The organism is Enterococcus infantis, assembly GCF_049166715.1.
In the GTDB taxonomy this organism is placed as follows: domain Bacteria; phylum Bacillota; class Bacilli; order Lactobacillales; family Enterococcaceae; genus Enterococcus_C; species Enterococcus_C leclercqii.
This window is the reverse complement of record NZ_JBMHFB010000009.1, coordinates 57672-115342: the sequence shown is the minus strand read 5'-3', so window position 1 is coordinate 115342 and position 57671 is coordinate 57672. Positions and strand designations below refer to the sequence as shown.

Annotated in this window: 52 protein-coding genes and 6 pseudogenes (2 of these 58 cut by a window edge); 11 read left to right on the top strand and 47 right to left on the bottom strand. The window is 37.9% G+C overall.

Going from position 1 to position 57671, the window contains the following annotated elements; genetic code table 11:
- From ACOMA8_RS11850 to ACOMA8_RS11785, 14 genes and pseudogenes are all read right to left on the bottom strand, one after another.
- Positions 1–87 carry the beginning of an aldose 1-epimerase family protein gene (locus tag ACOMA8_RS11850; RefSeq protein ID WP_421370986.1) on the bottom strand. 789 nt of this gene lie to the left of the window's left edge, so 87 of the gene's 876 nt are visible here — the first part of the coding sequence; its start codon is at positions 85–87; the stop codon falls past the left edge of the window.
- Positions 88–166: 79 nt separating this feature from the next.
- Positions 167–958: a GTP-sensing pleiotropic transcriptional regulator CodY gene (gene codY / locus ACOMA8_RS11845; RefSeq protein ID WP_161899609.1), complete on the bottom strand. Its 792-nt coding sequence runs from the start codon at positions 956–958 to the stop codon at positions 167–169.
- A gap of 18 nt (positions 959–976) precedes the next feature.
- On the bottom strand, positions 977–2374 hold the full coding sequence (gene hslU, locus ACOMA8_RS11840) for an ATP-dependent protease ATPase subunit HslU (RefSeq protein ID WP_421370984.1): 1398 nt from the start codon (positions 2372–2374) through the stop codon (positions 977–979).
- 10 nt (positions 2375–2384) lie between these two features.
- Positions 2385–2927: an ATP-dependent protease subunit HslV gene (gene hslV / locus ACOMA8_RS11835; RefSeq protein WP_161899607.1), complete on the bottom strand. Its 543-nt coding sequence runs from the start codon at positions 2925–2927 to the stop codon at positions 2385–2387.
- Positions 2928–3046: 119 nt separating this feature from the next.
- Entirely contained in the window at positions 3047–3937 is an 891-nt protein-coding gene (gene xerC, locus ACOMA8_RS11830; protein ID WP_421370981.1) for a tyrosine recombinase XerC, read from the bottom strand.
- Positions 3938–4181: 244 nt separating this feature from the next.
- Positions 4182–5477, bottom strand: coding sequence for an FADH(2)-oxidizing methylenetetrahydrofolate--tRNA-(uracil(54)-C(5))-methyltransferase TrmFO (gene trmFO, locus ACOMA8_RS11825; RefSeq protein ID WP_161899605.1), 1296 nt, complete (start codon positions 5475–5477; stop codon positions 4182–4184).
- Between the two features lie 107 nt (positions 5478–5584).
- Positions 5585–7663 (bottom strand): type I DNA topoisomerase, encoded by a 2079-nt coding sequence (topA, locus tag ACOMA8_RS11820; RefSeq protein WP_421370979.1) that lies wholly within the window; start codon positions 7661–7663, stop codon positions 5585–5587.
- A 118-nt stretch (positions 7664–7781) separates the two neighbouring features.
- Complete coding sequence (dprA, locus tag ACOMA8_RS11815) at positions 7782–8642, bottom strand: DNA-processing protein DprA (protein ID WP_421370977.1); 861 nt, start codon at positions 8640–8642, stop codon at positions 7782–7784.
- Positions 8643–8856: 214 nt separating this feature from the next.
- Positions 8857–9651 (bottom strand): ribonuclease HII, encoded by a 795-nt coding sequence (locus ACOMA8_RS11810; protein WP_421370975.1) that lies wholly within the window; start codon positions 9649–9651, stop codon positions 8857–8859.
- Positions 9617–10480, bottom strand: a complete 864-nt coding sequence (ylqF, locus tag ACOMA8_RS11805; protein ID WP_421370973.1) for a ribosome biogenesis GTPase YlqF — start codon at positions 10478–10480, stop codon at positions 9617–9619. The genes ACOMA8_RS11810 and ylqF overlap by 35 nt, the downstream gene beginning before the upstream one ends.
- Positions 10481–10575: 95 nt before the next feature.
- Positions 10576–12099 carry a tyrosine-type recombinase/integrase gene (locus tag ACOMA8_RS11800; RefSeq protein WP_061840532.1) on the bottom strand — a complete coding sequence of 508 codons (1524 nt, stop codon included), beginning with the start codon at positions 12097–12099 and terminating at the stop codon, positions 10576–10578.
- 722 nt (positions 12100–12821) lie between these two features.
- A complete protein-coding gene (locus ACOMA8_RS11795; RefSeq protein ID WP_002335627.1) occupies positions 12822–13064 on the bottom strand; it encodes a helix-turn-helix domain-containing protein in 243 nt (80 codons plus the stop codon).
- Positions 13051–13479, bottom strand: coding sequence for a sigma-70 RNA polymerase sigma factor region 4 domain-containing protein (locus tag ACOMA8_RS11790; protein ID WP_002335626.1), 429 nt, complete (start codon positions 13477–13479; stop codon positions 13051–13053). Before ACOMA8_RS11790 ends, ACOMA8_RS11795 begins: the two co-directional genes overlap by 14 nt.
- A 395-nt stretch (positions 13480–13874) precedes the next feature.
- Positions 13875–14634: pseudogene (locus tag ACOMA8_RS11785) on the bottom strand (transposase).
- A gap of 159 nt (positions 14635–14793) precedes the next feature.
- On the opposite strand from ACOMA8_RS11785, the gene ACOMA8_RS11780 reads away from it, so the two are divergent.
- Positions 14794–15963: an IS256 family transposase gene (locus ACOMA8_RS11780; RefSeq protein ID WP_071131292.1), complete on the top strand. Its 1170-nt coding sequence runs from the start codon at positions 14794–14796 to the stop codon at positions 15961–15963.
- Positions 15964–16204: 241 nt separating this feature from the next.
- Here the strand turns inward: ACOMA8_RS11780 and ACOMA8_RS11775 are convergent, their stop codons facing one another.
- Together ACOMA8_RS11775 and ACOMA8_RS11770 are read right to left on the bottom strand one after the other, a co-directional pair.
- A complete protein-coding gene (locus tag ACOMA8_RS11775) occupies positions 16205–16564 on the bottom strand; it encodes a DUF1304 domain-containing protein (RefSeq protein ID WP_096711207.1) in 360 nt (119 codons plus the stop codon).
- An 88-nt stretch (positions 16565–16652) separates the two neighbouring features.
- Positions 16653–16820 (bottom strand): annotated as a pseudogene (locus ACOMA8_RS11770) (site-specific integrase); the annotation flags it as partial.
- A 67-nt stretch (positions 16821–16887) separates the two neighbouring features.
- Between ACOMA8_RS11770 and ACOMA8_RS11765 the strand changes: the two are divergent.
- The 4 genes from ACOMA8_RS11765 to ACOMA8_RS11750 all read left to right on the top strand — a co-directional run bounded on the left by ACOMA8_RS11765 (position 16888) and on the right by ACOMA8_RS11750 (position 19307).
- The gene (locus tag ACOMA8_RS11765) at positions 16888–17091 is read left to right on the top strand and encodes a transposase (RefSeq protein WP_096711209.1); all 204 of its coding nucleotides are present in this window, start codon (positions 16888–16890) and stop codon (positions 17089–17091) included.
- 300 nt (positions 17092–17391) lie between these two features.
- On the top strand, positions 17392–18114 hold the full coding sequence (locus tag ACOMA8_RS11760) for a DUF6973 domain-containing protein (protein ID WP_129240306.1): 723 nt from the start codon (positions 17392–17394) through the stop codon (positions 18112–18114).
- A gap of 17 nt (positions 18115–18131) precedes the next feature.
- A complete protein-coding gene (locus tag ACOMA8_RS11755; RefSeq protein ID WP_421370968.1) occupies positions 18132–18527 on the top strand; it encodes a DUF5301 domain-containing protein in 396 nt (131 codons plus the stop codon).
- 165 nt (positions 18528–18692) lie between these two features.
- Complete coding sequence (locus tag ACOMA8_RS11750; RefSeq protein ID WP_181711713.1) at positions 18693–19307, top strand: recombinase family protein; 615 nt, start codon at positions 18693–18695, stop codon at positions 19305–19307.
- 368 nt (positions 19308–19675) lie between these two features.
- Here the strand turns inward: ACOMA8_RS11750 and ACOMA8_RS11745 are convergent, their stop codons facing one another.
- The 4 genes from ACOMA8_RS11745 to ACOMA8_RS11730 all read right to left on the bottom strand — a co-directional run bounded on the left by ACOMA8_RS11745 (position 19676) and on the right by ACOMA8_RS11730 (position 21449).
- Positions 19676–20308 carry a hypothetical protein gene (locus ACOMA8_RS11745; protein WP_421370965.1) on the bottom strand — a complete coding sequence of 211 codons (633 nt, stop codon included), beginning with the start codon at positions 20306–20308 and terminating at the stop codon, positions 19676–19678.
- Complete coding sequence (locus tag ACOMA8_RS11740) at positions 20301–20678, bottom strand: DUF4062 domain-containing protein (protein WP_421370963.1); 378 nt, start codon at positions 20676–20678, stop codon at positions 20301–20303. Before ACOMA8_RS11740 ends, ACOMA8_RS11745 begins: the two co-directional genes overlap by 8 nt.
- A 158-nt stretch (positions 20679–20836) precedes the next feature.
- A complete protein-coding gene (locus ACOMA8_RS11735; RefSeq protein ID WP_002339787.1) occupies positions 20837–21103 on the bottom strand; it encodes a helix-turn-helix domain-containing protein in 267 nt (88 codons plus the stop codon).
- A complete protein-coding gene (locus tag ACOMA8_RS11730; RefSeq protein WP_002339788.1) occupies positions 21093–21449 on the bottom strand; it encodes a type II toxin-antitoxin system RelE/ParE family toxin in 357 nt (118 codons plus the stop codon). The genes ACOMA8_RS11735 and ACOMA8_RS11730 overlap by 11 nt, the downstream gene beginning before the upstream one ends.
- Before the next feature lie 134 nt (positions 21450–21583).
- Here ACOMA8_RS11730 and ACOMA8_RS11725 point away from each other — a divergent pair.
- Together ACOMA8_RS11725 and ACOMA8_RS11720 are read left to right on the top strand one after the other, a co-directional pair.
- Positions 21584–22030, top strand: a pseudogene (locus ACOMA8_RS11725) (IS6-like element IS1216 family transposase); the annotation flags it as partial.
- Between the two features lie 80 nt (positions 22031–22110).
- Positions 22111–22791, top strand: coding sequence for an IS6 family transposase (locus tag ACOMA8_RS11720; protein WP_016628553.1), 681 nt, complete (start codon positions 22111–22113; stop codon positions 22789–22791).
- Between the two features lie 33 nt (positions 22792–22824).
- Here ACOMA8_RS11720 and ACOMA8_RS11715 read toward each other — a convergent pair whose 3' ends face one another.
- From ACOMA8_RS11715 to ACOMA8_RS11645, 15 genes are all read right to left on the bottom strand, one after another.
- Complete coding sequence (locus ACOMA8_RS11715; RefSeq protein WP_421370960.1) at positions 22825–23766, bottom strand: DDE-type integrase/transposase/recombinase; 942 nt, start codon at positions 23764–23766, stop codon at positions 22825–22827.
- 83 nt (positions 23767–23849) lie between these two features.
- The gene (locus ACOMA8_RS11710) at positions 23850–24029 is read right to left on the bottom strand and encodes a helix-turn-helix domain-containing protein (protein ID WP_421370958.1); all 180 of its coding nucleotides are present in this window, start codon (positions 24027–24029) and stop codon (positions 23850–23852) included.
- Positions 24007–24591 carry a recombinase family protein gene (locus ACOMA8_RS11705; protein WP_421370956.1) on the bottom strand — a complete coding sequence of 195 codons (585 nt, stop codon included), beginning with the start codon at positions 24589–24591 and terminating at the stop codon, positions 24007–24009. Before ACOMA8_RS11705 ends, ACOMA8_RS11710 begins: the two co-directional genes overlap by 23 nt.
- A gap of 1240 nt (positions 24592–25831) precedes the next feature.
- On the bottom strand, positions 25832–26236 hold the full coding sequence (locus ACOMA8_RS11700; RefSeq protein ID WP_421370954.1) for a hypothetical protein: 405 nt from the start codon (positions 26234–26236) through the stop codon (positions 25832–25834).
- 127 nt (positions 26237–26363) lie between these two features.
- Complete coding sequence (locus ACOMA8_RS11695; protein ID WP_421370952.1) at positions 26364–26870, bottom strand: hypothetical protein; 507 nt, start codon at positions 26868–26870, stop codon at positions 26364–26366.
- A gap of 19 nt (positions 26871–26889) precedes the next feature.
- Complete coding sequence (locus ACOMA8_RS11690) at positions 26890–27267, bottom strand: RHS repeat-associated core domain-containing protein (protein WP_421370950.1); 378 nt, start codon at positions 27265–27267, stop codon at positions 26890–26892.
- A 193-nt stretch (positions 27268–27460) separates the two neighbouring features.
- On the bottom strand, positions 27461–27904 hold the full coding sequence (locus tag ACOMA8_RS11685) for a hypothetical protein (RefSeq protein ID WP_421370948.1): 444 nt from the start codon (positions 27902–27904) through the stop codon (positions 27461–27463).
- A 6-nt stretch (positions 27905–27910) separates the two neighbouring features.
- Positions 27911–28663 carry an RHS repeat-associated core domain-containing protein gene (locus ACOMA8_RS11680; RefSeq protein ID WP_477181484.1) on the bottom strand — a complete coding sequence of 251 codons (753 nt, stop codon included), beginning with the start codon at positions 28661–28663 and terminating at the stop codon, positions 27911–27913.
- A 328-nt stretch (positions 28664–28991) separates the two neighbouring features.
- Complete coding sequence (locus ACOMA8_RS11675; RefSeq protein WP_421370944.1) at positions 28992–29510, bottom strand: hypothetical protein; 519 nt, start codon at positions 29508–29510, stop codon at positions 28992–28994.
- Positions 29511–29513: 3 nt separating this feature from the next.
- Positions 29514–30368, bottom strand: coding sequence for an RHS repeat-associated core domain-containing protein (locus ACOMA8_RS11670; RefSeq protein WP_477181485.1), 855 nt, complete (start codon positions 30366–30368; stop codon positions 29514–29516).
- A gap of 31 nt (positions 30369–30399) precedes the next feature.
- The gene (locus tag ACOMA8_RS11665) at positions 30400–30954 is read right to left on the bottom strand and encodes a hypothetical protein (protein WP_421370940.1); all 555 of its coding nucleotides are present in this window, start codon (positions 30952–30954) and stop codon (positions 30400–30402) included.
- Positions 30955–31317: 363 nt separating this feature from the next.
- Positions 31318–31881 (bottom strand): hypothetical protein, encoded by a 564-nt coding sequence (locus tag ACOMA8_RS11660; protein ID WP_421370938.1) that lies wholly within the window; start codon positions 31879–31881, stop codon positions 31318–31320.
- 302 nt (positions 31882–32183) lie between these two features.
- On the bottom strand, positions 32184–36386 hold the full coding sequence (locus tag ACOMA8_RS11655) for an RHS repeat-associated core domain-containing protein (RefSeq protein WP_421370936.1): 4203 nt from the start codon (positions 36384–36386) through the stop codon (positions 32184–32186).
- Positions 36334–36954, bottom strand: a complete 621-nt coding sequence (locus ACOMA8_RS11650) for a DUF6531 domain-containing protein (protein WP_421370934.1) — start codon at positions 36952–36954, stop codon at positions 36334–36336. The genes ACOMA8_RS11655 and ACOMA8_RS11650 overlap by 53 nt, the downstream gene beginning before the upstream one ends.
- A gap of 83 nt (positions 36955–37037) precedes the next feature.
- Complete coding sequence (locus ACOMA8_RS11645; RefSeq protein WP_421370932.1) at positions 37038–37409, bottom strand: IS3 family transposase; 372 nt, start codon at positions 37407–37409, stop codon at positions 37038–37040.
- A gap of 49 nt (positions 37410–37458) precedes the next feature.
- Here ACOMA8_RS11645 and ACOMA8_RS11640 point away from each other — a divergent pair, with 49 nt between their 5' ends.
- From ACOMA8_RS11640 to ACOMA8_RS11630, 3 genes and pseudogenes are all read left to right on the top strand, one after another.
- Positions 37459–38298: a hypothetical protein gene (locus ACOMA8_RS11640; protein ID WP_421370930.1), complete on the top strand. Its 840-nt coding sequence runs from the start codon at positions 37459–37461 to the stop codon at positions 38296–38298.
- Positions 38295–39653 carry an NAD(P)/FAD-dependent oxidoreductase gene (locus ACOMA8_RS11635; RefSeq protein WP_421370928.1) on the top strand — a complete coding sequence of 453 codons (1359 nt, stop codon included), beginning with the start codon at positions 38295–38297 and terminating at the stop codon, positions 39651–39653. Before ACOMA8_RS11640 ends, ACOMA8_RS11635 begins: the two co-directional genes overlap by 4 nt.
- 565 nt (positions 39654–40218) lie before the next feature.
- Positions 40219–41500: pseudogene (locus tag ACOMA8_RS11630) on the top strand (ISL3 family transposase).
- Positions 41501–41668: 168 nt separating this feature from the next.
- Here ACOMA8_RS11630 and ACOMA8_RS11625 read toward each other — a convergent pair.
- The 7 genes and pseudogenes from ACOMA8_RS11625 to ACOMA8_RS11595 all read right to left on the bottom strand — a co-directional run bounded on the left by ACOMA8_RS11625 (position 41669) and on the right by ACOMA8_RS11595 (position 51775).
- Positions 41669–48169, bottom strand: a complete 6501-nt coding sequence (locus tag ACOMA8_RS11625; protein WP_421370926.1) for a Cna B-type domain-containing protein — start codon at positions 48167–48169, stop codon at positions 41669–41671.
- 184 nt (positions 48170–48353) lie between these two features.
- Positions 48354–48551, bottom strand: a pseudogene (locus ACOMA8_RS11620) (IS3 family transposase); the annotation flags it as partial.
- A 15-nt stretch (positions 48552–48566) separates the two neighbouring features.
- A pseudogene (locus ACOMA8_RS11615) lies at positions 48567–49259 on the bottom strand (IS3 family transposase); the annotation flags it as partial.
- Positions 49260–49560: 301 nt separating this feature from the next.
- Entirely contained in the window at positions 49561–49962 is a 402-nt protein-coding gene (locus ACOMA8_RS11610) for a hypothetical protein (RefSeq protein WP_421370924.1), read from the bottom strand.
- A gap of 23 nt (positions 49963–49985) precedes the next feature.
- Positions 49986–50303: a hypothetical protein gene (locus ACOMA8_RS11605; protein ID WP_421370923.1), complete on the bottom strand. Its 318-nt coding sequence runs from the start codon at positions 50301–50303 to the stop codon at positions 49986–49988.
- A gap of 14 nt (positions 50304–50317) precedes the next feature.
- Positions 50318–51094: a hypothetical protein gene (locus ACOMA8_RS11600; RefSeq protein WP_421370921.1), complete on the bottom strand. Its 777-nt coding sequence runs from the start codon at positions 51092–51094 to the stop codon at positions 50318–50320.
- 351 nt (positions 51095–51445) lie between these two features.
- Entirely contained in the window at positions 51446–51775 is a 330-nt protein-coding gene (locus tag ACOMA8_RS11595; RefSeq protein ID WP_421370919.1) for a hypothetical protein, read from the bottom strand.
- 256 nt (positions 51776–52031) lie between these two features.
- Between ACOMA8_RS11595 and ACOMA8_RS11590 the strand changes: the two genes are divergently transcribed.
- Positions 52032–52712, top strand: a complete 681-nt coding sequence (locus ACOMA8_RS11590) for an IS6-like element ISEnfa1 family transposase (protein WP_000191454.1) — start codon at positions 52032–52034, stop codon at positions 52710–52712.
- Between the two features lie 7 nt (positions 52713–52719).
- Here the strand turns inward: ACOMA8_RS11590 and ACOMA8_RS11585 are convergent, their stop codons facing one another.
- From ACOMA8_RS11585 to ACOMA8_RS11565, 5 genes are all read right to left on the bottom strand, one after another.
- The gene (locus tag ACOMA8_RS11585; RefSeq protein ID WP_421370917.1) at positions 52720–52902 is read right to left on the bottom strand and encodes a hypothetical protein; all 183 of its coding nucleotides are present in this window, start codon (positions 52900–52902) and stop codon (positions 52720–52722) included.
- A 310-nt stretch (positions 52903–53212) separates the two neighbouring features.
- Positions 53213–54262 carry a 2,3-butanediol dehydrogenase gene (locus ACOMA8_RS11580; protein WP_025188186.1) on the bottom strand — a complete coding sequence of 350 codons (1050 nt, stop codon included), beginning with the start codon at positions 54260–54262 and terminating at the stop codon, positions 53213–53215.
- A gap of 301 nt (positions 54263–54563) precedes the next feature.
- Positions 54564–55769, bottom strand: coding sequence for a dihydrolipoamide acetyltransferase family protein (locus ACOMA8_RS11575; RefSeq protein ID WP_002405049.1), 1206 nt, complete (start codon positions 55767–55769; stop codon positions 54564–54566).
- A gap of 17 nt (positions 55770–55786) precedes the next feature.
- Entirely contained in the window at positions 55787–56818 is a 1032-nt protein-coding gene (locus ACOMA8_RS11570) for an alpha-ketoacid dehydrogenase subunit beta (protein ID WP_002405048.1), read from the bottom strand.
- Positions 56819–56842: 24 nt separating this feature from the next.
- Positions 56843–57671, bottom strand: partial view of a thiamine pyrophosphate-dependent dehydrogenase E1 component subunit alpha gene (locus ACOMA8_RS11565; RefSeq protein ID WP_010731441.1) — the 3' portion only. It continues 140 nt past the right edge of the window; only the last 829 of its 969 coding nucleotides appear in the window; the start codon falls outside the window, past its right edge; the stop codon is at positions 56843–56845.

Sequence of the window (57671 nt, the reverse complement as noted above, 5' to 3'; positions counted from 1 at the left end):
GGTAGCTTTACTTTTGATACTCGTCAACTGCGCTCCGTGATAAGCAATGGTAGCGATCAATTGGCCGTTTTCGATGGTCACTGTCATTTGCCAGACCTCCCGTTAATTCGGACGGCTTGCCTTTGAAAGATTATCCAAAATCCAGCAAAAGCCTGCCGACACCTGATTAATAGTTATGCTTTTCCAACTCTTCTTTGAACCGGTGATTTAAGACCCGCAAGTAAGTTCCTTTCATGCCCAGGGAACGCGATTCGATGATTCCTGCTGATTCCAGTTTCCGCAAGGCATTTACGATAACAGAACGGGTAATACCAATTTTATCAGCGATATTGGATGCCGTCAAACGACCTTCATCCCCCTCCAACGCTTCAAAGATTGCCTGCACTGCTTTCAATTCACTATAAGACAGCGTATTGATTGCCATTTGTACAGCCGTCGCACTGCGAACATCTTCTTCGATATTACGAGATTTTTGATACAAGAACTGCATCCCGACAACTGTTGCTCCATATTCTGCTAACACCAAATCATCATCTGCGAAGGCTTCTTCCATACGGGCCAAAATAATGGTTCCTAATCGTTCGCCGGCACCAAAAATCGGTACAACAGTGGTTAAGCCATGAGGATACTGCTCGCGACGCTCCACTGGAAAGGCCGTCATGTCGCTATCAATTGCGATATTGGCTTCGGTTTTTCCCAGATGGTCTACCATGTCGGTATACGCTTTAGGAAATTGTTTTTCCACAAACATATTTTTAACACGGTCGTTATTTACGTCATGTTTTTCGTTAAATCCCAACAAAGTCCCTTCACTTGAGATGATATAGGTGTTGGCATCTAAAATATCACCTAAAGTCATCGCCATCTTGTCATAAGGCAGATCTGATTTCATATCAAAAGTATTTTTTTGTTGCAACAGCTCATTGACCCGTCGTGTTTTCTCCAATAATGATGTCATTTTTCTCCACTTCTCCTCTTACAAAATATAACGGCTGAGATCTTGATCAGACACGATCGCTGCCAATTTTTCATTTACATAATTTTCGGTGATGGTGATTTCTCCCATCTGCATATCCGGTGCTTCAAAGAGTAAATCTTCCAACAGTTTTTCCAAAATCGTATGCAACCGACGCGCACCGATATTATCCGTGTCCCGGTTCACATCAAAAGCAATTTGAGCGATTTTCTCCAGTGACTCGCGCGTGAAGGTTACTTTGACATTTTCTGTATCCAATAAAGCGATATATTGTTTAATCAAAGCGTTGTTGGGTTCAGTCAAAATTTTGACAAAGTCTTCTGCTGTAAGATCATCCAATTCCACCCGTATCGGGAAGCGCCCCTGCAGTTCTGGGATCAAATCACTTGGTTTTGACAGATGGAAAGCACCTGAAGCAATGAATAAAATATGATCGGTATTGATTACACCATATTTCGTGCTGACTTGAGAACCTTCGACAATTGGCAAGATATCACGTTGGACACCTTCTCGTGACACTTCACCGGATTGTTGCGATTTGGAAGTAATTTTATCAATTTCATCAATAAATATGATACCGCTGGATTCTGCTAGACGAATGGCTTCACTGTGGATATCAGCGTCATTTACCAATTTGGAGGATTCTTCTTGTATCAGAAGTTCACGGGCTTCTTTGACAGTCACCGTTCGTTCTTGTTTTTTACGCGGCTTCAAAGCATCCAATGTTTCATTCAAGTCGATTCCCATCTGTTCCAGCCCGTTGTTCATAGAGGAGCCTTGAACTTTTGGTTCTTCGATTTCAATAGTGACTTCCCGCTCGTCCAACAGTCCTTTTTCCAACTGTTCAAAGATTGTTTGCCGATTGGCTTTGATTTCTTCGGTGAGCTCCTCTTTTGGTTCACTTTCTTGTTGCCCCATCGCAAACATATTCATCATTTGTTCGTAAGGATTTCCAGTTTTTTTCTGTTCCTTCTTGATACCTGGAACCAAAACTTTCACCAAACGACGATTGGCCTTTTTTACTGCCCGACTGTAGACACGGCTGTATTGTTCTTTACGGACAATCTGGATGCCGTTTTCAACCAAATCCCGTACCATAGATTCTACGTCGCGACCGACATAGCCGACTTCTGTAAACTTCGTCGCTTCCACTTTGACAAAGGGAGCCTGCACGATTTTTGCCAGTCGTCGGGCAATTTCCGTCTTGCCGACACCGGTAGGACCAATCATCAGCATATTTTTAGGGGTAACTTCTTGTTGCATTTCTTCGTCTAGTTGCAGACGACGATAACGATTACGCAAAGCTACTGCAACAGACTTTTTGGCTTCTTGTTGGCCAATGATATATTGATCTAATTCGGATACGATTTCTCTAGGTGTTCTGTTGATTTCTGCCATAATCTTCTCCTTACATTTCTTCAACGATGATATTGTGGTTGGTAAAAATACAAATATCAGCGGCGATATTCAACGCATTCTCAGCAATTTCACGGGCTGACATCTGCTCATTGTGCTGCTTCATCGCCCGCGCTGCCGCTAAAGCATAGTTGCCCCCGGAACCGATAGCCAAAATGCCGTCATCTGGCGTGATTACTTCTCCTGTTCCGGAAACCAGCAGCATCTCTTTGTCATTCATGACAATCAGCATGGCTTCCAATTTTTGCATCGCCTGCTGGGTGCGCCATTCCTGAGCCAATTCCACAGCAGCTCGTTGCAGGTTGCCGTTATATTCATTTAGCTTGCCTTCGAATTTTTCTTCCAAAGTAAACGCATCGGCAACACTACCGGCAAAGCCGACAACCACTTCACCGTTGTAGATTCGGCGTACTTTACGAGCAGTGCCTTTCATAACAACTTGCTCACCCATTGTTACTTGGCCATCTCCGGCCATTGCAAATTTTCCGTCTTTTTCCACTGCACAGATCGTAGTGGAATGAAATTGTGATTCCATAGTCAACCTCCGTTATTCCTTCTGCAACAATTTGGCTGTCACAGCTTTAATTTATTTGTATTTATGTCAATAAAACCAAGATTCTGAACTTTCGTGAAGTAGTTACCACGAACAAAAAATCATGCCCGGGGATGAAAATGCCGGTAGTTTTTCTGCAGACTTTCCTTTGTGACGTGTGCATAGATCTGGGTGGAAGATAAATTGACATGCCCCAACAGCTCTTGAACTGTCCGCATATCCGCCCCGTTGTTCAGCAGATGAGTCGCAAAGGTATGCCGCAGCATATGGGGATGAATCTGGCTATCCAGACTACTTTTTTGGATAATCTGATCCAAGATGTACTCGATTCCCCGCGCAGTTAATGCGCCGCCTCGGCTGTTAACAAAAAGCTGTGGACTAACTGTCTCCTGCTTAGCTGTCAGTCGTTCTCGTCCATCAGCTAAATAGCCTTTCATCGCCACAGCAGCATGATCACTGAAAGGAACATAGCGCTCCTTGTTTCCTTTCCCCAAAACCAACAGCACACCACCGGACCAATCGATATCAGAAAGCTTCAAACCAGCACATTCTGAAACCCGCAGACCGGAACCATACAGCACTTCCAAGATGGCCCGATTGCGCTGTTGCAAGGGTTCATCTCCTTTTACGGCATCAAAAAGTGCCGCCATCTCCTTTTCATAGAAAAAGCGGGGCAGTTTGGCATTCTTTTTTTTCAGGTGGACATACGTAAAGGGATTTTCATCAATGACTTCTTCTTTCAGCAAGAACTGGTAAAAAGCTCTTAAACTAGCGATTTTACGGCTAATCGTGTTGCGGCTGTAGTCTTTTTCATTGAGAAAAGCAAGATACACTCTAACATCTCGATGCTCCAATTTCAAGTAATCTCCGTTTCCCGATTCATTTAAGAACACTTGAAAATCATTGAAATCTCGCTGATAAGCCGTTACCGTCTTTTTTGAGTAACCCCTTTCAACCTCAAGATAGCGATAAAATTCATTAAGCCAATCCATCGGTGACGCTCCTCTCATTTTTAACACGGACTAAATGTAACATAACACATTCGAAATGACAATCGAATTGTCAGAATTTAGGTAATATTTCAAAGTTCGTTCACAATTACCACAATTATATTAAGAAATCTAAGAAAAGAACGCTGCTACAACGCTACGCTTGCCCTTGTTTCCTCAATAACCAGCTATCTGATTGCACCAAAAGGAAAGCTGTGACAATCTATGCTGTCACAGCTTTTTCTCTTTATTCGATTGTAGCCAAAGCTGTCAGTGCCCGCTCTGCCAATGTAGCATAACGAAGTTTTTTATCTTTGATCCGTTCTGGAAGCTCTGGCAGCAATCCAAAATTGGCATTCATCGGTTGGAAGTGTTTCCCTTCTGCATGCGTAATGTAGTAGGCCATGCTGCCAATCACCGTTTCTTGCGGAAAAATCACGGCATCTTTGCCTAATGCCAAATTTGCCGCATTCAAGCCGGCTACCAAGCCACTGGCAGCACTCTCCACATATCCTTCGACTCCCGTCATTTGACCTGCGAAGAATAAGTTTGGACGTTTCTTTGTTGCGTAGGTTTGCGTAAGCAGCTCAGGTGAGTTCATGAAGCTATTGCGGTGCATCACACCATAGCGGACGAATTCGGCGTTTTCTAAGCCCGGAATCATGCGAAAGACCCGCTTTTGCTCCCCCCATTTAAGATGAGTTTGAAAGCCGACAATATTGTACAAGGAAGCGGCCGCATTGTCTTGACGTAGTTGGATCACCGCATGGGGCCGCTTGCCAGTTTTTGGATCTTCCAATCCCACTGGTTTCATGGGGCCAAACAGCATTGTTTTCGGACCGCGACCAGCCATTACTTCAATTGGCATACAGCCTTCAAAGTACTTTTCCTTTTCAAATTCTTTTAGTTGCGCAACTTCAGCCGTTACCAAAGCATCCCGGAAGGCTTCGAACTCTTCTTTGTTCATGGGACAGTTTAGGTAGGCAGCTTCTCCCTTGTCGTAGCGGGATTTTAAGTAGACTTTGTCCATGTCGATGCTGCTTTTCTCTACAATAGGGGCTGCGGCATCATAGAAATAAAAGCCATCAGAGCCATTAAAAGCCTGAATCGCTTTTGCCAATGGTTCTGAGGTCAGCGGCCCTGAGGCAACCACTGTAATCCCTTCTGGAAGCTCGGTCACTTCTTCATGAATAACAGTTACTAATGGATGTTCTTTCACCTTTTTAGTAATCAGTTGTGAAAAATTATCCCGGTCTACTGCCAATGCACCACCGGCTGGCACAGCCGTTTCATCTGCAGAAGTTACAACGACAGAGTCCAAGCGACGCATTTCTTCTTTCAATACCCCGACGGCATTTGCCAAGCTATTGCCTCGCAGTGAATTGGAACAAACCAGTTCGGCAAAATTTTCAGTGTGGTGGGCTTCGGTAGACTTGACTGGGCGCATTTCATAAAGACGTACTGGAACTCCGGCTTGAGCAATCTGCCAAGCAGCTTCACTGCCCGCCAGACCCGCACCAATCACATTTACTGTTTCAGGCATAGATTATCCTCTTTTCTGTCTGTTAAATACAGCTCGATTTTTCTTTCATTTAAAAGCTCATGCACCAGTGACAGTTTCACCGGAACATGAGCCGCTAACAATACAACTTATTTTTGGACAGCTTCTTCGTAATCGCCATTGATACAAACGACTTGTTTGCCGCCTTTGACTTTCTTTTCCACCAAGTACTTGCCACACTTCGGACAATCTCGGCCAACGGGTTTGTCCCATGAAGTGAAATCACAATCGGGATAGCGGGAACAACCGTAAAACAACCGATTCTTCTTGGACTTGCGTTCGATTACCTGGCCTTCGTGACAAACTGGGCAAACCACCCCAATCTCTTTGACAATTGGCTTGGTATTCCGACACTCAGGAAAATTACTGCAAGCATAAAACTTACCGAAGCGCCCTAGTTTGATGACCATTGGATGACCACAAACATCACAGTCAAAGCCAGCTGGCTCATCCTTGATCTGGATTTTTTCGATTTTTTCTTCTGCTTCATTGAGCTCTTTTTCAAAAGGTCGGTAAAAACGATCCACCACTTTGACCCAGTTTTCTTTGCCTTCTTCCACGCTGTCCAAATCATTTTCCATCTGGGCTGTGAAGTTGACATCCACAATTTGTGGGAAGAAATCTTCAACCAGTGTATTGACAATTTCACCAAGCTCTGTCGGTTCAAAACGTTTTTGTTGTAGTTTTACATAGTAACGACGCTGGATGGTTTCCAATGTCGGTGCATAGGTAGAAGGCCGACCAACCCCTTTTTCTTCCAGTGTTCGAATCAAAGTTGCTTCACTAAAACGCGCAGGAGGTTGGGTAAAGTGCTGCTTCGGTTCGATATTGATCGACTGCACCACATCTCCTTCAACCAAGTCCGGCAAAATATTTTCTTTTTCTTCTTTGCCATCGTCGGTTCCTTCTATATAAACCGACATGAACCCTTTGAACTTAATCTTGGAGCCGTTGGCAATAAAAATCACCGCATTTTGTTCCAATGTGACCTTCATGGTATCCAAAACAGCAGGAGTCATTTGACTAGCAACAAAGCGCGACCAAATCAAGGTATAGAGTTTCAATTGATCTTTGTCCAGGTATTGGGCGATTTCGTCTGGGGTGCGCAGTACGCTAGTTGGACGCACCGCTTCATGGGCATCCTGTGCCCCTTGTGCATTTTTGACTTTCGCGGTACCGTGTGCTGAATACTCTTTCCCGTAAGTCTCAGTAATAAAGTCCGCTGCTTCCCCTTTGGCAGAATCAGCGATCCGTTTTGAGTCAGTACGCATGTAGGTGATTAGGCCGACAGTTCCCTGTTTACCCAGTGCAATCCCTTCATATAACTGCTGCGCCACCATCATCGTCTTGCGAGTCCGGAAATTCAGCTTACGAGCAGCCTCCTGTTGCAGACTGGAAGTGGTGAAAGGTGCGGCTGGATTACGCTTGCGTTCTTTTTTCTCAACTTTGGTGACTTGATAATCTTTTCCAGTCAGACGATCCGTGATTTCTTTGATACTTTCTGCATGAGGCAATTTTTTCTTTTTGCCCTCTACGCCCCAAAAAGTGGCTTTGAATTTTTTCGTCTGCTTCTTAAAATTCCCGTCAATCGTCCAATATTCTTCCGGAATAAAGGCGCGAATCTCTTTTTCACGATCAATAATCATTTTTACTGCAATGGATTGCACCCGACCAGCACTCAAACCTTTTTTGACTTTACGCCAAAGGATTGGGCTGATGGAATATCCGACGAGGCGATCGAGAACCCGCCGCGCTTGTTGGGCGTCCACCAAGTCAACGTCAATTGCTCGTGGTTCTTTAAAGGCTGCTTTTACAGCTTCTTTGGTGATTTCATTGAAAACCACACGATTTTTATCTGTTAGGTCCAGATTCAGTAAATGGGCCAAATGCCAAGCAATGGCCTCTCCTTCACGGTCCGGGTCACTTGCGAGATAGACTTTTTCAGCCTTCTTGGCGGCACTTCGCAACCCTTTGATAACATCCCCCTTGCCACGGATGGATATGTAATGGGGTTCATAATCGTTTTCCACGTCGATCCCCATCTTGCTTTTCGGTAAGTCACGAATATGGCCGACACTGGCCACTACTTTGTAATTGCGCCCTAAATATTTCTCAATGGTCTTGGCTTTTGCCGGTGATTCCACAATAACCAGATATTTATATGCCATAAAAGAACCGGCTCCTTCCTGTTTCTACTATATTATTGTCTCGAAAACGGTTGAACAAGAATCGGTTTCAACTATAGCGATTCAAAAATGGTTTGTCAAGGAAGGTCACTAAATAACTTTAAAAGTCCGGCAACTCATCCAGGATATCCTGCTGGGTATACACGCACTTGGCACCGTCTTGAATCAAGCTGTGACAGCCATTGGAATAGCCGCTAAGGACATCTCCCGGCACTGCAAAAACTTCCCGTCCGTCTTCAAGCGCTTGTTGCGCTGTGATAAGGGAACCACTTCTAGCTTTTGCTTCCACTACACACAACCCCAAAGACAAACCGGCAATGATTCGATTTCGCATAGGAAAATGATATTTTTGAGGGGTGGTTTCTCGGGGATATTCACTGATAATCAGCTGCTCTTTTTTCATCACTTCATATAATTCACGACTCTGAGCTGGATAACAGATATCGACACCGGTCCCCAACACGGCTACAGTAAAGCCACCGCTTGCCATAGCTGCTTGGTGGGCACAGCTGTCAATTCCCTTGGCCAGCCCGGAAACAATCACAAAGTTTGCCCCCACTACTGCGGGCACAAAATCTTGTATGACTCTCCGGCCATAATTAGTAGCTTCTCGCGCACCAACAAAGGCGATCATTTTTTTCTGCAACAATTCCTTGCGTCCTTCATAAAACAAAGCCAAGGGTGGATAGGCAATCTCTTTTAGATAGTCGGGATAAAGTGGCGAGGTAATCGTGATGAATTTTTGACCCAACAAGATTTCGGCTATTTTCTCTTTTGTCAATGACTGCCAACTGTCACGAACCGTCTCTGAGAAGCGGCTATACCCCAAAATTTTTGTGATTTCATTGTAAGCTAAATCATCTCGCTTTTGACTGCGGGCATACTGTAACAATGCCCACTTTTTTTCGATTCCCATTCCTCTGCACAAAACCAACTTCATCAAAAATGTTTCTTGAAACATAAAAAAACCTCCTTTTACGGCTACTCTATAAGAAGATACCCGAAAAGAAGGTGTTTTCGCTTTTTAGTTCGAACTGTTTTTGAGCCACAGTTTTTTTAAAGTCTTCACAACTGTTTCACTCAGCTTTTCACCGTTGCTGCAATTTTAAAACCAACCTGCCCTTCAAAATACTCGGCTCAGTTACGACTGCTTTTGCAAAAAAACTCGTAAAAAACTATTGAATGTATTCAGAAACCGGTTTGAACGTACGCCGATGAATCTCACAAGGACCGTAAGATGCCAAACCAGTTAAGTGTTCTTTCGTTCCATAGCCGGCATTTCTATCAAACCCATAATGAGGAAATAATTCATGGTATTCCCGCATCAACTCATCTCTGAGCTCTTTTGCCACGATGCTGGCCGCCGCGATGGAAATTGACCGTGCATCCCCTTTGATGATTTTTTCTTGCGGTAATGGAGAATCAATTTGCATAGCATCCAATAACAGATAGGTGGGTGGCACAGCTAAATCTTCTACTGCCATAAGCATGGCTTGCCGACTCGCTTGGTAAATATTCACTCGATCAATCTCTGTGTGATCCACAACACCGACTCCGATTGCCACGGCTTTTTCTTGAATTTCTTTGAAAAGCTGACTTCTCTTTTTAGCGGAGAGTTTTTTAGAGTCGTCCAATCCATAAATCGGATTGGATGGCGATAAAATTACAGCACAAGACACGACTGGCCCGGCTAAAGGCCCTCGTCCCACTTCGTCAATTCCTGCAATAAACCGATGACCCTGTTCTAAAAGCGGTTTTTCAAACTGCCTCATCTCATGGTATTTCAGCACCAAAGCTTGTTTCTCAGCCATCCGCTTATCAAATTGTTCCAACAATTTTTGAACGCCGCTTCTTTCATCTTGCCGCAACTGTTGGATATAAGGATCACCAGGTTCCTGACAAACCGCTAATTTTTGCCGTATTGTGGCGATGGCTTCATTCTTCACTGTCACCAGCTCCCATTTCTTCATAGCGATCGAGCGTAAAACTCCCTAGCTTGTTTTGGCGAATCTCTACGACTACTAACTCGCTTCCCCGATCGTAATCGTCTTTATAGCCTCTTTTTTCTGTGATAGCCATCAATAATTCGACTGCGGGCAACGTTTCTTGTTCAGCGGTCAGTTTGTAACGCTCAGCAATCCGGCCTGGATAATAGCCTGCGAAAAAGTCCAATCCATAGATGGCAATGTCATCCAAATGAAGCAGCTGATCTTTGATAGCACCGGTCAACGCAAGCTTCTTACCTACTTCTGGGTCCTCAAACTTCGGCCACAAGATCCCCGGAGTATCCAACAGTTCCAACTCGCTACCAGAACGCAGCCATTGTTGCCCCTTCGTCACGCCAGGTTTATTGCCAGTCTGAGCAATTTTTTTACCTACCAGACGATTCATCAATGTTGACTTACCAACATTTGGGATTCCGACAACCATCGCCCGAATACTTCGAGGCTTCAATCCTCTTGCTTTGTCCCTGGCTATTTTTTCTTTCAGTGCTGTTTTAGCAGCCGTGATTACTTTTTTTGTAGTCCCCGCATCGTGGGAACTGACAGCCACCGCAGCAAAGCCGGCTTTTTCAAAATAGACTTGCCATAAACGCGTCTGTTGTGGATCAGCCAAATCAGCTTTATTCAAGATCACTAGCCGCGGCTTTTGCTGCAGCAATTGATCCAACAATGGATTACGAGAAGACAAGGGCAACCGAGCATCCACTAATTCAAACACGATATCAACAAATTTTAACTTTTCACTAACTTCCCGTCTGGCTTTGGCCATATGTCCGGGAAACCATTGAATCGTCATATTATTAAGTCCACTCCTTTCATATCAAGGTTTTAAAGGCCTTGACTCATAGAATTTAAGTTAAAATACTTCGCATGGGACAAACATGGGACAATTTAAAGATTGCCCTTCAACACCAGATTGTTTCCATACGTTATCTTGTAACCTAGTATCTTTCGCATTTTACCATAAATTGTTTCAATATCAAATGCTTGCCATTCTTCACTCAAATCACTAATCATCTTCTGAAGAATGTTATTCTTTAAGTGTCTAGTTTGGTATTCGGGAGGAATTCCTAAAGCTCTTTTAAAATCTTCGAGAGTAAACTTGATTACATCTTTATCTATATTTTCTCTCAAAATCTTATTGAGCCTAGTTGAATACTCACTACAGAAAACCTCCGGATAAAAATCAAGTGGATTGTCTTTATCTAGCCAATGATCAAGAGCATTTACAATTCGTGTTGTACCTTTATTTGAAGTTTGAGCATAAACGTTCATTGTAGTTCTCAAATCTGTATGTCCCACATGAGATTGGATTGATTTTGGATCAACCCCCTCACTATCCTTTAAGTAAGTAATATTAATAAACCTAAAAGAGTGAGGAGTTATATTTTTAACCCATTTAAACCCATACTTACTTTCGCAGTTTTCTCTTAAATCATCTTGAATCCTATGAATAAACGTTCGGTAGGATTTGGAAGTAACTGGCGCACCGTTTAACGTTCTGAATATTGAGTCTGTTTGGACATATGATTTCCAAGGTTTTATTTGATATCTCCTATCTAACTGTTTGCTTTTTTCCATAGCAACAATTAAACTTTTCAAAGCTACCTGGGACAATCCGACTACCCGTTCAGATTCTTCTGTTTTAGGTGGCCCATACTCAAATTTCCCTTTGCCAATTTGAATTAGATTTTTTGTGACTGTTATTCTCCGATTTTCAAAATCGACATCATCTACTGTTAAAGCTCCTGCCTCTCCAATTCGAAGTCCAGTATTTACTAAGAACAAAGTAAGATGGTAATAAACTGGATTCACCGATTTCTTAACCTCTGTTAGGAAAGCATTTAGCTCATGTGGTTCGAGATATTTTAACTTTCTTCTTATTTTGGGTTCCATTTTCTTTTCTCGAGGTAAATTCAACTCGACAACAGACATGGGAGAATAAACTAAAATACGATGTTTTACTGCATATCGAAAAATTTTATTTAAGGTACTCTTAATATGAATCATCGTAGAATATGAACTATCGTATTTTTTTTGATAATCAGTTAACAATTTTTCGAGTAATAACGGTGTGATACTTTCAACTAAAACGTCACCATCAATTAATTCATTCACTCTTCGAATCACTAAAATTTCTCGTTCTACTGTTCTTTCATTAACTCCGACTCGCCAATGCTCAAGCCATTTTTCTACAAGTTGAGAGAAACGTAATATTCTATCTGGTTGGGCATATTCATATTCTTCTAAAATTCGATCAATCTTGTCTTCTAATTCACGTTCAGCATTTCTTTGAGCTTTCCGAGTGCTGCCAGAATAAGTCAGAGTAATTTTCGTTCTCTTTCCAGTTAAAGGATTAGTATATCGGCTAATACATTGAAAATTTCCACTTGGTAATTTTACATGTGATGCCATCTCAAATCACTCCTATAAGTTGGTGTGATATTGATTGTAAAAACGTGTAATAGATCTCCTCCAGTCACTATTTTATCACACCAACTTTGTTTTAACAGCGACTTAACGGAAATTGGTTCTTTGCTTATATTTCAAAAATTCATGAAATCCATTAATATTTATCCAAACTAATTTTGGAGTCGGGTTAATAACGTATTTCCTAAAATCTCTACTTCTTCTCATCTCCATCAACCAATGACTCAGCGTATTGACATTCAGATGTTCATATCTTTTCATTAAGCCTTTTTTGTTAGTCCACTCGGTCTCTAATTCTTCATCTTTAGTAAGTTTCATCAAAAGTTCAATTCCTTCCTATTAAATAGTACATACTATACACAAATAAATTATCTCACTATTTCTTTTTGAGAAATCAGAATCAATTCGAAAGTATTCTAATCTATCAGCTGCTCTGCCAAAAGCACATAGGAATTTCACCTCCCCCCAGTAATGGCGGGCCAATTTGGTTACGGAAGTATCATTATCGTAGTCATAATTTTCATATTAAACTTGTCGCTCAAAGGATAACCTTTTAATGGCGTAACTAGAAAATCGCAATCTACATGTACTGATAGATTTACTATTCACTTGTCAAAGAGCGTTAGGCTATTTTCAGCCTATGGAAATCCTTTATTGTAAACTGATAAAAAACTTCCATAGAATGAAAAGGAAAGGGAAAAAATACTTTAACGAGTTGTGTCAAATTCAAGTATCTTCTCAATCAATTTCGTTTCCAGTTGTCTACGCATATATTCATCTACGTACATAACCATTCCTTTTTCTTCTTCATAGACAGGTTTCATGGCTAATCGTGATATATAATTTTGATATTTTGACAGAACGATGGACATAGCGATTGAATCACCAGAGACTGCGGCTTCAATAGTAGCTACTGGTATAAACGGTATATATCGTTTATTTTGCTTCATAATTGCCACCCAAATACTTTCCTAACTCTTCCAAGGCCACTTGTCGTTGGTACCAAACACCGCCGAGACTTTTCCCAATAATATCGCCAATTTCACGATCGTTGAGACCGATGAAGAAGGACATCAAAATGATTTCTTGTCTTAGACTAGATAATGCTGCAATCGCATTTGACAACTCCTCATTTGAAATAAAAATCTTTATACCTAGGACAATAAAGCTACCACTACTATTCATATTTGGTTCTGAATAATAAAACTCTGTATCCAGTCCTTTTTGTTTCAATATCTCCATTGAGATTTGACGTTGGCGAAATCTAGCGTATTTCTTTTGAATGTTTAATGCCTCGTTGCGGACTACTTTCTTACAAAAACTGTCAAACGCGTGTCGAATGTGGGTTTCCCCTGAGTCGCCCATAAATTTTCCTCCTCAAAAAATTCATTCAACTCGTTTTACTTCTATCCCTTTCCATTATTACTACAATTTGGGAGTGAGCATTTTTCGAAAAAACTAAATTTTTTTCAAAATAAAAAAGGCATACAGACAGGAATTGTCTATACGCCTCACAAACAGTTAAAGCTAATATCTTATCTTGCTTTTCATAAATTTGTTATATATATAAGACGCAAATTTCAAGTAGAACTTAGCAACTTATTGAAATTCACTAGTTATTCTATTTTAAACACTATCTAGCATGCGCTTGAAAATGAGCTCGGGCATGGCACTGCGCATAGTAGATTGGTCAGAAGTACTGAGATTAACTCCAAAGAACTGTCCAAAGACCATCATGCCAAGGAGTCTCATCATCAAGCTCATGCGGCAGTGAGCGCAAGTTTCGACATCTCTTCAAGTAAACACTCACGGGGAGAGTGGCGTAGCCTAATATTTTTCTTGGTAACCTGTTCATCCAGTCTTGGACACGCCGTATCAATGATAGGGATACATGTTCCATACGTGTTCCCTTCGAGATAAAGCGCCGAAGCATTCCCGTTTATCCACCATATCCGGTCGTTTCTCGATCAGATCGCCAAAAATTTTTTGTTTCATCTGTTTCGCGATTTGTTGGTTTTCCGCCGAATCTTGAGATGCTGGTCAATATTTTTTGTTTCCATTAAGCCAAGATCAATATAGTTGTACAGCGTTGTCGTGCAAGGAATCTCTTCATGGGGAAATAAGTTCAGTTTTTTTGCACGTCCCACATGGACATCGGGTGAATACTTTTTTTTCTTCATCTGATAATCAGCATACGCCATGAAGTCTGGGGCTGCAACCCATTTCGGTTGTTTGCGACAGTTTACTTGAGCTCTTTCATAAGAAGCCTGACCAGTATCGGCGGAATAAACGAAGGGCTCATAGCCATAGGTTTTTCCTTTTTGAACTTGACGTTTAATTTGACGGACCGTACCGTTTTTTACTTCAGTATGAATTGTTTGAGGAGCCGTTCGAGTAATTTTGCGATTGCACGATTGGATAGCTGTCGGTCACGTTATTTCCAAGCTTCAATTTTTTTCATTCCTGATACTTAAGGTGTTTGCCTTTGCGTAAATATGTGAAATCCTCAGGACAATTCATCCTTTATTGATTGTGTGGGAACTTCAATAATACATGAAATTGGGTAATGATGTTTTTTAGAGAGCGTAAAATAGTTTGTGTAAATTAGGGTATTGAAAAAGGAAGACCTTATTCGTATGATTAAAGCGACTAAACCAAATCAACGAAAGAGGTCTTCCCATGAATCAGTTTAACAAAGAAATCGCTCAAGCACTACTAGAAAATACAAATTTAACAGAAGTTTTTCGCAATCAGCTTGAAACCACAATGAATACTCTTTTAGAAAGTGAATTAACTGCTATTCTCGGCTATAATCCTTACGCGCGACTCAATAACGGTAACTATCGAAATGGTGACTACACAAGACGATTAGATACACAGTTTGGTCAAATTAATGTGCGCGTCCCTAGGGACAGAAAAGGAGAATTTCATCAGTCTTTAATTCCTCCTTATACTCATCGTATTGACAGCTTAGAAACGACTATTATCCAACTCTATGAAAAAGGCATTACCACTAGAGAAATTGCCGATTTAATTGAAAAGATGTATGGTTCACACTATAGTCCTACGACCATTTCTAACATTACAAAAATGGTTGATGAACAAGTGACTGCTTTTCATTCCCGTCCTATTTTTCATTCACAATATGTTTGTCTTTTTCTAGATGCTACATATATTCCCTTAAGACGTGACGCTGTCCAGAAAGAAGCGGTACATATTGCTTTAGGGATTACTTCTTCTGGAGAAAAAGAAATTTTAGATTATCTTATTGCCCCACAAGAATCAGATGCTGCTTGGTCCGATTTATTAGGCAGTCTTGTTTCTAGAGGACTAACTGATGTGCAACTTATCGTTGCCGATGGCATGACCGCTATTCAAAATGCTTGCGAAAGAAATTATCCCCAAGCTAAATTTCAACGATGTCTTGTGCACATTAACCGAAACATTATGGGAAAGGTTCGCGTTTCTGATCGTAAAGAAGTAGCCAGTGATTTCAAAGGAATTCATCATGCGATCAATTTTAAAGAGGGTGAAGAAAAAATCCAAACCTTTATAGAAAAATGGGAGAAACGTTATCCAAGAATGACGCACTCTCTTCAAAACACAGAAAATCTCCTGACCTTCACGCAATTTCCCAAAGCTATTCGAGGTACTATTTATTCCACCAACATTATTGAATCTTTCAATAAACAGTTGAAAAGAAAAACAAAAATCAAAGAACAATTTCCTAATGAAGAAGCTCTTGATCGTTTTTTAGTCACCCAAATGGTTGATTATAATAATAAAAAAACTGGTAGAGCCCATAAAGGTTTTAAACAATGCCAGGACACATTGGATTCAATGTTTTAAAAATATAAATCAAACTGAATAAGGTTTAAATGAATTTACACAAACTTCTTGACACACCCGTTTTTTATTTTATGAAGTGGCTAAGTTTATTATAATATACCTTTTTAATAATTCTTCTCGATATTCTTCAATTAAAAAATTATCTCTGAATCCTTAATCAAATAGACGGAAATATAATACGGTTCAGATAAAAAGAAACAAATAAAAAGCACACTCTTAATTGACTGTGCTTTTTATTTGCTTAAAAAAATGTTGAAATAAGTGCTAAAATAGCTAAACCACCTTGGGTTAGAATAATTTTTTTATCACTTGTAATACTGCCATATAATGCCACTAAAATAATATAAATTAATAGTAATCTACTAATTTCGATTGGATTACTTGAAAGAAAAACACTATATAATAACCCAACACCAATCAAACCATTATAAATACCCTGATTTTTAAAAAGTGTGTTTAAGGCTTTGCTTATTAACTCTTCTTTTGTCATGTTAAATACTCGACTTGTAGCGTCTGAAGTTGTAGCAAATGTTTCTAAATATAGGATATAGAAAAATTCCAAAGCTACTAAAACAATCAATACTGTTGATAATATTGACATTCTTTCTCCTTTCTTAACTATTTATTTTGATTACTATCCAACTATACGTTATTTTAAGTGAGTTGTAAAATATCTTGTAACCACCAATTTAATCTAAGGGATTGAACTTATCCAAGCTAGTTCGTATTTCTTCTTCTAATCCGATGTATCGGATAGTCACTGCTTGACTAGAATGATTCAAAATTTTCATCAATGTGGGAATATCCCTGAATTGTCGATAATACTTATATCCGAATGTTTTTCTCATGGTATGTGTGATGTTAGGATGATTTCATGGACACGATTTGGTAGAATCTAACTACTAAGAAAAGGACGTGTCCACGATGGCAAAAGCCAATAAAAAATTTGATGAAGACTTTAAGAAGACGATCTTAGATTTAAACCAGTCTGGCCAATCGGTCGAGGAACTGGCAGAGCAATATGGTATCGCTACACAAACGATTTATCGTTGGAAGAAGCTGCGAGACTCGTTGGCTGTTCCAAAACAACAGTCGCCCGTTCCCTTGCAACTGGCGGGCCGGTACTGAAGGGCTCCGCAAAAGGTATAATATTTGCAATCCGTAACTGGTAATGAACTACTTTGTCACGAGTAGAAAGAACTTCTGGGAACGGAGCAGTCCCTTTATCAACGGCTGGTCGCCGTAATCTCGAATTCAAGAAATTGATCTGGAATTGATATTACAATAGTGTAAGTGGTCACAATATCATACAGAATATATAATAACCTTGTAAGGTCAAGTGTCTTATTTATGGCTGTCCGCCTAGCCATCTTGCATGTCGCAAATAGTAACTGTGTGTTTCTCTCGTCAAAGAAAAAGGGTGATAGTATGATGACAAAAAGAAATGGAATAATTGTGTTGTTTACTGCTTTTACAATGGTACTCGGTTTAGCTACCAATAGTCCTGTATCTTATGCTGAGGAGAATGGTAACAGTCTTAATGCGGTCGATGAAAATCGATTTTCTGAATTAGTGGAAGGATTTCACGAGAATGATTTTATACGGGCAGGCGAATATGTAGAAGCGTTACCTAATTTTTCAGAGTTATCGCTAGAGGAATTGGATGTGTTAGTCGCAAATTACATGATTTCAAATTTGCTCCGATTGAGGTCAACATATCTTCCACCAACAGCATATGGTGGATTGAATGCTAAGGAAGTAGCCCTGGCTAAAAATCATCCTTTTGAAGCTACACAATTTTATGGATCTTCACAAGTTGCTATAAATTATACAAAAACAAAGTTTGGTAGAAATGGGTTTCAAGATGCCTCTGATGCATTTCGACATGCTATGTGGAATGGAAATTTGACCCAACGTATAGGTGCAAGTCGTGCTAAAGTTTGGACAGATGCTCACGAAGCCTATTCGTCGGGGATTGATAAACAGATGGATCTACACAATAATCAACTAGGTAGGACAATAGGAAAGAATTATGGTTCGACTAATCCTGGAATTAACGTTAAAAATATGGCCGACAAAATTTATAGTGAAATCAAGGCAGGAAAAGGAAAAGTTATTAAAAATAATAAACTAGTTAGTTCAAAATTCTAGATTAAAGGGGCTGAAGTATGAAAAAAAGAGTATGGATCTTTGCTTCAGTGATTGTTGTCGTAATTGCAGGTGCTTCGTATTTTTATTTTAGCAGACCTCAATTAGAGATAGCCAAAAGTCAAGAGGTTCAAAATATAGTTGTTGAACCGGGAGGTAAGAAATTATCACAGCAAGACGCTGAAAGCATCTTAAAAAAGATCAGGGAAGCTAAGAAGACTTTTTCATCAAGTAATACAGATCAGCCAAGTGTAAATAAATACTACACACTTAAAATTCTCGATACCAAGGATAGTGAGGACACGCTATATGTCTTCGAAGAAAATGGAAAAGTCTATATCGAGCGACCATACGACGGTATTTATCGTAGTAATAGTGAACTAATGACAAGAATTGAACAAATTGTAGACAATTAAGTATTAGAATATGGGGCAGAGTCAGCATTTAAGGTTGACTCTGTCTTATTTTTTGTATGAATAGGGTGTACCCTAAATAGACACGGAAATATAGTTGAAAAACAAGGCTTTTCAATGTATGATTAGGGTGTATTTTATATGGCTGGAGAAAGCAGGTAAAAATTATTGAAAATTGCATATATCCGAGTTTCATCGATTGATCAAAATGAGCAACGTCAAATTGAGGAAATGAAAAAATTTGGTGCCGAAAAAATTTTCATCGAGAAACAATCTGGAGCAACTATTACTCATCGACCGATTTTTCAGGAAGCTCTAGATTTTGTTAGAGAGCAAGATGTTTTTATTGTAGAAGCCATCGATCGACTTGGGCGGAACTATGACGAGATTATCGATTCAGTTAATTATCTAAAGAAGAAAAATGTGAGACTCATTATCACTAGTTTACCGATCATGGCTGAAGCAATCGGAAATCCTCTTTTAGATAAATTCATCAAAGATTTAATCATTCAAATCTTGGCCATGATTGCCGAACAAGAGCGTACTGAATCTAAACGACGCCAGGCACAAGGAATTAAGATTGCTAAAGCAAACGGCGTCTATAAAGGTCGTCCTAAGTTATACAGTGCAGAAACAAAAGATCCTCAGCGACGCCTTGTTTATAAAAGCATCGTTCAGGATCTGGAGAATGGAGTTGCTATCTCAAAGATTGCAAAAGACTATAATGTGACTAGGCAAACAGTTTACCGAATAAAAAAAGAAATGGATCAACTAATTGTATGATTTCTTTTTTAAATCACGTAATTATGAATAGCTTTGTTATCAAGATAGCCAATCAAGTAAAATTCATCTAGCTAAGTTGATTATATTTATGATAACGAGAAATTAGTTGACATAAATATAATCAACACAATAATCATGCTGATTTAAAGCTATTTATCACCGATAACTTTGTATAATATATCTTATGTAAACTAATAAGATTTGAATTTTATTTTATACACACTCGATAATAGATCAATTTTATGGTCCCCCGCATTTACGATTGCACAAGAGAAACATAAAGTCGACCTATTAGCATTTCTTTTCAATTCAAACATTAAAAAAGTTTATACCTCTGCTACTAAAAAATGAAATTATCTATTTAAAATTTAAAACGGTAAATCTGATTCATCCAAATTGGAAAATGGATCAGCCTGTATTGGAGCTTTGTATTTCTCCATAATAACAGATATCTTTTTTTCATTTTTTAAAAAATACCTTTTAAATTTCTTATAGTCCTCTGAAATCAAAATATAGCGTGATGGATACTCATCAAAAGAAGAATCGTATTCTTCCTTTAAAATTCCCGATTTACTTAATTTTTCTAGTACATCAAATACTCTATCACTCAAGTAACTCCTTAAATTGTTATCACTTTCCCATTGAACTACTTTTCTATAAGTTGAATTATCAGTTGAAAAGATAGAATTTTCATCCATAAACGCATATATTAGCAGCAATCTTTCATCATTGTCAAATTCTATTGGATCAAAAATGTCTAAATTATCTTCAAAATCTTCATCAGTTCCTATAACTTTCTTGTTAATTGCTGAAGATGTCTTATAAGAAATAGAATCTAAATCAAAACGTTTTGATTCTAAATTATTTTGTGCTTTTTCAATTAAATGATTAACTTTTTTTGTGAGAAACCTTCTGATATTGTCTTTGCTATATGTTCCATAAAAACCTTTATCTTCAAGAGAATCCCTGTACTTCTTAACTTCTATATACTCTTCAGCCAAAATTTGTGGAACTGGTTCGTCTAAGAAAAAAAATTCCTACTTCGCCTTTGCTATTTTTATAGAAGTAATCAATTTCTGCTATAGTTCCCGATCTATAATTATCAACTGGAGAGCCCAACTTATGGCCAAAAATCGCTAATAAAATATCGCTATTTTCTACAATTTGTTTATTAATAACACTTTGCCCAGAGCTATTATTTATATAAGTAGGAATCGCATTAGTTTCCCATCGTATAGGCATCAAAATCACTTTTGTATTATCTGTATTTTCTATATTCCATCTATATATGGTTTCTTCTACTTCATTCCTTTTTGCTGCTATATCACCTGGTGATGCTATAAATACTTTTATAAGATTTATGGTTTTCATTTATTGTACCTTTCTCTCTCGTTCTCTTTAAAGTAATTTTGGTATAAAATTTATTTTCTTTTACACTATAGTACAACCTTTATCTATCTAGTAAAAAAAGGCCCACTAAACTAATTGATTAGTTAGGAGCCTATTATAGATATATTTTCAACTCGCTTTTAAGCAAATTCTACTACCAGCTTTTTACCTAATGCTCTGGCGATATCATCAAGTTTATCGAAAGATACGTTATCCCCTCTCTCAATTCGAGCAATAGTAGATTGAGTTGTATGTGCTTTTTGTGCAAGCTCCGCTTGAGTTAGCCCTGCTTCCTCCCGAGCATGATAAAGAGCAACCGCAGTTTCGAGTTTTCTTCCTTCACGGTCATATGCTTCTGCAAAATCTTTATCTTTTTTCTTTTCTTCAATCAATTTTTTAATCATCATTTGTGAACCACTCCTCTCTAAGTTCTTTTGCATGCTTGAGTTCAGTTATTGGTGTTTTCTCCGTTTTTTTAGTAAATCCGTGAGTAATGACATACCTTCCATTGTCCACATGGAAATAGATGGCTCTTTGGATGTTTGATCCTACCTTACTTCTTAATTCGTACAAATTAGTGTCTAATTTTTTCACCCATTTCAACCGTTGAGCTACTAGCATCCCATTCTTTTCTGTTTCTTCTATTGTACGTAAAAGCTTCGCACTATCTTTTTTTGGTAATGTTTCCAACCATTCTAAAAATTCATCATGACCATTAGGTCTTTTAAATGTTTCAAAAGATATTTTTTCCATACCCAATTATATCATATATTGATTTTATATTATAGTATATAATATAAAAATTCGAATTATGGTTCTGTTGCAAAGTTTTAAATCTACTATCAAATAAGGTAGAATAATAGAAAAAGATAGCAGGAGGAATGACGATGAATCATTTTAAAGGAAAGCAATTTCAGCAGGATGTGATTATTGTAGCCGTGGGCTACTATCTTCGTTATAACCTTAGCTATCGTGAAGTTCAAGAAATCTTATATGATCGTGGCATTAACGTTTCTCATACGACGATTTATCGTTGGGTGCAAGAATATGGCAAACTACTCTATCAAATTTGGAAAAAGAAAAATAAAAAATCCTTTTATTCATGGAAAATGGATGAAACGTACATCAAAATTAAAGGAAAATGGCATTATTTGTATCGAGCCATCGATGCAGATGGTTTAACCTTGGATATTTGGTTACGTAAAAAACGGGACACACAAGCAGCCTATGCTTTTCTTAAGCGGTTAGTGAAGCAGTTTGATGAACCGAAGGTTGTAGTCACAGATAAAGCCCCCTCTATTACAAGTGCCTTTAAGAAACTAAAAGAATACGGCGGCTTTGGTTCTGTTGCAAAGTTTTCAAAAGAATCTATTTTAAGTTAAAATTATAGAAAAGATAGCTTGGAGGAACGAAAATGAAGCATTTCAAAGGGAAACAATTTCAAAAAGACGTGATTATTGTCGCCGTTGGCTATTATCTTCGTTATAACCTCAGCTATCGAGACGTTCAAGAAATACTTTATGATCGTGGCATTCATGTGTGTCATACAACGATTTACCGTTGGGTACAAGAATACGGCAAAGCCCTATATCAAATTTGGAAAAAGAAAAATAGACAGTCTTTTTATTCGTGGAAAATGGATGAAACTTATATCAAAATCAAAGGGACCTGGCACTATTTGTATCGCGCCATCGATGCAGACGGTTTAACGCTGGACATTTGGCTACGTAAAAAACGCGACACACAAGCAGCCTACGCATTTTTAAAACGTCTTAGAAAGCAGTTTGGCGAACCAAAGGTTCTAGTCACAGACAAGGCACCATCTATTGGCAGTGCGTTTAAAAAATTACAAAAAGCTGGTCTGTATACGAAGACAGAACACAGAACAGTTAAGTATCTCAATAACTTGATTGAGCAAGATCATCGACCAATCAAACGTCGGAATAAATTTTATCGAAGCTTACGCACTGCCTCAACAACGATTAAAGGCATGGAAACGATTCGCGGAATATACAAGAAAAGCCGAAAAGAGGGCACACTCTTCGGCTTTTCGGTTTGCACTGAAATCAAGGTCTTATTGGGTATTCCAGCTTAAAAAGCAGTCAAAACGGAATGCTGGTTGTTTATTTTAAAACTTTGCAACAGAACCATTTGGTGTATAACGGATTAAAACAGGTTCTCCAACGAACGCAGATAAATTAGGATTAGTATATCGTAACCCTTGGAAATGAATTCCATCAGAGTGGACTTTTCGAGTTTTGGGAATTTCTAATAACAATAAATCTAACTCTTCTAAACTATTAGGCATATTCGGTAAAAATAATTGCTCACTCCATTTTTTTATCGGGCTCACTTTAATAGAAGAATGACTCGTTTGATTATATTCATCGATAAGAAAATAATGTAGTTTCTCTTTAAATTCTTGAATAGTTAATAAATTTTCGTTGCTGTTATTTTCAATATAACCTGGTAATCCTTCTAAAAGCATTTGGTTAATCGTCTGGAAAAAACGCTCAATTTTCCCACGCCCTCTTGGAATTCCTATGGCAGAAAAAATGAGATTTATTCTTAAATCAACAGCGACTTGTTCCATAAAATTTGAAGTAAAATCACTTCCGTGATCCGTATAAAAATTTTCAGGAATACCACATATAGGCCACGAAGAATCTTTTTTTGTCCAAATAGCTTGATGTAAGGTTAATGCGGTATTGATTGCTGAAGGGGCAGAAAAACTCAAATAATAACCAGCCACAGTTCGACTATAATCATCTAATATAATAGTCAACCAGGGACGATTTATATTTCCTTTTTCGTCAAGTAAATTGATATCTAGTAAGGTATGATCTGCTTGCCAAATTTCATTCGGTCTTGTTGCTTCCCTTATAGCAATTAAATCATAATTCTCTTTATATATTTTCTCTCCCTCATGGGCTAACTGAATGAGACTTTTGGGTATACTTTTCCGTAATTTATAAATTTGAGAATAACTTGGTATATCCAGTTTGTTCTCTTTACAATAGGAAGTAATTTTTCGAGATAATGTCTTTGTACTTATTTTTTTATATTTCAATACAAATTCTTCTATTTTTTGTCGAATTTCTTCTGAAACCCTAATTTGCTCAAAATCAGTTCGTGTCTTCCTAATTAAACCAACTAGACCATCATATTCATATTTTGTACCCAGCGATAGAGTGTACGAGTAGGTACTTTATTTTTAATAGCTATTTCTTTTATCGTTTCTTGTTTATTAAGATAAGGCTCAATAATTTTATATTTTTTCATTGCATCTATTCTATGCTGTTCTGAAAAACTAGTGAGCGTTTGTTTTCCCATCTTTTTCCTCCATTTTATCTAAATAACGATAAATCGTTGTTCGAGAAACATTCCAACGTTCGGCAATCGTCTTAATAGGCGTACCACTATCAACTAGAGTCTTTAATAATTCTAAGTCTTGTGCTTTTAATTTTTCAGGACGTCCTCCAAATCGCCCTCTTGCTCGAGCTGCTGCTCGTCCTGCTGCGGATCGTTCCAGGATCAAATTACGTTCAAATTCTGCAAATGCTGCAAATAAATGAAACATCAGTTGTCCTGTAGAACTTGATTTATCCATCGTAATACTTTCTTGAAGACTATGGAAACTCACGCCACGTTCATTCAGCCGATTGACAATTGAAATCAAATCTTCCATATTCCTACCTAAACGATCTAAACGCCAAACAACGAGAGTATCTCCGGATCGAACAAAATCGATTGCCATTTCTAATCCAGGTCGATTACTTTTCGCCCCACTCATATGATCGGTAAAAATTTTCTCACAGCCAAATTTGTTTAAACTATCTTCTTGCAAATCTAAATTTTGTAATCCGGTAGATACCCGGGCGTATCCTATTTTCAAAAAAATCACTCCTTCATTAACCCAATTGTAACATAACTTTATCTACACCGTTTAACTGAACATAGATTGTGTTATGGGTTAATGAACAGCAAATGGAGTCTATTTTGGAAAAATAATCCCAAAAGAGAGAGTGTACAGAAACGTTTGATTTTATGAACACATTATTTGAAATCAAAACTTCAAAAACTCACTCAAAAATAATTGAGTGAGTTTCTTAGTGATTAAAATTTTTAGTTTGTGCCATATAAGATGAAAAATATTTGCAATTTAAAAACAAAAATGACACGGATTCCCAGTTTCAAGAGAATGAACAACTGTAGTTTTGGAACAACACAAAAGATCCGCAGCTTCGTTCACACTTTCGACCTGGCACACAGATCCGTCTGGGTAGCAAATCATGACTTATTTTGAATAACTCAAATGATACGTGCACAGACACCGCTATAGTAACATTTTCTGGAAGTACTAAAAAGGTATGCCATATTAATACAGAAAAAGAGACCATAGTGGTCTCTTCTAGACGATTAAAATAATAGTTAGAATTAATTCCTATTGTTGCTGAAATCTCCTTCAGTTAATCCAGTTTCCGCAAATGCACCGGTGTTCAACCATTCCTTCATATCTGTTTTAAACTGCGTCCACCATTTTCTAACCATTGCTATTCACCCCATCGATAACCACATTGTACCATTTGTCAGTTTGTCTCATAGCTTCTTGTGGGAAACTTAAGAAATACCCATACAAAAGTCAGTTGACTTTTGTTCCTTTGGATCCTTTTATCCCGCTGGCTTCGCAGAGCATATTCCTGATCTATCCAGTTGTGCAATAATATCGTTCGTGTCTTTTTAAGCTGTGTTGAATCACCTCAACCCATTGGTGCTTTGCATATCTGATAGATTTAACGCTGTCCAAAGTCATCCGTTTAATACACAAAGAACAAGAACTCCCACTCCGTATGTGTCAATTTGTTAAGATGTGCACACGAAACATTCTTAATTCCAGAAGAGACAATCGCTGAGAAAAAAAGTTAAAAATTCGTAAATGCCCAATTGACATAGAAAAAGAGAACACTCGAAGTGTCCTCTTTTTTATTTTACCAATTCAGAACTGCTGTCACACATCTAAAAACTTCTTGATAAAGTCGTCATAGACCATAAAATACACTCTATTACCAATACCAAAAGGAGGGGCTCTTTGCAAAACAAGCCAGCATTATCAAGCAGACGCTACACTAGGAAGGTTATAATCGAGAATATTGTTCTGCTATATTGCTCGCTTCTATCTCCGTTTTTGCTTCATCATAAGGATCATCATTCAACCATTGAGTAAAGTGAACGATCTCATGTGAGATCAATTCGAACAATTCAAGCTTTGCTTTTTCTATACCGCGTATATCAACCGAATTAAAAAAATCTCCGGTGGCAATTTTTATAACAGGAAGTAGTGTACTGTCGCTGTACGGGCCAAAAAATGTACCTAATACTTTTTCAGTGGTTATTGTATTATAGACGAATTTCGAACCAGTAACAGTGATACTAACATTTTTTGGAAAGTACATAGTACTATTTATCCAAGCGATGAATTTTTTTACTTCATTTCCAACATAGCGATTTACAGAGGGCTGTATTTCCACTCTAATCATCATTACTGTCTTCCCTTATTCTTTCGGCTAAGAGTACACTTTAATTTGACGGTGTTCTTGCATAGTCTTCCATCAAATAAAGTATATCCCAGTATTATTTCTCGAACACAGCTTAACCATAAGTTATTAGCTAAAATTGATTGGAAATAAAGCGCAAAAACTTAGTATCCATCGAGATTTCTTGAACATTATCGATAGTAATTAAACATGTCCCATCAAAGCCGGACTGATCCTCTGAATAAACGTTCATCTCAATTATAATACTGTCTTGATTTGTATGAATGTCGACTACTTTACCAATAATATTTGTCTCATCAAGAATATAAAGTGATAGCAGCCTATTAGATTTTTTCATTTCTTTCAAGATATCGATAATCGTCTGGTCGCTCTCAAAAGTAAAAGAATTACCCACATCAACATACTCTACATTCTCATACTTTTTAAGATACCCGGTACAGGAATTAACCTTCAGTACTGAATCTGTCTTCACTATTGAAATCCCATCAAATTCACCATTTCTGTCAAACTTCTCTATAGCCAATACTGAGTCGTCAGCAGAAACAATGTAGCAAACAAAAAATGAATCATCATTGTAATCAGTATAGACCTCGTATAGTTTTTTCTTTTCAACTATCATTTTCTACTCTTCCATCCTTTCACTGCCTTCTTTTTTTCGTATCCTCCTGGTCTTTTTTTCGTATCCTCCTGGTCTTTTTTTCGTATCCTCCTGGTCTTTTTTTCGTGTGCTTATCTGAGGTGCTCTTCCGTTTCCCCTTTGTATGCTCAGCAGATGGCTTTGCACTTTTCTTCTTAGCGTATCGTCCAGAATTGTTCGCAAATTTTGAGACTGATTTTTTATTATAATACGGTTTCTTCTTCGCCGCATAATATCCAATTCCAGCACCTATTCCCATTACAACTACAGTTCCAATAAATTTTGCACTAATGTAAATCCCAAATCCAACTGCGATGGCAAAATGGCCATCTGGATCAACGTTTATCACTGGACTATTGTCTGCATAGGCATTACTCATATGGATTACTGTTGGCAAGGTCTGTCTTCGCTGTACAGCTAAGGAACGGATAAGGTATTCCGTCTGAAACCAAATATACCCAGAAAACAAGAATCTCTCGGACACTGGTTCTATTTCCGGAGAGACTCTTGCTTTCTGGGGAAGTAACAGAATTTATTTACGCCACTCCATTGTTATATCACCTATTCGAAACCTATAACAGATTTTTCATCAGACTATCTTTTGATCCCTCTTTTACTACTTGATATGACAAACTTTTAGCAGTAATGGACAACCAAGTGCTTCTAAAGTGGAATCTATACCCTTTAAATTCAAGATCCACGTCATCCATGATGTTATCATAACTTGTTGAAAAGGAATGCTTATAATCAATCAGCTTTCCAAACTTAAAAACTATTTTGTCAGTATTTATCTGTGATCCAACAATCATGCACACTTTTGAACTCTCAAAAAACATATCATTGTCCACAATCTGTCCACTTTCAGAAGAACCATTATCGGTATATATTACAGATCTATCAGTCCCTAGTGTCATACCTGATTCAAACACTAATTTTTCTACGAAGGAATCATGAAAATCACCATATGATTTTAGAATGGAGTTAATCTCTTCTTCGTTAGTGATATTAATCCACATATTTAACTATCTCCTTCTACGATTATTGTACTTCCTATTGTTTTTTGGTAGCTTTGAACTCTGCCTGCCTCTCTGTCCATTTTTCCAAGAATGCTTATGAGGCACATTTGGGTGGCGTTTAGCATTACCATGATTACTATAATCAATATCTGTTCGCGGCTGTCCATTACGTCCATAAATTCTTTTTTGGTGTGTTCGCCCATTCTTAATCTGTGTTTTTGTCTTGTTCTTTCCTCGATAGCCCCGGACTCCCCTAGCTGGAACGGGTTTAGTGTTCTTTTTTTTGATATTATATGGTCGCTTTTTAGCAGCATAATATCCGATTCCAGCACCTATTCCCATTACAACTACAGTTCCAATAAATTTTGCACTAATGTAAATCCCAAATCCAACTGCGATGGCAAAATGGCCATCTGGATCAACCTTCGTCACCGGGTTATTATCCGCATAGGCATACCCGTTCATCGTCAATGGATTATCTTCGTCGCCCGGATCCGGATCCAAAGATAAGAAGACGCCTTGTGCTGGTTGATAATAGCGCGCCATCAAATAGTATAGCTGGGTCTCGGTATCATAGGTGTAACCGGCATACCCATATGGATTAACTTTGGCAAGATCTGTCTTCGCTGTACTGCTTAGCACATTGCCCCAAGCATCATAGCTGTAAGTGGCTACCACTTCCTGACTGTCGTCTGTGAGGGCAACTACATCACCATGGCCGTTGTAGTGATAATAAAGCATCTGATTTCCGCTCTTCATTGCTAAATTAAACTGAACTTTGCAACTGGGCTATGCATCTTATCCGTTTACTATAATCAATTCTTGCCAAAAAAGAAAAGTTTCCGAAAGTCACGACCAATAATGTTGTTCCTCATCAAGCAAAATACTGGTTCAAACAATCTGTGTTTAAACCAGTATTTGCTGTTTTTTGAAATTCCAACTATTCGAAACTTGCTTTCTATATAGTTTTTTTAAACTTTCGCTCCTTTTTCTCGACATAATTTTAAAAGTGTTTCCGCTTTATGCTACATAAAATGTACGCACGTAAAAGGTCATATATTTTTATTGCTAAAATCTAGCTAATCATTCATCCGTATATATGAATAAGCTTTCTTAGTTTTCTTTTAGTAATATACATGCCGGAAAGAAATCTTTTTTGAAGCTGCTGATTTGATATTTTCCCAATCCAAGTATCAGCTAATTTCGTATCCATATTTACGATTTCTTCTACAATTATTGGCGATTTAGCACTTAATAAAAAGATATCCTCAAAAATAGTATCCATATAGATAAATTCACTTAAATTTCTAGTTGAAATCACGAATGAATCCATACTATTCGTAGCGTGGTCTTCTAAATAGTCCATCAAAATACTTTTTTTTGAAAAGCTTAGGCTATCATGCATAAAAATTTTACCATCATAATAGACATATATATCTTTTGCTTTGAAAACTTTCTCGACTAATCGACACATTTCTTGTCTATTATTAGCATCACCAAAATAATTATGATATAGCTTATTGTTAAATAGCCCGTTTGAGTATAGATCTTTATGGAAGTCAAACGTTTCATACAAAATAGATTTGAATGCATTGATTTTCTCCATTAATTACCACCTTCTAACTCTGATCTTAGTATTCACTTTTGGCCTTCCTTTATAGTTCAGCGCACCATTATAATAATCATACGTGTAACTACCAGATTTAGCCTTTCCTCTATAGGTATACTTCTTGCTACCTTTTGCATAATTGACTATTCGTTTCCCTTTTGACGAATATTGAACTGATTTCTTGTATCCACTTTTTTTTAATGCCCTACCAAATGACCTTACTGATTTGTTCACCTTAATATTGCGTACAGATGATCCTTTAGTTATATTCGTCCATCTTAATTTAGTAGCTAGTTTAAAGCCTCGGCCAGCCAATTTGAACGCTCCACCAATTGCTACAGATGTTGCAATACTCTTCGCCGCGGCCCATATCCAATGGCCATCTGGATCAACGTTCATCACCGGGTTATTATCCGCATAGGCATATCCATTCATCGTCAATGGATCATCTTCGTCGCCCGGATCCGGATCCAAAGATAAGAAGACACCTTGTGTTGGGTGATAATAGCGCGCCATCAAATAGTATAGCTGGGTCTCGGTATCATAGGTATAACCGGCATACCCATATGGATTACTTTTGGCAAGATCTGTCTTCGCTGTACTGCTTAGCACATTGCCCCAAGCATCATAGCTGTAAGTGGCTACCACTTCCTGACTGTCGTCTGTGAGGGCAACTACATCACCATGGGCGTTGTAGTGATAATAAAGCGTCTGATTCCCGCTCTTCATTGCCAGTCGGATATTGTCATCTGAGTAAATATACTGTCGTACTACCTGACCATTTCCATCCGTTTCATACAATACATCAATACTGTCACCATCATAATGATACTGTGTGACAACCCCATCAACAATTTTCTTGATTCGTTGGCCATTTTCGTTTGGATTATTCCAAATTAGATTTTTCTTGAGGATCAGACCCGTAGAGTCTTTCCAATTTAGTTATCACATTTGAATGAATAAATTTAGCAAGTTTACTATCTCTAAATTGACTAACTCGAATTGCTCCCAAGTTTCTTAATAGCAAATCATCTACTTTTTCAGTAAAGAATTTATTCAAACCAAGCAATAAAATATCATAGTCATCATCATAAAAAATTGTAAGGCTATCATTTGGAAAAATCACCATAAACTCAGACCCATAAAATTGAAAGGGGTTTTTCTCTAGAATTTGCGAAGCAACGGCTCTCTCTATCACTTCTATGGGAAACTCAACAACTTCAAAACTATTTTCATCTTGGTGATAGTAAATGAAATTGTCTCTACAAATAATTCGTGAAATATGAATCGTAACTCGTAAAAAGTCAAAGGTAATATCTTCACTTTGCCTTATAGATTCGAGATCTGCGATAAAGTAATCATAATCTTTATAGCCCTTCATCATATTATTTTCATATGAGACTGGGTACCTAACATATGAATAATCGTTTACTTCATCCACCGAATCACATCCTTTTTCCATCCTCGATAATAATTGATATGTGTTTTTGCCCTATCACCTGATAGTTTCCCATATCTCGTAAGTGCTCCTTTTCTATCCACTGACATTCTAAAATATCCTTTTGGCCTACCACCACTTCCTTTATTCATTGCCCTGAATAATTTATTTCCATGTGTTGGTATAGGTTATTCTTTTTTCTAACCGCATGACTTTACTTTCTCTACGAACATTTTTCTGTGCTTGATAGCCTTATATGCAACTTTTGCTGCTCTTCCAGCAACTTTACATTGCAGGTGTAGATCTTTGACAACCGACAACATTTTTTTGCGCCGATTCGACAAGGAAACCGCTTCATCTGTACAGTCAATCGTTTTTATGTTCATCTGCTTTATTTATTAAATCTTTTAAACTTCTTAACACACTTTTTCTTAGGTCACTAATTATTTCATTATCACTACTCACTTGATCTAGCGGTTCAAATTCTCTAAAATTTTCATTTGAAAATTCTGATTCACTATCTATTGCAAGGAGAGAGTATCCATCAAAAAAATTATTATATATTACAAAAGAGAGACTTTCCGGGAAAACATATGAATTTGTGCAATATATCTCACTTATTTCTTCTAAAGATAGGCTTGAACAAATTTGATATCCGTGAAATATAGGTTTTTTAAATAAAGCTGCTAGAACATTTTCATAGTTTTGTTGAATTACAACATAACTATCTATCTCACTATTTGAATCATCTTTATAAAATAAGTTCAATACTTCCTGATTTGAAATTGGAAAACCTGCAAATAACGATAACCAAATTTTGCTATTTTCAGGATTTAAGAAAATTCTCACATCTTCATTGACAAGAGGATAAACGAACTCTTCCAATTTATTGACGATCTTCGTTACCTCTTGTTCACTGAGCAATCTCATTCATACCACCCTCTCATGATGTCCAATTGTGATTTACATTTGCATTAGCCATTTTTGTGTTGATTAAAGTTTAAAAACGAGCATAACCCTTTTATTCCAATTCACTAGTGTAGCGTCGCGCTGACATTTCAATTTTTTGAAAATGTTGTCATATCCCATAAAATACGATCTATTGCCAATATCCAGAGGGTGAGCTTCTTTATGAACTGGGTCAGCATTATCAAGCAGACGCTACACTAGCTTATGCTCCCCAAATAACAAATTTTATATCGTAAATATCTGCCTTTCACACTAGCTAATTATCAATACCATCGTGTTCTTATCTTTATCTGTCTAGCTTTTTTGTAAGGCCTATAATCATAAGTCCTCTTTCCTCTATAAGTATATGAACGAGAACCTTTTGTATAGATTTGAATCTTCTTAGGCAGGTGGTATGCTCTACCCTTCAATGGTCCACTCTTAATCACTTTTCTAGGAGCAACCCACTTGCTAGATTTGGAATAACCCGAGTTAGTCAACATCTTTCCAAACTGCTTTCTTGTCCTATTCACTCCTAAATTCTTAAAGCGAGAAGACGCTTTCGTTATGTTGCTCCATCTAAATTTAGATGCACCACGTAGTGCACCAACTCCTTTAAATACAGCTCCAAATGCCACAGATGTTGCAATACTCTTCGCCGCGGCCCATCCGGCCTTTTTCCATGACTTTGTTTTTTTATAGGTCTTGTATGCATCATAAGCCGCAAATCCTGCACCAACTGCGGCCCATACCCAATGGCCATCTGGATCAATGTTCATCACCGGGTTATTATCCGCATAGGCATACCCATTCATCGTCAACGGATCATCTTCGTCGCCCGGATCCGGATCCAAAGATAAGAAGACACCTTGCGCAGGATGATAATAGCGCGCCATCAAATAGTATAGCTGTATCTCGGTATCATAGGTATACCCGGCATACCCATATGGATTACTTTTGGCAAGATCTGTCTTCGCTGTACTGCTTAGCACATTGCCCCAAGCATCATAGCTGTAAGTGGCTACCACTTCCTGACTGTCGTCTGTGAGGGCAACTACATCACCATGACCGTTGTAGTGATAATAAAACGTCTGATTCCCGCTCTTCATTGCCAGTCGGATATTGTCATCTGAGTAAATATACTGTCGTAATACCTGACCATTCCCATCTGTTTCATACAACACATCAATACTATCACCATCATAATGATACTGTGTGACAACCCCATCAACAGTTTTCTTGATTCGTCGACCATCATCATCGTACTGGTAAGTCGCAAATGGGGCACTGGAACCCTTTTTAGTCACAGCTGTCAGTCGATCCCCGGCATCCCAAGTATAGTCGTAGTTGCCATCACTAAGTCGATTGCCGTTAGCATCATAGGTCAACGCCGTACCATCGTAAGCTGTCAGTTGATTCCCAGCATTGAAGATTGCCTGAATCGTCTTATCTCCTAAAGTGACTTGTGTACGATTGCCAAATCCATCATAGGCATAACGGCGTGTTTCACCAGTTGGTAACACCTCTTCGGTAAGCTGATGAATGGCATCATAGGCATAGGTTGTTTGTTTTCCCGCACCGTTAATGATGCTGGTGCGGTTACTTGCGGCATCATACGTGTAGCGTTCTCGCAGTATTTCAGGTTTACCAGAGTAGGCGATCACCAGATCTTTCAACTTATTGGTCTGATCGTAGTTGAAATTGGCCAATACTCCATTACCAGCCGTATACAGCGTTTTGTTCCCAAACTCATCATGATCAAATCGATAAGTTTTTTCACCATCATGAACAGTGGTATTTTCATCTAGCGCATTGTATTCAAAGCTGACTTTGCGCGAATACGAACCAACTGTAGTTGTTACTTCTGCTACTTTGTCCGTTTTCCCTTTATTTTCTTTGGTTGGTTTGTCTTTATACGTGTACTGGATCGTTCCGCCCCGCTCCATTACTTTCGTGATTCGATTGGCATCATCATACACTTTATCGGTGATCACATCGTTTAAGTGATCGGTCACTTTTGTCTGATTCCCATTGGGATCATACTGGAAGGAAAAGGCAGGTTCAGTCCCCCACAACACCTTAGTCTGACGATCGGCTGAATCGTACTCATTCGTAATTTGAGCGCCATTTGGCATCACTACACCAGTCTCATTGCCGCTAGCATCATAAGCATAACTGATCTTTCGATTCAAAGGATCTTGATAAACCGTTGTTTTGTCATCTGAATCGTATTGATAGTTATGAGCCTGAGTCGCAGCACCAGAAACAATTTCACGTTTGGTGATATTGCCATTGTCATCGTACGTGTATCGGACTTCCGTCCCGTTGGCCAAAAGGGTACTTAGTAATTGATTGTCTTCATTATACCGGAAAGTTTTCTGATTGCCTTTTTCATCTGTTTCAGATAGTTTATTTCCCTGTGCATCGTAACTAAAGGTTGTTTTGCGACGTTCTTCATCGCATTGTGCAACTGGATAATTTCCTTTTCCATCATAGGTTGTCTCCGTCAAACGACTCCCTTCCATGACTCGTAAATTATCAAAATAGGCCGTTCCAGTCACTTGTCGTCGAAACATAAAGAGAAGTTTCACTTCTTTGATTGGTTTCGTTGGTCGTACGGTAAAAGCAGTTCGATTCCAGTCCTGTGTACCCGTTGGGAACATTTCTGAAGCGTAGCTAATGGTTCCATCTTGATAAATCACATCAGCCCACAAAGCGTAATCTTTATGAGCCGTGCTTCCATCACTAACCTTAACACTTTCTGCTTTGGACATGGCTGATATCGAAATTGGAGCTGCTTCTTGCTGATTAAGTGGGACCAGTTGTGAAATATACCGATCGGTGTCTGTTGTCTTCGTACGATTAATCTGAAATCCAAAATTCCCCGTAAAGCTCTCTTCAGAAATTGATAATTCATCCGGCATAGCATTTGAAACGGTAAAGTTGTCGATGTCATGAACGCCATGTGCCTCTTCCAATCCACTGTTTTGAACAGGATTATAGCCCGTATGTGTTGCTCCTTTTTCCAATTGAATATTGTCATACCAAACGGTTCCGCTGCCCTTTTTACCAGCATGCTGCTCAGTTTTCAGATGAATTCCAATTCTAGCAGTATCACTGGTCGTCGTAAACGTGACTTGCCGCCGAACCCAGTCGCTATTTCCTCGGATAGCCGTCTCGCGATTATTCCGCCAACCAACACCAGTCTTATTATCTGCTTTGATTAACCAAACATCCATAAACGCCTGCGACTCTTTCATATTAGCCGCTTTAATATCTGCACTTAATGTATAGGTTGTATTTGGTTCGACACTAAAGCGTTGCGCAACCGCTGTACTACTTCTTGTTGCCGTATTCCCAGCGGCTGGTGATGAAGTGATCTTCACACTATATGTCCCGCTTAATGATCCAGGTGCCCGCTCGTTTGTGTCCACAGACATATTCCCCTGTGCCAACGTTTTATCTTGAGAAAGATACCACTGTTCAGTCGTTCCTGTTTCGAATCCACTATTTTTGACCATGTTTTCGCCGGTTCCAAGGTCTTGTGTTGCTTTCACAGGGTTCCCGTAAGCATCATACTTCGTAAAAGAGGAACTTGCTGCTGTGCCTTGAGTTTCGGAAATCGCATCTGCGCCATCATAAGCTACCGTTGTTTCGCGATTTTCAGTATCTGTTGCGGAAACAACATCATTATTCGCATTATACGTGTAGTTTTCAGTTCCATAAGCATCGGTAAAGGCAGTCACATTCCCTTCAGAATCATACTGATACGTTTCCGCCTGGCCTTTTGGATTCGTTTCTTTAATTAGATTATTCGCAGAATATTCGTAGGTTGTTGTTAACTTGAGTCCTTCACTATCTTCGATAATTTTTATCGGATTACCGGCAATTGAATAGGAAAATTCTGTTTTCTTCCCCCGTTCATTGGTTAGCGTTGCAAGTCGTTTTTCAGAATCATAAGCTAATGTCGTCCTCTTTTGAACAGGGTCGATAATTTCAACTAACTTTTTATCCACGTAACGATAATGTGTCTCTTGTGGATTCTTCTCTGTATGCTTTGGCTCAAATAGCGTGATTAACTCATCTTTGTCATTGTACGCATAGCGATATGTTTTCCCCCGCGCAGTTTTTGATTCAATTAATCGCTGTTTATCATCATAAGAAAAAGACAGCTTTTTATCGTCTGGAAGTAGTATTTCAGAAATGAGCCCGTCAGACTGATAACTTATCCGGACACTACGCCCGCTGGCATCGGTCACAGAGGTTAACCGGTCAGAAGCATCATAGACATAAGCCATTGTATTTTGGCTCTTATCTACTTCTTTTAGCAATTTACCAGTCTTACTATAATAAGTCGACGCTTTGTCCTCTTCGACTTTCAGATAGCTACCATCGGTTTGCCTAATAATTTCTGAATATAAACCTGGTGGGGCCTCAAATTTTTCCGGATTTTTCTTTAAAGATATTTGCTTTGCGGTCTGCCTCAAACCAAGTAATTTCCTTTTTGGCTGTATCTAATATTAAGAAATCTTCAAATGAACTAGACCAGCCCTTTCCAAATAGCCCAACCTCTTGACTGAGACTATTATAGTAACGGTTTAAAGAGAGAGAAGGTCCCCGTCCATCGATGTTGAAATCACTTTCCGAGAAAATCAGATTTCCATTCGTAGCATTTACATTTCCGCCGCGTACAGGTATTGACGGCCAAAAATCTGTCATTCCGAGTTGCTCAACTTGGTTTTGTGGAATAGTTGGTGTTGCCTGTGCAGATTCCACACTACCTACATGTTTATTGTCTTTGCGATAGGCTTTAATTCTGAACCAGTAATTTGTTTTTTCTGCATATTGCGTCCCCGCATTTTTGTAAACCGCTCGAGGATCGCTTGCTAGTTCTGTTCCCTTACCATCCGTATGCAACTGGTATTTTCCTTCAGCAATTTCGGTTGCAGTTGGCCATATCCCTTTTCCCTGGGTAGTCCATGTAAGTTCACTCCCAACATCAAACTCCTGATAATCTTTCCCATTAAATACCAACACTTTATACGCATCTGCCAATGGGACTTCGTCCCAACTCAGTGTCACGTATCCACTGGATCAGAGTCAATAGATGAGACACTTTTTGCGAGAGATTTTTTATGTTAAGCAGCCAGTATCTTTTGCTCAAATTCGGCAGGCGACAAGTAAGCTAAGGCGCTGTGGATTCTGCGATTATTATAAAACCCTTGAACATAGCTAAAAATCTGCAGCTTAGCTTCTTCAAAGTTTTGATATATCGGACGTTGGTACACGTGTTCTTTCTTCAATAGCGCATGAAAAGACTCAATACCTGCGTTATCGTAAGGACAGCCTTTTCGGCTGTAGGAATGGCTGATGTTTAAGGCTTTCAGCTTTTCTTCATACTCATTACTGGTATACTGTGAACCTAAATCAGTGTGTAAAATTAATCCGTCCTCGATAGTTCGATTTAAAATAGCATCATCAAGGGCTTTTTCTACAATTTCCGTTGTCATTTGTTGCTCAAAGTGATTACCAATGATTTTTCTTGAATGAAGATCCATTATGAATGATGTAATCGTTTCGAAAACAACTCTGGACTTAGTCGATGAGATTCAAACTGACCCTTTCTACAAAATAGTTAAAGAAGCATATCTTCTATCTCAAAGTTACTCAGCCCTGTTGGAATCGGAATACATTGCAACTTATATCTACGTATTTCTTTTATTTGCTTTTCCAACAGACTATTGTTTCTACAACACAGCCCCTACTGAGTTTAGAAATTGGCCGACACAAATTCACAACGTAGTAGAACTCAATGAACACTTTATAGATACTGTCTGTAGTTTTTTTTATTTTGATAAAAATAAGGTTTATTCAGCTCTTGATATTAATCAAAAGTACATGATTTCTAGTATGCACGTTGGTATAATTTATTTTCATGGTCAAATCGACTACTATACATCAATAGATCTGCTTAATCGTGCAAATGAAAATATTACTTATCCAGTATTAATCCAGAAACTCGTTAATCACTTGGAATCAAAAGTGACTTGTCAGCTGATGGGAGCCACCCAAATGTATATTATTTGGGTATATCATAATCTGATTGAATCGATCCTTGAGGACATCTACCCTGAGATTTTGATTGGCGTAAACCTGAATAGTACACCACTATTGGCCACAGCTTATGTAGATTCACTAAAAAAAATTTATGAATCGAGATCATACGTTACGGTTGAACTGGCTACTCTAGATCAGTTCTACGATATCTTTATTTCTGACGATTCAGAATCCAACCATGATTTTATATTTGATTTACACTTTCTGACGCAAGAAATAGAAATCGATTACAATATACCTTTAAAAGAATTACTAAACAAAAGATTGAGGAGATTGAAATGAAAATTGTAATTATTGGTGGCTCCCATGCAGGACTGTCTGCCGCTGAAAGCATAAAAAAAATGTCACGAGAGCATGACATTATTCTACTGGAAAAACGTGATGTTCTCGGATTTGTTCCAAGCAGTCTGAACTTCATTCTTGAAAAAGTTCCTCACTATAAACTATCTAATTTGAATGGTATGGCTGATTCGAAAGCTCTCCAAGATTTAGGAATTGATTTACGTTTGAATAGTCTGGTCACTCGGATTTATCCTGAAGATAAGACACTTGAAGTTGTAGAAAAGAAAAATAGCTACTCATTATCTTATGACCGTCTGATTCTCGCCATGGGATCCGAAAAATTCACCTTTGCTGAACCCATACAAGACACTGACATTTCCACCTTACTGACCTACAAATATCCTATGGAAACGAAAAATACTTTCTATCAACTGAGTAATAGTCATCATGTTACGATAATTGGAGCCGGTTTGATTGGCCTTGAGCTAGCCAGTAGTCTCACTACCCTACCAAAAAAAAGAGTCACCGTAATTGATCAGATGAGTCGTCCCCTTTTCCGTTATTTTGATGTAGAAATTACGGATATTTTAAAGGAAAATCATCCTAAAAATCTGAATTTCATATTTGGAAGAACCCTGAAGAATGTCGAAAAAAATGCTGAAACCATCAAAATCTCAATGTATGGTGGTCAAACGCTACAAACAGATGCAGCTGTTTTAGCACTAAATCCTAGACCAAACACCGCCTTAATTACTCCGCCAATCCGTTTAAACTTTGACAATACAGTTAAGGTAAACAAATATATGCAGACGGATGATCCCAATATTTATGCAATTGGTGACTTAATTAAAGTTCCATTTGGTCCTGGAATCAAGCAGGCTTATCTTCCACTCATTTCAATTGCCCGGCGGACTGGTCTTATCGCTGCTTCCCATATAATCAATCAAGCATTAAACCTAGAAACAAGTTTTCAAAGAACTATAGCCACCAAGATATTTAATCACTATCTTGGTAGTACCGGCATTACTTTTGAAGAATCATTACTCCTTAATATTCCAGTAAAAGAAGTAACCAAATCTTTCAAATATTATTCAAAGCTTTATAAAGAAGAGCAATTCAATTTGAAGATAAAACTGATCTATCGAACAAATGGCCATGCTCTTTTAGGTGCGCAACTGATTTCTAGTGATCCGGATTCTCTTCATTTGATTTCTCTTTTTTCCAATGCCATTGCGCGCCAAGAAACGATTGAATCGATGTTACTTGACGAATATTACTACTCCCCTATGTTATCTCCAGATCATAACTTTATCACTGAAACTATTTTTGAAACCTTTAAAAATGACAGTCAATGACTATTCTTGCTAAACCTTAATCCTGTACTTAATAGAAATAGAATAGTAGAACGAAGGTCTTAAAAATGTACAAATTCTCTGTTCACCATTTCTGTTTCTCAGGTATTCACTATCTATTCATATCTAAGGTCTTTCTATTTTTTTGAAATGCAGGTTCTTTCTGACATACTGTAATGAGAAAATCATTGCCTTCAATGTACTACGTAATACCTAAAAAGACGAAATTTCATAACCACGATGCTGATTTAAATTTAAGATCCCTAATCATCAATGCCACTTGCGTACCACAAAAGATTAACCTCCCTGATTCCGAACAGCTAAACGAATCCCGTATTTACTCTGAAACAATTAATGACACACTCAAATTCTCATCCATGTGAGATTATTCAAAGCAAAAGAATATCCCCTAAATAGATACCTAAGCGAATAGGCAAACCTCCTTGTCTCGCGGTGTCTACTCATATCTTTGAACGACCTTATTTTGTATGACAAGGATATCTCTAAAGTAAAATTGGAGGAGCCCTATTGATATCCTCCAACATTATATGAATTTTGGTTCTATGATATTTGGTGTTGTTACTCTCAAACGAGTAAGGACACCAAATATTTTTTTATAACAAAAAGACATTTGTTTTCAGAAGAGACCATTAGTAAAGCAATCATCCATGGCCATACGGCCAATGTATTTACCGGTGTATTAACTGGAGAAGCGCATCGGTGTGAATATTGTGGGGGGGGATTCTGTCATTCGCCACGTCTATCAAGAAAGTTGGATTCAATTGCTTCCGTATCAAGAGGTCCCCATTTATCTACACCTGTATAAACAGCGGTTTCGTTGCACCCAGTGCCATCATACGCTTTCTGCTAAAACCTACTATGTAGCGGAAAATTGTTACATTTTGCAAGCCCTAAAATTTGCGATTGCTGTGGATTTGAAAAAGAAGGTTTTAATGAAGGATATTGCACAGCGGTATTTTGTTTCCACAAAAACCGTTGAGCGTGTCTTAGACAGCTTCTTTGAGGAACCTCGTAAAAAACCTAATTCTCTTTCCAAACATCTTCTAATTGATGAATTTAAAGGAACGAGTGATTGTGAAGGCGCTATGTGTTTTATTATCAGTGATGCGGACACTGGTAAAATCTTTGATATCCTAGATGCCCGACGCAGCTTTAAATTATGGGTATACTCCTTAAAAGTTAGGCAACGAGTCACACACATTGTGATGGATATGAATGCCTCTTACGATACAGTCACCAAAGAAGTCTTTCCAAATGCGCGACTTTCTATCGATCACTTCCATGTCATCCAACAAATTACACGTGCCTTTAATAACCAACGAATTCAGGCAATGAACCGGCTAAAGACAAGTGATCCACAGGATCAAAAAGATTACCGAAAGTTGAAAAAGTATTGGCGAACGATTTTGAAGAAAAATACAAAGTTAAATTATACCTTCTTCAAGCAATTTCCACTCTTTCAAAGGTGATATGTAACCGAATCTGAAGTGCTTGATTACCTACTGTCTATAGATGACCAACTACGACAAAGCTACGAGATCTATCAAGAGTTATTGGCTGCTTTTGATGCAAAAAATATCACCGAATTCTTCAATTTGATTGAAGAATTACCAAATTCCATGAATAACGGCTTTAAAAGAGCCATTCGTTACCTGTTAAAGCATAAAGAAGCCATCACAAAGTCTTTAAAATACCCCTATTCCAACGGAAAACTAGAAGGAAAGAACAATCTGATCAAAGTCATCAAAAGAATAGCGCTTGGCTTCTGGACTTTCCGTTACCTTCGGATGCTCGTTCTGATTCAGCAAAATATCTGTGAAATCATTTAATAACGCAAAAAAAAAGGAAATGCCGAAGCACTTCCTAAAGTGTGATTTGATCAAAACAACACCATTTGACAAAAAGCCGATTTAACTAAAACAACAACTATGTGACTTAGAGCCCCTGTTCTTTGTAAGAATCAGCTAATTTAAACTCAATCGTCAATTTTGACCTATTTATTTTTGAGCACCTTTTCTCTTTTTGTACCAAACCCCACCGGCAGCAATAACCAGTACTCCTCCAAGAACAGAGAATGCAATCGTATTGGCTTCACCTGTTTGTGGAAATTTACCTTTACCAGTCGAACCATTAGTTGATGGTTTACTTGGTTTAGAAGGGTGATCTGGCTTAGGAATATGTGTATTTGTGATAATCACGTTACTGTCATCTTTAACAGTTACCGTTGCTGTATATCCCTTAACCTCAGTTACTTCTTTAACCGTATACTTAATTGTCTTGCCTGCTGCTATTTCGTCAAGATTAGTCCAAGTTGTTGTCCATTTATTATCTGCAGATAATTTAACTGGTTTTCCAACTGCTTTACCATGTGCGTATAATTGAACTTCAATAGAATCTGCTCTCAATCCATCTTTATCATTACTATCATCCCAAGCTTTGGTTACTGTTAACCCTGTTTTACCTGGTGTATGTGTATTAATGATATTAAATCCATCATATGTTGTTGTGTAGTCGTCCACAGCATTTTCACTAACCGTGTAAGTCACTTCTTTACCTTCGGCTCCAACTGCATATTTTGGTAAATTACTGAAAGTATACTTCCAATCAGTATCAGCACTAACTTTAGCAGTGTCAACAACTTTACCATTTGCTAGTAAGTTAACTATGATTGAATCTGGGCGAACGCCATCCTGGTTATCGTTATCGTCCCATATCTTCGTTCCTGCTACTTCGGTTGTTTCTAGTTTATGTGTATTGGTAATGTTGAAACCATCTATCTTAACATCATAGCCTTCAACTGTTTCTTCAGAAACCTCGTACTTAATTGCTTTACCAGCTTCGTTCTTAGGTAAGCTAGTGAAACTATAATTCCAATCTTCTGCTGAAGTTATTTCTTTACTATCAACCTTTTGACCATTTGCTAGTAAGTTAACTGTGATTGAATCTGGGCGAATGCCATCTTGATTGTCCACATCATCCCACGTTTTCGTTCCAGCGACTTCTGTTGTTTCTGTAGTATGAGCGTTGGTAATAATTATGTTACTCTTATCAGAATCATCAATTGAAGCCGTATATCCTGGCACTTCAGATGTTTCTTTAACAGTGTACTCAATAACCTTACCGGCTACCTTTTCATCTAAGTTGGAAAAAGTTGTTGTCCAGTTGTTATCAGCATTTAATTCAACAGCTTCGCCTTTTTCCTTACCATCAGCATACAATTGAACTGAAATACTGTTTGGACGAATACCATCTTGGTTGTTGCTATCATCCCAAACCTTATTAACTTTAACGTTTGTTTTACCAGGAGTATAGCTATTAGTTATAGTAAATCCTTTTATACTGTCTCCACTAACTTCACTCTTGTAACTACTTGGAACTCCAACTTCATTAACAGTATAAGTAATGTCTTTACCTTGACTATCAAGTGTTGGCAAATCGGAGAATGATGCTTTCCACTGATTTTCTGCATTTAAAGTTATGTTGTCAATGTCTACTTTTTCGCCATTTGCTAAAAGCTCTACTTCGATAGAATCTGGACGATTTCCGTCTTGATTGTTACCATCGTTCCAAACTTTCTCTACTGGAATATCAACCTCAGGTGACACAAATTTGTTTGTTACAGTCAAACCATCTTCTGAGACTACTTTCTCATAATTATTAGGAACTTTAACTTCATCAACTGTATACTTATATGCCTTACCATTGATATCAGTCTTATCAAGCCCTGTCCAAGTATAGGTCCATGGAGTTGCTTCACTTCCGTCTAGAGAAACTGTATATTTATCTCCATCTAAAGCTTTTCCATTTCTGAACAATTGTAATTCAACACTTGGCTTAGACCCATTTTCCCAAACTTTTGTACCTGTAATATCTGTTTTAGGAATAACGTAGCTATTTGTAACCGTTAGACCATCTTCAGTTTTCTCATAGTTTACAGGAGCATATGATTTTCCATATCGATCTACTTCTTTGACGGAATAAATATACCTAGCTGTTTTACCGTTACCAAGTTCTTTATATAACTCTAGATTAGACCATTCAACCTTTGTTGTGCCGTTATCCAATTTTTTAATTTCAGCACTATCAACAGGTGCAGGAGTTTCTCCATCAATATTTCTGTACAATTGGAACCAAACAGTCGGCTTATCGTTTGGACCATTTTTCCATACTTTATTAGCAGTAATATTCCCATTAATAATATTATTAATGATTGTAATCGTGTCAGTCTTTTGACCTTCTTTAATATCCCAATTACTATTGGAAGGTGTTATCAATGGTGAACCATCTTTATCATAACCGACAATAACGTATACTGGTGCAGTCGCTTTTTCATACCCCTCTGGAACAAATAACTCAGTGATAATATACCGACCTGCACGTTGGCTTAAAATATTGATTAGGCCGTTACCGTCAGTTTTTGCATTTTCAGCAACTACTTGCTCCGTGCCACTATTTGCTACACGGACAATTTTAAACTCAGTATTAGGAATATTGGTGCTATTATTAGATTTTTTGTTTACTTTCAAGGCTAGTGTTCTACCACCACCGCCACCACCATACGTCCATTGGCTCGTTTTAGTTTCTCCAGTAGTTGTATCAATTACTTTACCGTCTTTACCGCCTGTTAATGTAACTGTATTTGAAATAGTTACAAAGCCTATGACATCTTCATCCAACTTAGTAGAGTAGCTTATTTTAACTGGTTTGTCTATTCTACCATCAGTTGTTTTAAAAGTAATAACAAAACTTTTACTATCGGACGACAAATCAATTTGAGCATTTTCATTGTCAACCTTTATTGAACCCGGTACATAGGTTGATCTTGATTGGGCACCAAGAGTATCAGTAATTTTAGCATTGTTGATTGGTAGCCCTGCTGGATTAACTAAAAGGTTCCAATCGACATTTTCAGTATCGTCATTTATTTCTCCAGTTTTGGCACTCTTATTATTAGTACCATCGCTAAAGTAATCAATATAGGCATCATCTTCCACAGGTTTATAATTTTCATTCGTTAACTGAACACTATTCGAGTATCTATCAATTTTTTCATTTACCGATGGATATGATTCAATCGTAGTTTGTAAAGTGACTTCATATTGATAAGCGCCATTTGGCAAATCAATACTAAAGCTGTTATCATCCTCATGAATATTTTCTGTAGGTAAAACATAACTATCATCACCAACACGTTTAACAGTGATAGATCCCTTAACTAACTTTTGGTCAGCCGGAATTGTATCTGTTAAGACAGCCTTTTGTAAATTAACAAACTCATTATTTTCATCTGTATTTGCTGTTATTTTCCAATTAATTAACTTTGGAGTTTGTGTCTTATCAATGCTAACAGCCTGCTTATCTACACCAAGTTGTGGTTTGCTGATTGACTTATCTGCTTTATCAGTACCACCCCGATAAGAAATATTCGCTACATTGTTGACTTCCTGAGCTTCTTCTGTTGCTGATAACCCAGTAGTATATGTTAATGTATATTGCGTGTTGTCTAGTTTATCTTTAGATACGGTAAAGCTTCCGTTTTCTGGATTAGAAATGCTGAACTGTCCAGTTACGTTATCTCCATTTGAGTTCTCAATCTTGATTGAGTCTGTATCAACTTCAAAACTGCTTGGTGTCATCTTGTCATTCAATATGAAATCATAAATAACATTTTTATTTTTATTAAAAACTACTTTCCAATTAATCGCCTTAGAACCATCGGCATTAACAATAACATCACCTGATTTTTCAATACCAGGATCTCTTTTACTAACTATTGCATCGTCCGACTCATCTCCACCTTGCCATTTAAGAGTTGCTACATTTTTCTGTTCTTTATTTTCCGTATCATCAGCAGTGGTTCTATATACGACTTCAAAAGTTGCATTAGTATCTTTTGTTAGATTAATTGTAAATCCTGGATTGGGATTAGCAGTATCTAATGTATAATCACTGAACTCTTCATTATTAGCTTTAATTTTCATAGATCCAGGAATGTAAGAATAATTTTTACTCGTGAACTCATCAATTAGTTGCGCATTAGCTCCTAAATTAATTTTACTTGTATTAAATGTAATTTTCCATTCAATTTCTTGTTTACCTGTTTCAGAATTATATTTATACTGTCCTGATTTATTTATTCCAGCCTTAGGACCAGTCAGGTTATAATCAATCCCTTCTCCGGGGCCTATAGTGCCTCCATTACCATTATCAAAAATTAATTCTGCATGGTTAGCCAATTCTGGCTGTTGCATACCAGCGACTGTATAATACGTCCGGTAAACAAACTTGAACTCATGTGCTCCAGCAGGGGTTATGTTCAGTTGAAAACCTTCCCTACCATCTTCTTCATGTGAATAGTCACTTACGGTATATGAATCACCATCAACTTTTTCTCCATCTCGATACAAGTCATACAAACTACTATCACTTACATCAAATTTCAAGAATTTTTGGTTAAATACATCTTTGACATTAATAGAAGGTGTATTGACTCTATTTGTATTCGCGGTAATCGTCCATTCAATGTAAGGATTACCATTTTCATTCACTTTTTGCTCGCCAACTTTTCCACCTGTTGGAATTGTATTAACGTCAACTTTTGCATCATCAACATTACTTTCATCATCTAAAATTTCATTTATGATTGTTCCATTTGTTCCAACTGGCACCTTAGAGTCAAAGGTAATGAGGTACGCTTTACCGTTAGCATCTAAATTAGGAATAACAACATTACCAGCAGCATCTGTTGTCGGTGTTACGGTCACTTCTTTTTCCGTCCCTGGAATGATATTACCATCAATATCCGTGTCCACTTGTACTACCTTGATTGAGTTACTATTTACGGTACCTACATCTAATTTGTCCGTTAAATTTACTGTGCCAATACTTTCCTTACCAAAATTGTATTTTACAGTCCAATTGACGATATCGGCATTGTCTTTAGATACAGCGCCGTCTTTTTGGATGGTAGGAATGTCGTTAGAAAACTCAACATCTACTTTGTCTGAATAGTCATTGCTATCATCATCAATAACAATGCTAGCATTGTTATTGACAGTTAATTTGCCGCCACCTTCTGGACGAGTAATTTTAGTCGTATAAGTGATATCGTAAGCGTCAGAAATACTTCCTAAGTTTAACTCAAAACCTGGATCTTTTATTTCTGGTGTTATGCCAGTAATGGTCTCTCTACCGGTTTCCTTATTATTTCTATCTCTGATAATTTTTTCGATTTTAAAACTGTCTTGTAAGATCTCAAGATTATCTCCGAGTTTATCAATGACTTTAGCGTCTTTAATTTCTTCCATTGAATCATTAGCTCGAACAGTCCAATCAACATACTCTGGATTCTTGTTGGTATAGACTTTTTCACCATTATCATCTAATACATAGGGTTTCCCTGCTTCTTTCATATCGGTACCGTCATACGGAACCTGCTTTACTTTTATAGTAGAATTATATTCATCACCATCTGAAAATGGAATATTCACATTTACTTCATCTTTATTTTCAAAAACACTTTCATTTATTAACCCAGAAATATTAACATTTATTTTTTTATCATCTAAGTTATCTGCCTCTTCTGAAAATGTAATGACTATTTTTCCGTCTTGAATCACATATGATCCTATCGTTTTTTCCCCTACTCGTAGTTCTATAATTTTACCAGCAGAGATGTCTTTAAAAATATCAGGTAATGGTAATGAGTAGGTTTCACCATTCAAATTTTCAGTTTCTCCTGGTATCTCTAAATCATAGTTTAATTGAATCGCATTTTCACCAGTTAGCTCAACACTACCAGTCCCACCATTTTCTATTGTCTGACCATTAACCTTCAACTCAACACCAGTTACCCAATTGGTCCCTGCTGGGATTGCCTTTAAAATTGCTTTGTTTTGTTTTTCATCTATAGTTTCTGCGTCAAAGTCAGGTTTATCCGAGATTTTAGTTGATTGTTCCCTAGAATCTTGTTTATCTGTTTCTGAGTCTTTAGCAATTGATTCAGAAGTTTGGTCTCCTTCGTCAGCAGCATCTACTGTTGCAACAAACGAGTGCAATCCTTTTAACTCTTTCGTAATAGATTGATTACCGTGAGAAAAAGTCACTTGGTCATTTTGACTATCTAAATTGTATTTTCCAGGTAAATTAACCTTAACAAAATATTTACCTGCACTTTTATTTTTCAAGGTGATCACGTTATTTGAAATATCGTATGACCCTTTAGTCAATCCATCATCGGTAGTTAAAGGGTTATTAGTTGAATCTGCTAATTTAATATTATCAGACACACGTATTTTATCAACGCTCTCCTCCTCATTAGACTTTGAATAACTTCCTTTAATTGTTGCTCTGACATCTTCACCAGATTTTATTAACTCAACATCAGCTAATTTGAACTGTTCTTTAGACAGTTGTGTCTCAGCAGCGTTTACGATATTCGGTGCAATGCTTTGTAAAAGCATAACAACTATAATGATAATTCTACCAATTTTTTTCATATATTAACTCTCCCTTTTTAATTTTTCTTACCTATTTAATTTGAGCGCACTTTCCATCTAGTATACCCTTTAAAATCTTATTTAAAAACTATTTTAATTAAATTATATCGACTAATAAATACAAATTGCAAGTACAAGTTTGGATAAGAGTCAATAGATGAGACACTTTTTGCGAGAGAGTTTTTTATGCAGCTAAAATTTCCTGTTCAAATTGACTTGGAGATAAATATGCCAATGAACTGTGAACTCTTCGATTATTATAAAATCCTTGTACATAACTAAAAATTTCAACTTTCGCTTCTTTAAAATTTTGATATATCGGACGTTGGTACACGTGTTCTTTCTTCAATGACGCATGAAAATACTCAATACCAGCATTGTCGTAGGGACAGCCTTTTCAGCTGTAAGAATGGGTAATCCCTAATTTTTCCAACTTTTCTTCATATTCATTGCTGGTGTATTGTGACCCTAAATCGGTATGCAAAATTAAACCATTCTCAATATTTCGATTTAAAATAGCGTCATCAAAGGCTTTTTCAACAATTTCTGTTGTCATTTGTTGATCAAAGTGATAGCCGATGATTTTTCTTGAATGAAGATCCATAATCGTTGATAGGTAACACCAACCGTCTTCTAGTGTGTTGATGTAGGTAATATCGGCTACCCACTTTTGATTTAAATCAGTTGTTGAAAAATCCTGTGTAAGCAGGTTCGGATAGTTCTTTAACAGTCGTTTTGCTACTTTACATGCTTTGAATTTCTTGATGGAAACTGATTGAATCCCTTGACGTTTCATCGACTTTTGAACCCGTTTGACACTTATTTTACGGTACTCTGGAAATTTTTGTGTTAATGGATAGCGGATTTTTCTAGCCCCATAGATACGATCACTTTCGTGATAGATACGGAAAACCCGTTGATCTAGTAATTCCTGTTCCTGCATTCTTTTTGGTTGTATCGGATGGATTTTTCTATAATACGTTGCTCTGGGTATCTCAAGAAGCTGGCACATTTTTGAAACACTATGGTGGCCTGCTTCGCTCTCTTGACGAATGAATTCAATCACTTCTAATTCTTTGCCAGCAGGCCGAGTGCTTTTTTTAGGATAACGATCTCTTCAGCTTGAGTCTTTAGATGTTTCTAGAGGTGCCCTTAAAAATCTATTCTAGCGGGAAGTTTCAAAGCATGAAAAGGGTAAACCCTAAATAGATATATAAGCAAATTGGCGACACTACTTGCCCCAGGGCCTACTTACCTCTGTTTCTCTAAACGACCTTATTTTGTATAACAAAGATGTTTTTAAAGCAAAATTGGAGGATATCAATTGATATCCCCCAACATTAATATGAATTTTAGGCTTTGAAATTTCTACTAATTGCACATGAAAATCATTAGTTCTTGAAGCCTGCATAAATAATTTCCCATGTTTTTGAATCCTCTATTACCCAATAATAATTATCATACTTTGTGTAAGAGTCTAAAGCTCCTTGAACTGTCCCAGTCTTTATCGTTGAGTTCAAGAAGATTATGTTCGCTTTGTTTTGATAGGAAATATCTAACATAGGTAGATAATCTATAACTAACTGATTCGATTCTTCTTCATCATATTCAATTGATAGTAGTTTCCCACTATCCAAATATTGGTTATATGAATTGACTACTTCGTTGACAGCAGAACCAATCTCTTCCTTTGAATATTTTTCAGAATTACCTATTTTCTCCGTTGGTTGTGAAGAACACCCTGTGATTACATAAGTGATAAAAAATAGAAATACCAATCGTGACAATTTCATACTATCACTCCAATCACCTGTGTCTATTCGTTATCTAAGTTTTCTTTGTTAATTAAAGTAAATTTGATTTTTGCTACATTTTCACCAATATTAATGATAACCCAAGCAAATGCAAAACCACCCACATACAGGAAGAAATTTTCCGCACGTTCTAAAGCAAAATTGATCCTATACTTGGAGATAACTTCTTCAGCTAATTGCAACTTAGTAACGTCCAGGCCAGTAATAGTTTGAACTATAAAGTTTACGAATACTACGAATGCTATGATAAAAAATAAAACCTTTATCATTCTAAACAATACGTACTCTTTTTTGCTAAAGAACGTCCACTTATAATTCATTTAATTTCCCCATTCTATTTATATGTGTGTGCTACGCTATAGTACATTCCATAGGGTTTTTTTGCAGTTCCATCTTTACCATTTGGATACGATGCATTTCTAACAGAGTATGAATGCGTGTTATATAGTGTCCCCATCCTAACTGTAGAATATTTTACCTTACGCCCATTAACTTTTGATGGAACGGTATATTTTCCACTATGTGTTACACTATACGATGTCGTTACAGAAAACCCAACAACCGAGCTTATAAATTTGGCATCAACACCTAATGAAGCTGAATATTGAGCTGAAACACTCTTAGTCAGATAAAGGTTAAGTTCAACTCCTGGATCACCTTGAATAGCTTGTAATGATGCACCACGTGTATCTGCCTTCCTCCCATTATACTTGAAATATAACATTTTTCCATTCTGTGTCATCTTAATCCATTTTCCTATTGGTGGTGCAGCTCTTTTTGTAGGAATATCTTGTCCGGATTTATCAAATATAACTATTAACTCTCCAGTTTCTGATTTAGCTAATTCCGTAGTTACTGCATTCTCTAAATCAGTATCAGAGACAAAGTCTTGTGCATACAGAACGATAGGTTGTTGATGATATGAATCTAAGCCCACACCTTCATAATCTAAAGTGGCATCGGCTTCTGTAAACAAATCTCTTTCATCATTCTCATTAATCTGGCCGATCCTCGCAGCATCACCTCCCATTGCTTCAGTTTGGGTTACCCCAATAAAAGCAGATAAAATCACACTTGATATAGCTATTCCTTTCAAAATCCTCTTAATCATCTTTGTTCTCCCTTTTTGTTTGCTTCTCTGACCTTATCTGAGTTTTGTTCCTTTCCTTATAATGTATAACTATGGTATTTCTATCTTAACTAACATTAATACGCAGATATTTAAATTGGTTGTCTATTTACCTTGTAGTATAGACCTTTGCTTAAAATGAAATCGCTTACATTATTGTAATGATGCATCATATCACCATATGAAAGAATTCCTACTAATTCTTCCTGAACTCTACCTATTTGAACCGGCCGAACAAGCCGATTGGGCAGAACAGGGCGGACCTAATCACCGCTAAAGATAAATTAATGTCAGCTTTATACAGGAAGAAGTATAAAGCTTGTCCGAAAATTTCTACAAATCTCTAAAAATGATACCTTTTGCTGAACCCTTCAGCACTGGTTCGCCAGTTTCAAGGGAACGAGCAACTGTCGTTTTGGAACAGCCACCGAATCTCGCAACTTCTTTCACGCTTTCGACCTGTTGCACAGATCCGTCTGGGTAGTGAATCACAATGGAGCGAGAGCGATCCCGCGCTGAGAATTTCCCACAGATTGCTTCTAGTTCAGCTACACAGACCTGTACTTGACGGATTTTGTCCTCTTGCTCTAACCAAGAAGTGTTTACCCCCATGATTGCCAGCATCATCCTTCGGATTCGGCGCTTTTCTTCTCTCCTATCCATTTGATCACCACCTCGTAATATATATTTTAGAAAGATTAATTCCCTCTTTCTAAGCTTCTGGGTCTAAATAATTTAAAATAACAAAATTCCTTGCGGAATATGTTTCGGTATTGTTGAATTTCTCAGATACAATGGATGTATGGAAAGGATCCATCGGGAATTTGCTATCACCACCTGTAGCTGGTTCTGTTGCAAAGTTTCCGATAAGCTCATTTTGAGGTAAAATAATTGAAAAAGATAGCTTGGAGGAATGAAGATGACTCAGTTCAAAGGAAAACAATTTCAAAAAGACGTGATTATCGTAGCCGTCGGCTACTATCTTCGGTACAACCTGAGTTATCGTGAAGTGCAGGAAATTCTGTATGACCGAGGAATTCACGTTTGTCACACCACAATTTACCGTTGGGTGCAAGAATACGGAAAGATTCTTTATCAAATTTGGAAAAAGAAAAACAAACAGTCCTTTTATTCATGGAAAATGGACGAGACTTATATCAAAATTAAAGGAAAGTGGCATTATTTATATCGCGCTATCGATGTAGATGGCTTAACCTTAGATATCTGGTTACGGAAAAAGCGCGACACACAGGCTGCGTATGCTTTTCTAAAACGACTGAAGAACCAGTTTGGAGAACCAAAGGTTCTAGTAACGGATAAAGCACCCTCTATTAAGAGTGCCTTCAGAAAGCTTCAGAAAAATGGACTGTATATAACAACAGAACATCGAACAATCAAGTATCTGAATAATCTGATTGAACAAGATCATCGTCCAATTAAGCGAAGAAACAAATTTTACCAAAGTTTGCGAACAGCCTCAACCACGATTAAAGGCATGGAAGCGATTCGAGGAATTTATAAAAAAAGCCGAAAAGAAGGGTCTCTTTTTGGCTTTTCCGTCTGTACAGAAATCAAAGGACTATTAGGAATCCCTGCTTAAATAAGAATCATCTTGAAAAACTAATGACCTTTTTGAGACTTTGCAACAGAACCCCCGTTAGTACCATCAATACAATCAAAATTGCGATCAAGGCACTCATCTGCACAAAAATGACAAAATACGCCAAAGTAGCAAAAATAACAAGCAAAACAAGACTTGCTTCAACAAATGATGAATCTTTTTTTAACATATATAATTCCTCTTTTTATCTCTAGATAGCTTCAGTTTAGCATATTTTTTTGCGACTCACCTTAGCATTCGCAAACTGACGAGTATCCATTCAAGAATTCATGCAAATGACCATAATCCTGAGACACAAAAAAATCTGTCTTTTAAAATCGTCACGGCGACCCAAAATTAGTTCCAAGCAAAAAGTCCCGAAAATCCAAAAGTTTGAACAACAACTTTCGAATTTTCAGGACCTTTTACTTGGAGCTTTTCAGCTTCAATCTTTGTGGTAGGGTGGCCACATAATCGCCATTATGCGGCCTAATTTTTAATTAGCGACCTTTTTGAATGTCTACTAAGATTTTCGATTGTGATTTGTCTCTAGTCAAAAGACCAAAGCCTTCTTCCACAATTTCTTCTAATTCAATTTTTCTTGTAATCACTGGATCAACAGCTAATTGACCACTTGCAATCGCTTGAATTGTTTGGGCAAATGTCGTACGGGTATAGGCAATGGTCGAAGTGATTTTCACACCAGAGTTAATCAATTGCATTGGGTGCCAAGATATTTCATGAGCAAAAATAGACACAATGACCATCATGCCGCGTGCTTTCGTAACATCTATCGCTTGTTTGACTGTTACTTCAACGCCCGCAACTTCAAAAGCAACATCGACCCCACCGTTTGTCATCGCACGGATTTCCTCAACAACATTTACTTTTCCTGAATTCAATGTGACTGTCGCACCTAATTCTTTGGCTTTTTCTAAACGTTCTTCTGACAAATCACAAACGATAATATCCACCGCACCAGCAGCCTTGGCAGCAGCAGCCACTAAACATCCGATTGGGCCGGCTCCAAAAATAGCAACTTTGTCACCAAATTTTACGCCGCCTTCTTTACACGCTTGTACAGCAACCGCTGTTGGTTCAACTAAAGCTCCTTCTTCAAAAGACATTTCATCTGGCAATTTGTACACGTAATGTTCTGGAACGGTACAATATTCAGCGAAGCCGCCATCTCTTGCCAAGCCAATAAAGTTATAGCCATCATACAAATCAACTTCTTCAACTTTTGCTTCATTTGACATCGTAGGAAAAATAGCTACACGATCGCCAACTTTTACATCCTTCACTTGTGAACCAACTTCTTCAATCGTTCCAGAAAATTCATGCCCCATCGTTAAAGGCGCTTGACCTTTTGCAAATGGATCTGGTTGATCAACGGGAATAAAAATTGGTCCTTCTAAAAATTCATGTAAGTCTGAACCACAAATCCCAGTAAATGCTACTTTTACTCGAACTTCATCTGGTTCACACGCCTTTACTTCGACATCTTCTACACGGACATCTTTTTGTCCATACCATACTGCTGCTTTCATTTGACATTCCTCCATGCATCATTCATTCATCACGTTTCCTTCAAAACATGTGAAGCACTTAGATAATGAGCAAAAAGCGTGCCAAAATTAAAACAGTTGATAAAATCGTACTTTCTTAGAAACACTGTAACAAATCGGAAAGTTTTATGAAACATCATGTTACAAAACGTATCACGATGTATCGTATGCTTCGAATGGAAAAGACAGAAAAACCAGAAGTTGCCTTTCCAACTTTTGATTTTTCTGCCTTTTCACTTATAGTAGAACTTCTGACACACGACCTTAAATACGAATAAACCTTTTAGAATACTAAACTATACGGATTTTCCAAGTAGAAAATGATGCGGCCTAAAAATTCTGCAGCTGGTGAACCGTCTAAGATTTGATGATCGAATGTCAAGCTTAATGGTAATTTCTTCAACTCAACTACTTCGCGATTTTCATCAAATGCTAATTGGCTTTGCATTGACCCAACACCTAAGATACCAATTTCTGGTGTATTGATGATTGGTGTGAAGTACTCTGCTCCACTCTTGCCAAGATTACTGATCGTAAAGGTCGAACCTGAATAATGCTTGCCAGCTAACGACCCATCACGAGCTTCGGTAATCCGACTATTTAAGGTCTTTCCTAATTCAGTAAGCGTCATGCGATCAGCGTCTTCAACGACTGGTACAACTAGGCCATCTGCAACGGCAACGGCCATTCCAAGATGAACTGCCTCTTGTTTTTCATAAGAACCATCTTGATACCAGGCATTCATATCTGGTGTTTCTTTCAAAGCCAAGATGACTGCTTTTGAAAGCAAGGTCGTAATACTTAATTGACCATCCTTCAATGGAACACTCGATTTAGATTGCAATTCTTTCTTGAATGCTAATAAATTCGTAATATCTGCTTTTTGTTGGATGGTTACTTGTGCTGTAGATTGTAAGCTATGCATCATACGTTCAGCGATTGTCTTACGCATACCTTTTAAGCCAGCTCCGACGGTTGAAGATGCGGCTGCAATAGTAGTCTCCACACTTGGTTGATGACGCTGTACATCGCGTCGAGTAATTCGACCATTGCCACCTGAGCCATTAATTTGGGCAATATCAAATCCTTTTTCAGCAGCTAATTTGCGTGCTAATGGTGTAATAAAGATACGTTCACCTGCTTTTCTTTCGGGTGCCGCTTGTGCTTTTGGTTCCTCACTTGTTGCCTTATTTTCCTCTACTGGAGCAGAAGTAGGTTCAGCTGGTGAAGCCTCCCCGCTTACTTGTTCACCTGGCTCTCCGATATAGCCGATTGGCGCAGTACATTCCGCATCATCGCCTTCTGCTACCAAAATTTTAATCAATGTTCCATCTACTGACGATTCAATGTCGTAGCTTAGTTTTTCAGAACTAATTGTACATACAACTTCACCTTTACTAACGGCATCGCCTTCTTTTTTCGCCCAATTGTCGACGGTTCCTTCTGTCATTGTAAGCCCTAATTTAGGCATTGTAATTTCTGTTGCCATTCACTATCCACCTCCTCTTATTTCTTTAAGTCCGCGATTAATTCATTTGCAGTTTCTAATACACGGTCTGCATTTGGTAAGTATAATTGTTCTAAGTTTGTAGCAAATGGTACGGGTGTATTTGGTGCACAGACACATTTAATTGGTCCATCTAGATAATCAAATGCTTTGTCTCCGACGATAGATGCAATATCTGTCGCAGTATTATTATGGGGATTGGCTTCGTCAATCACGATTAAACGACCTGTCTTCTTCACTGACTGAATAATCGTTTCTTGATCCCACGGTGCTACAGTAACCAAGTCGATTACTTCTACAGAGATGCCATCTTTCGCTAATTTATCTGCCACTTCAAGAGCAACGTATAACATTTTTCCGATAGTCACAATGGTCAAATCCGTTCCTTCTTGTTTTACTTTTGCTTTTCCGATTTCAACAGTATAGTACTCTTCTGGCACTTCACCTTTTAAGCCATAAAGAGTCTTATCTTCAGAGAAAATAACAATGTTGTCATCTTCGATAGCAGCCGTTAGTAATCCTTTAGCATCATAAGGGTTAGAAGGGACAACTACTTTGACCGCTGGAATAGAGCCAAAAATGCCATAATATGATCCTGAATGTTGAGCAGCGGCACTTGCGCCTGCACCATGGCACGTACGGACAGTCATCGGAATTTTCGCTTTTCCTCCAAACATATAGCGCATTTTAGAGCCTTGAGCTAAGATTGTGTCAAAACAAAAACCAATAAAATCATTAAACATCAATTCTGGGACTGGACGTAATCCTGTAGCAGCAGCACCAACTGCCGCTCCCATGTAGCCCATTTCTGAGATTGGTGTATCAATCACACGTTCGCGACCGAATTTAGGCATCAGACCTTTTGTGACACCAAACACGCCACCCCAAGCATCTTCATTTGACTCTTCTAAGTGAGGAACCTTTGCTCCTCCGGCAATATCTTCACCAAGTAAGATTACTCGATCGTCACGCTCCATTGATTGTTCTAATGCTTCGTTAATAGCTTTCATAAAAGTAATTTTTCTAGTCATGTTTCTTCTCTCCTTTTTCTCTGCTTAGTCTGCGAATACATCTTCATACAATGCTTCTGGGCGTGGAACTGGACTTTCTTCAGCAAATTTAATGGCATGCGCAATATCAGTAGTTGATTTTTCAGCAATTTCTTCTGCTTCTTTTTTCGTTAATAATTTTTTCGCAATTGCTTTTTCGATAAATTCTGGAATACAATCGCGGTCTTGGCGATTTTTTTCTTCACCATCTATATTTTTGTATTTTTGTTCGTCACCTTCAAAGTGCCCGTAATTACGATACGTTACACATTCAACCAGTGTTGGCCCTTCGCCTTTTCGTGCACGCTCGATTGCTTCCCCAGTAGCTTCATAGACTGCAAACAAGTCATCGCCATCCACTCTTACACCGGGAATGCCATATGCTGCTGCACGTTCGGCGATTGTTTTAGAACCGGATGAATACCATTGCGGTGTTGCTTCCGCAAATGAGTTATTTTCGTTAACAAAAATGACCGGTAATTTCCAAATCGACGCCATATTAATTCCTTCATGGAACGTCCCTTCATTCGCAGCGCCATCACCAAAGAAACATACCGCAACATCTTTTGTTTTTAGATATTTATTTCGTAAGCCCGCTCCGACAGCGATTGGGAAGCCCCCACCGACCATACCGTTAGCCCCAAGCATTCCTTTACCGACGTCGGCGATATGCATCGAGCCACCTTTTCCTTTATTTAAACCTGTTTCTTTCCCATAAATTTCAGCCATCATGCCATCTAAGTCGCAACCTTTTGCGATACAATGTCCATGACCACGGTGCGTACTTGTAATATAATCATCATCTGTCAAATTCGCACAGACGCCTGTTGCAATT

Excerpts from the sequence above, each read along its gene's own strand:
- ACOMA8_RS11730 (WP_002339788.1), bottom strand. The coding sequence starts at position 21,449 with ATGGAAAAAATATCTTTTGAAACATTTAAAAGACCTAATGGTCATGAT.
- ACOMA8_RS11585 (WP_421370917.1), bottom strand. The coding sequence starts at position 52,902 with ATGTTAAAAAAAGATTCATCATTTGTTGAAGCAAGTCTTGTTTTGCTT.
- ACOMA8_RS11580 (WP_025188186.1), bottom strand. The coding sequence starts at position 54,262 with ATGAAAGCAGCAGTATGGTATGGACAAAAAGATGTCCGTGTAGAAGAT.
- codY (WP_161899609.1), bottom strand. The coding sequence starts at position 958 with ATGACATCATTATTGGAGAAAACACGACGGGTCAATGAGCTGTTGCAA.
- ACOMA8_RS11685 (WP_421370948.1), bottom strand. The coding sequence starts at position 27,904 with ATGTGGATTAATATCACTAACGAAGAAGAGATTAACTCCATTCTAAAA.
- ACOMA8_RS11660 (WP_421370938.1), bottom strand. The coding sequence starts at position 31,881 with ATGAGATTGCTCAGTGAACAAGAGGTAACGAAGATCGTCAATAAATTG.
- ACOMA8_RS11695 (WP_421370952.1), bottom strand. The coding sequence starts at position 26,870 with ATGATAGTTGAAAAGAAAAAACTATACGAGGTCTATACTGATTACAAT.
- ACOMA8_RS11645 (WP_421370932.1), bottom strand. The coding sequence starts at position 37,409 with ATGACAACGGAAATTGTAGAAAAAGCCCTTGATGATGCTATTTTAAAT.
- xerC (WP_421370981.1), bottom strand. The coding sequence starts at position 3,937 with ATGGATTGGCTTAATGAATTTTATCGCTATCTTGAGGTTGAAAGGGGT.
- ylqF (WP_421370973.1), bottom strand. The coding sequence starts at position 10,480 with ATGACGATTCAATGGTTTCCCGGACATATGGCCAAAGCCAGACGGGAA.
- ACOMA8_RS11575 (WP_002405049.1), bottom strand. The coding sequence starts at position 55,769 with ATGGCAACAGAAATTACAATGCCTAAATTAGGGCTTACAATGACAGAA.
- ACOMA8_RS11600 (WP_421370921.1), bottom strand. The coding sequence starts at position 51,094 with ATGATTAAGAGGATTTTGAAAGGAATAGCTATATCAAGTGTGATTTTA.
- ACOMA8_RS11570 (WP_002405048.1), bottom strand. The coding sequence starts at position 56,818 with ATGACTAGAAAAATTACTTTTATGAAAGCTATTAACGAAGCATTAGAA.
- ACOMA8_RS11595 (WP_421370919.1), bottom strand. The coding sequence starts at position 51,775 with ATGGATAGGAGAGAAGAAAAGCGCCGAATCCGAAGGATGATGCTGGCA.
- topA (WP_421370979.1), bottom strand. The coding sequence starts at position 7,663 with ATGGCATATAAATATCTGGTTATTGTGGAATCACCGGCAAAAGCCAAG.
- ACOMA8_RS11790 (WP_002335626.1), bottom strand. The coding sequence starts at position 13,479 with ATGGGCGACTCAGGGGAAACCCACATTCGACACGCGTTTGACAGTTTT.
- ACOMA8_RS11740 (WP_421370963.1), bottom strand. The coding sequence starts at position 20,678 with ATGAAAACCATAAATCTTATAAAAGTATTTATAGCATCACCAGGTGAT.
- ACOMA8_RS11625 (WP_421370926.1), bottom strand. The coding sequence starts at position 48,169 with ATGAAAAAAATTGGTAGAATTATCATTATAGTTGTTATGCTTTTACAA.
- ACOMA8_RS11710 (WP_421370958.1), bottom strand. The coding sequence starts at position 24,029 with ATGGGAAAACAAACGCTCACTAGTTTTTCAGAACAGCATAGAATAGAT.
- ACOMA8_RS11765 (WP_096711209.1), top strand. The coding sequence starts at position 16,888 with ATGGCAAAAGCCAATAAAAAATTTGATGAAGACTTTAAGAAGACGATC.
- ACOMA8_RS11635 (WP_421370928.1), top strand. The coding sequence starts at position 38,295 with ATGAAAATTGTAATTATTGGTGGCTCCCATGCAGGACTGTCTGCCGCT.
- trmFO (WP_161899605.1), bottom strand. The coding sequence starts at position 5,477 with ATGCCTGAAACAGTAAATGTGATTGGTGCGGGTCTGGCGGGCAGTGAA.
- ACOMA8_RS11640 (WP_421370930.1), top strand. The coding sequence starts at position 37,459 with ATGAATGATGTAATCGTTTCGAAAACAACTCTGGACTTAGTCGATGAG.
- ACOMA8_RS11760 (WP_129240306.1), top strand. The coding sequence starts at position 17,392 with ATGATGACAAAAAGAAATGGAATAATTGTGTTGTTTACTGCTTTTACA.
- hslV (WP_161899607.1), bottom strand. The coding sequence starts at position 2,927 with ATGGAATCACAATTTCATTCCACTACGATCTGTGCAGTGGAAAAAGAC.
- ACOMA8_RS11605 (WP_421370923.1), bottom strand. The coding sequence starts at position 50,303 with ATGAATTATAAGTGGACGTTCTTTAGCAAAAAAGAGTACGTATTGTTT.
- hslU (WP_421370984.1), bottom strand. The coding sequence starts at position 2,374 with ATGGCAGAAATCAACAGAACACCTAGAGAAATCGTATCCGAATTAGAT.
- ACOMA8_RS11680 (WP_477181484.1), bottom strand. The coding sequence starts at position 28,663 with ATGAAGAGCGGAAATCAGATGCTTTATTATCACTACAACGGCCATGGT.
- ACOMA8_RS11610 (WP_421370924.1), bottom strand. The coding sequence starts at position 49,962 with ATGAAATTGTCACGATTGGTATTTCTATTTTTTATCACTTATGTAATC.
- ACOMA8_RS11690 (WP_421370950.1), bottom strand. The coding sequence starts at position 27,267 with ATGAGTAATGCCTATGCAGACAATAGTCCAGTGATAAACGTTGATCCA.
- ACOMA8_RS11780 (WP_071131292.1), top strand. The coding sequence starts at position 14,794 with ATGAATCAGTTTAACAAAGAAATCGCTCAAGCACTACTAGAAAATACA.
- ACOMA8_RS11775 (WP_096711207.1), bottom strand. The coding sequence starts at position 16,564 with ATGTCAATATTATCAACAGTATTGATTGTTTTAGTAGCTTTGGAATTT.
- ACOMA8_RS11590 (WP_000191454.1), top strand. The coding sequence starts at position 52,032 with ATGACTCAGTTCAAAGGAAAACAATTTCAAAAAGACGTGATTATCGTA.
- ACOMA8_RS11700 (WP_421370954.1), bottom strand. The coding sequence starts at position 26,236 with ATGATGATTAGAGTGGAAATACAGCCCTCTGTAAATCGCTATGTTGGA.
- ACOMA8_RS11735 (WP_002339787.1), bottom strand. The coding sequence starts at position 21,103 with ATGATGATTAAAAAATTGATTGAAGAAAAGAAAAAAGATAAAGATTTT.
- ACOMA8_RS11810 (WP_421370975.1), bottom strand. The coding sequence starts at position 9,651 with ATGAAGAAATGGGAGCTGGTGACAGTGAAGAATGAAGCCATCGCCACA.
- ACOMA8_RS11720 (WP_016628553.1), top strand. The coding sequence starts at position 22,111 with ATGAAGCATTTCAAAGGGAAACAATTTCAAAAAGACGTGATTATTGTC.
- ACOMA8_RS11800 (WP_061840532.1), bottom strand. The coding sequence starts at position 12,099 with ATGGCATCACATGTAAAATTACCAAGTGGAAATTTTCAATGTATTAGC.
- ACOMA8_RS11795 (WP_002335627.1), bottom strand. The coding sequence starts at position 13,064 with ATGAAGCAAAATAAACGATATATACCGTTTATACCAGTAGCTACTATT.
- ACOMA8_RS11675 (WP_421370944.1), bottom strand. The coding sequence starts at position 29,510 with ATGGAGAAAATCAATGCATTCAAATCTATTTTGTATGAAACGTTTGAC.
- ACOMA8_RS11755 (WP_421370968.1), top strand. The coding sequence starts at position 18,132 with ATGAAAAAAAGAGTATGGATCTTTGCTTCAGTGATTGTTGTCGTAATT.
- dprA (WP_421370977.1), bottom strand. The coding sequence starts at position 8,642 with ATGTTTCAAGAAACATTTTTGATGAAGTTGGTTTTGTGCAGAGGAATG.